This is a genomic window from Streptomyces sp. NPDC030798 (assembly GCF_055572275.1).
The window spans coordinates 1-50,089 of sequence record NZ_JBVIDR010000011.1 but is presented as its reverse complement, the minus strand read 5'-3'; the positions used below and the strand labels follow the sequence as shown (position 1 = coordinate 50,089).

Annotated in this window: 45 protein-coding genes; 26 read left to right on the top strand and 19 right to left on the bottom strand. The window is 72.3% G+C overall.

What is annotated here, in order from left to right:
- Positions 1 to 1,154: thiolase C-terminal domain-containing protein (locus ACZ404_RS24520; protein ID WP_468443285.1), on the bottom strand; the 1,154-nt coding region annotated here is incomplete at its 3' end.
- Positions 1,155 to 1,273: 119 nt separating this feature from the next.
- On the opposite strand from ACZ404_RS24520, the gene ACZ404_RS24515 reads away from it, so the two are divergent.
- Positions 1,274 to 2,458 (top strand): acyl-CoA dehydrogenase family protein, encoded by a 1,185-nt coding sequence (locus ACZ404_RS24515; protein ID WP_468443283.1) that lies wholly within the window; start codon positions 1,274 to 1,276, stop codon positions 2,456 to 2,458.
- Positions 2,455 to 2,952, top strand: a complete 498-nt coding sequence (locus ACZ404_RS24510; RefSeq protein WP_468443281.1) for a nitroreductase family deazaflavin-dependent oxidoreductase — start codon at positions 2,455 to 2,457, stop codon at positions 2,950 to 2,952. The genes ACZ404_RS24515 and ACZ404_RS24510 overlap by 4 nt, the downstream gene beginning before the upstream one ends.
- A gap of 67 nt (positions 2,953 to 3,019) precedes the next feature.
- Here the strand turns inward: ACZ404_RS24510 and ACZ404_RS24505 are convergent, their stop codons facing one another.
- Positions 3,020 to 3,667, bottom strand: a complete 648-nt coding sequence (locus tag ACZ404_RS24505) for a LysE family translocator (protein ID WP_468443279.1) — start codon at positions 3,665 to 3,667, stop codon at positions 3,020 to 3,022.
- An 82-nt stretch (positions 3,668 to 3,749) separates the two neighbouring features.
- Here ACZ404_RS24505 and ACZ404_RS24500 point away from each other — a divergent pair, with 82 nt between their 5' ends.
- The gene (locus tag ACZ404_RS24500) at positions 3,750 to 4,202 is read left to right on the top strand and encodes an Lrp/AsnC family transcriptional regulator (RefSeq protein ID WP_468443277.1); all 453 of its coding nucleotides are present in this window, start codon (positions 3,750 to 3,752) and stop codon (positions 4,200 to 4,202) included.
- 105 nt (positions 4,203 to 4,307) lie between these two features.
- Here the strand turns inward: ACZ404_RS24500 and ACZ404_RS24495 are convergent, their stop codons facing one another.
- Positions 4,308 to 4,955 carry a TetR family transcriptional regulator gene (locus ACZ404_RS24495; protein WP_468443275.1) on the bottom strand — a complete coding sequence of 216 codons (648 nt, stop codon included), beginning with the start codon at positions 4,953 to 4,955 and terminating at the stop codon, positions 4,308 to 4,310.
- 123 nt (positions 4,956 to 5,078) lie between these two features.
- Between ACZ404_RS24495 and kbpA the strand changes: the two genes are divergently transcribed.
- The 3 genes from kbpA to ACZ404_RS24480 all read left to right on the top strand — a co-directional run bounded on the left by kbpA (position 5,079) and on the right by ACZ404_RS24480 (position 9,047).
- The gene (gene kbpA, locus ACZ404_RS24490) at positions 5,079 to 5,831 is read left to right on the top strand and encodes an AfsK-binding protein KbpA (RefSeq protein ID WP_468443273.1); all 753 of its coding nucleotides are present in this window, start codon (positions 5,079 to 5,081) and stop codon (positions 5,829 to 5,831) included.
- Between the two features lie 187 nt (positions 5,832 to 6,018).
- The gene (locus ACZ404_RS24485; RefSeq protein WP_468443271.1) at positions 6,019 to 8,358 is read left to right on the top strand and encodes an outer membrane protein assembly factor BamB family protein; all 2,340 of its coding nucleotides are present in this window, start codon (positions 6,019 to 6,021) and stop codon (positions 8,356 to 8,358) included.
- Between the two features lie 125 nt (positions 8,359 to 8,483).
- The gene (locus tag ACZ404_RS24480; protein WP_468443269.1) at positions 8,484 to 9,047 is read left to right on the top strand and encodes a hypothetical protein; all 564 of its coding nucleotides are present in this window, start codon (positions 8,484 to 8,486) and stop codon (positions 9,045 to 9,047) included.
- Positions 9,048 to 9,056: 9 nt separating this feature from the next.
- Here the strand turns inward: ACZ404_RS24480 and ACZ404_RS24475 are convergent, their stop codons facing one another.
- Genes ACZ404_RS24475 through ACZ404_RS24465 form a run of 3 tightly spaced genes read right to left on the bottom strand, consistent with a single transcriptional unit; the run spans position 9,057 to position 11,401 of the window.
- Positions 9,057 to 9,833, bottom strand: a complete 777-nt coding sequence (locus ACZ404_RS24475) for an enoyl-CoA hydratase/isomerase family protein (RefSeq protein ID WP_468443267.1) — start codon at positions 9,831 to 9,833, stop codon at positions 9,057 to 9,059.
- Positions 9,830 to 10,237: a Zn-ribbon domain-containing OB-fold protein gene (locus tag ACZ404_RS24470; RefSeq protein ID WP_468443265.1), complete on the bottom strand. Its 408-nt coding sequence runs from the start codon at positions 10,235 to 10,237 to the stop codon at positions 9,830 to 9,832. The genes ACZ404_RS24475 and ACZ404_RS24470 overlap by 4 nt, the downstream gene beginning before the upstream one ends.
- Positions 10,238 to 10,246: 9 nt before the next feature.
- Positions 10,247 to 11,401 carry a lipid-transfer protein gene (locus tag ACZ404_RS24465; protein WP_468443263.1) on the bottom strand — a complete coding sequence of 385 codons (1,155 nt, stop codon included), beginning with the start codon at positions 11,399 to 11,401 and terminating at the stop codon, positions 10,247 to 10,249.
- Between the two features lie 88 nt (positions 11,402 to 11,489).
- On the opposite strand from ACZ404_RS24465, the gene ACZ404_RS24460 reads away from it, so the two are divergent.
- The gene (locus tag ACZ404_RS24460) at positions 11,490 to 13,082 is read left to right on the top strand and encodes a FadD3 family acyl-CoA ligase (protein WP_468443261.1); all 1,593 of its coding nucleotides are present in this window, start codon (positions 11,490 to 11,492) and stop codon (positions 13,080 to 13,082) included.
- 960 nt (positions 13,083 to 14,042) lie between these two features.
- On the opposite strand, the gene ACZ404_RS24455 is transcribed toward ACZ404_RS24460, so the two are convergent.
- The 3 genes from ACZ404_RS24455 to afsR all read right to left on the bottom strand — a co-directional run bounded on the left by ACZ404_RS24455 (position 14,043) and on the right by afsR (position 18,465).
- On the bottom strand, positions 14,043 to 14,978 hold the full coding sequence (locus tag ACZ404_RS24455) for a hypothetical protein (RefSeq protein ID WP_468443259.1): 936 nt from the start codon (positions 14,976 to 14,978) through the stop codon (positions 14,043 to 14,045).
- Positions 14,979 to 15,104: 126 nt separating this feature from the next.
- The gene (gene afsS / locus ACZ404_RS24450; protein WP_468443257.1) at positions 15,105 to 15,293 is read right to left on the bottom strand and encodes a regulatory protein AfsS; all 189 of its coding nucleotides are present in this window, start codon (positions 15,291 to 15,293) and stop codon (positions 15,105 to 15,107) included.
- Positions 15,294 to 15,495: 202 nt separating this feature from the next.
- Positions 15,496 to 18,465: an SARP-family global regulator AfsR gene (gene afsR / locus ACZ404_RS24445; protein ID WP_468443256.1), complete on the bottom strand. Its 2,970-nt coding sequence runs from the start codon at positions 18,463 to 18,465 to the stop codon at positions 15,496 to 15,498.
- Positions 18,466 to 18,651: 186 nt separating this feature from the next.
- Between afsR and ACZ404_RS24440 the strand changes: the two genes are divergently transcribed.
- The 6 genes from ACZ404_RS24440 (at position 18,652) to ACZ404_RS24415 (ending at position 26,027) form a co-directional block, all read left to right on the top strand.
- Positions 18,652 to 19,899, top strand: coding sequence for an amidohydrolase family protein (locus ACZ404_RS24440; protein ID WP_468443255.1), 1,248 nt, complete (start codon positions 18,652 to 18,654; stop codon positions 19,897 to 19,899).
- Positions 19,896 to 20,822 (top strand): LLM class F420-dependent oxidoreductase, encoded by a 927-nt coding sequence (locus tag ACZ404_RS24435; protein ID WP_468443254.1) that lies wholly within the window; start codon positions 19,896 to 19,898, stop codon positions 20,820 to 20,822. Before ACZ404_RS24440 ends, ACZ404_RS24435 begins: the two co-directional genes overlap by 4 nt.
- A gap of 10 nt (positions 20,823 to 20,832) precedes the next feature.
- Positions 20,833 to 21,603, top strand: a complete 771-nt coding sequence (locus tag ACZ404_RS24430; RefSeq protein WP_468443253.1) for an SDR family NAD(P)-dependent oxidoreductase — start codon at positions 20,833 to 20,835, stop codon at positions 21,601 to 21,603.
- A 110-nt stretch (positions 21,604 to 21,713) separates the two neighbouring features.
- Positions 21,714 to 22,832, top strand: coding sequence for an LLM class flavin-dependent oxidoreductase (locus ACZ404_RS24425; protein ID WP_468443252.1), 1,119 nt, complete (start codon positions 21,714 to 21,716; stop codon positions 22,830 to 22,832).
- Between the two features lie 16 nt (positions 22,833 to 22,848).
- Positions 22,849 to 24,579, top strand: coding sequence for an N-acyl-D-amino-acid deacylase family protein (locus ACZ404_RS24420; RefSeq protein WP_468443251.1), 1,731 nt, complete (start codon positions 22,849 to 22,851; stop codon positions 24,577 to 24,579).
- Entirely contained in the window at positions 24,576 to 26,027 is a 1,452-nt protein-coding gene (locus tag ACZ404_RS24415; RefSeq protein ID WP_468443250.1) for an aldehyde dehydrogenase family protein, read from the top strand. The genes ACZ404_RS24420 and ACZ404_RS24415 overlap by 4 nt, the downstream gene beginning before the upstream one ends.
- 4 nt (positions 26,028 to 26,031) lie before the next feature.
- Here ACZ404_RS24415 and ACZ404_RS24410 read toward each other — a convergent pair whose 3' ends face one another.
- Entirely contained in the window at positions 26,032 to 26,427 is a 396-nt protein-coding gene (locus ACZ404_RS24410; protein ID WP_468443249.1) for a nitroreductase/quinone reductase family protein, read from the bottom strand.
- A 162-nt stretch (positions 26,428 to 26,589) separates the two neighbouring features.
- Here ACZ404_RS24410 and ACZ404_RS24405 point away from each other — a divergent pair, with 162 nt between their 5' ends.
- The 5 genes from ACZ404_RS24405 to ACZ404_RS24385 are packed head-to-tail and all read left to right on the top strand — an operon-like array spanning position 26,590 to position 29,942.
- The gene (locus ACZ404_RS24405) at positions 26,590 to 26,964 is read left to right on the top strand and encodes a hypothetical protein (RefSeq protein WP_468443248.1); all 375 of its coding nucleotides are present in this window, start codon (positions 26,590 to 26,592) and stop codon (positions 26,962 to 26,964) included.
- A gap of 16 nt (positions 26,965 to 26,980) precedes the next feature.
- Positions 26,981 to 28,573, top strand: coding sequence for a peptidoglycan-binding protein (locus ACZ404_RS24400; RefSeq protein WP_468443246.1), 1,593 nt, complete (start codon positions 26,981 to 26,983; stop codon positions 28,571 to 28,573).
- A 2-nt stretch (positions 28,574 to 28,575) separates the two neighbouring features.
- Entirely contained in the window at positions 28,576 to 29,046 is a 471-nt protein-coding gene (locus ACZ404_RS24395; RefSeq protein ID WP_468443245.1) for a protease inhibitor I42 family protein, read from the top strand.
- Positions 29,047 to 29,070: 24 nt separating this feature from the next.
- Complete coding sequence (locus tag ACZ404_RS24390) at positions 29,071 to 29,469, top strand: hypothetical protein (protein WP_468443244.1); 399 nt, start codon at positions 29,071 to 29,073, stop codon at positions 29,467 to 29,469.
- Entirely contained in the window at positions 29,469 to 29,942 is a 474-nt protein-coding gene (locus tag ACZ404_RS24385) for a protease inhibitor I42 family protein (RefSeq protein WP_468443243.1), read from the top strand. The genes ACZ404_RS24390 and ACZ404_RS24385 overlap by 1 nt, the downstream gene beginning before the upstream one ends.
- On the opposite strand, the gene ACZ404_RS24380 is transcribed toward ACZ404_RS24385, so the two are convergent.
- Together ACZ404_RS24380 and ACZ404_RS24375 are read right to left on the bottom strand one after the other, a co-directional pair.
- Positions 29,929 to 31,290, bottom strand: a complete 1,362-nt coding sequence (locus ACZ404_RS24380) for a carotenoid oxygenase family protein (protein WP_468443241.1) — start codon at positions 31,288 to 31,290, stop codon at positions 29,929 to 29,931. The two genes, ACZ404_RS24385 and ACZ404_RS24380, sit on opposite strands and share 14 nt — an antisense overlap.
- Positions 31,287 to 31,847, bottom strand: coding sequence for a hypothetical protein (locus tag ACZ404_RS24375; RefSeq protein WP_468443239.1), 561 nt, complete (start codon positions 31,845 to 31,847; stop codon positions 31,287 to 31,289). The genes ACZ404_RS24380 and ACZ404_RS24375 overlap by 4 nt, the downstream gene beginning before the upstream one ends.
- A gap of 118 nt (positions 31,848 to 31,965) precedes the next feature.
- Between ACZ404_RS24375 and ACZ404_RS24370 the strand changes: the two genes are divergently transcribed.
- Positions 31,966 to 32,478, top strand: a complete 513-nt coding sequence (locus ACZ404_RS24370; RefSeq protein WP_468443237.1) for a PadR family transcriptional regulator — start codon at positions 31,966 to 31,968, stop codon at positions 32,476 to 32,478.
- Here ACZ404_RS24370 and ACZ404_RS24365 read toward each other — a convergent pair.
- Positions 32,471 to 33,877 (bottom strand): CehA/McbA family metallohydrolase, encoded by a 1,407-nt coding sequence (locus tag ACZ404_RS24365; protein ID WP_468443235.1) that lies wholly within the window; start codon positions 33,875 to 33,877, stop codon positions 32,471 to 32,473. The two genes, ACZ404_RS24370 and ACZ404_RS24365, sit on opposite strands and share 8 nt — an antisense overlap.
- 26 nt (positions 33,878 to 33,903) lie before the next feature.
- Between ACZ404_RS24365 and ACZ404_RS24360 the strand changes: the two genes are divergently transcribed.
- The 3 genes from ACZ404_RS24360 to ACZ404_RS24350 all read left to right on the top strand — a co-directional run bounded on the left by ACZ404_RS24360 (position 33,904) and on the right by ACZ404_RS24350 (position 38,047).
- Complete coding sequence (locus ACZ404_RS24360) at positions 33,904 to 34,749, top strand: LLM class F420-dependent oxidoreductase (RefSeq protein ID WP_468443233.1); 846 nt, start codon at positions 33,904 to 33,906, stop codon at positions 34,747 to 34,749.
- 75 nt (positions 34,750 to 34,824) lie between these two features.
- Entirely contained in the window at positions 34,825 to 37,410 is a 2,586-nt protein-coding gene (locus tag ACZ404_RS24355) for a bifunctional FO biosynthesis protein CofGH (RefSeq protein WP_468443231.1), read from the top strand.
- Between the two features lie 70 nt (positions 37,411 to 37,480).
- Positions 37,481 to 38,047, top strand: coding sequence for a hypothetical protein (locus ACZ404_RS24350; protein ID WP_468443229.1), 567 nt, complete (start codon positions 37,481 to 37,483; stop codon positions 38,045 to 38,047).
- Here ACZ404_RS24350 and ACZ404_RS24345 read toward each other — a convergent pair.
- Together ACZ404_RS24345 and ACZ404_RS24340 are read right to left on the bottom strand one after the other, a co-directional pair.
- Positions 38,040 to 38,546, bottom strand: a complete 507-nt coding sequence (locus ACZ404_RS24345; protein ID WP_468443227.1) for a DUF2165 domain-containing protein — start codon at positions 38,544 to 38,546, stop codon at positions 38,040 to 38,042. The two genes, ACZ404_RS24350 and ACZ404_RS24345, sit on opposite strands and share 8 nt — an antisense overlap.
- A gap of 82 nt (positions 38,547 to 38,628) precedes the next feature.
- Positions 38,629 to 39,081: an SgcJ/EcaC family oxidoreductase gene (locus ACZ404_RS24340; RefSeq protein ID WP_468443225.1), complete on the bottom strand. Its 453-nt coding sequence runs from the start codon at positions 39,079 to 39,081 to the stop codon at positions 38,629 to 38,631.
- 92 nt (positions 39,082 to 39,173) lie between these two features.
- Between ACZ404_RS24340 and ACZ404_RS24335 the strand changes: the two genes are divergently transcribed.
- A complete protein-coding gene (locus tag ACZ404_RS24335; RefSeq protein WP_468443223.1) occupies positions 39,174 to 39,671 on the top strand; it encodes a MarR family winged helix-turn-helix transcriptional regulator in 498 nt (165 codons plus the stop codon).
- A gap of 108 nt (positions 39,672 to 39,779) precedes the next feature.
- Positions 39,780 to 40,895 carry an ADP-ribosylglycohydrolase family protein gene (locus ACZ404_RS24330; protein ID WP_468443221.1) on the top strand — a complete coding sequence of 372 codons (1,116 nt, stop codon included), beginning with the start codon at positions 39,780 to 39,782 and terminating at the stop codon, positions 40,893 to 40,895.
- Positions 40,896 to 40,923: 28 nt separating this feature from the next.
- On the opposite strand, the gene ACZ404_RS24325 is transcribed toward ACZ404_RS24330, so the two are convergent.
- Positions 40,924 to 42,489, bottom strand: coding sequence for a sodium:solute symporter family protein (locus ACZ404_RS24325; protein ID WP_468443219.1), 1,566 nt, complete (start codon positions 42,487 to 42,489; stop codon positions 40,924 to 40,926).
- Positions 42,490 to 42,616: 127 nt separating this feature from the next.
- Complete coding sequence (locus tag ACZ404_RS24320; protein ID WP_468443217.1) at positions 42,617 to 43,405, bottom strand: SDR family oxidoreductase; 789 nt, start codon at positions 43,403 to 43,405, stop codon at positions 42,617 to 42,619.
- Positions 43,406 to 43,479: 74 nt separating this feature from the next.
- On the opposite strand from ACZ404_RS24320, the gene ACZ404_RS24315 reads away from it, so the two are divergent.
- Positions 43,480 to 44,319 carry a hypothetical protein gene (locus tag ACZ404_RS24315; protein WP_468443216.1) on the top strand — a complete coding sequence of 280 codons (840 nt, stop codon included), beginning with the start codon at positions 43,480 to 43,482 and terminating at the stop codon, positions 44,317 to 44,319.
- Positions 44,320 to 44,322: 3 nt separating this feature from the next.
- On the opposite strand, the gene ACZ404_RS24310 is transcribed toward ACZ404_RS24315, so the two are convergent.
- Both ACZ404_RS24310 and ACZ404_RS24305 read right to left on the bottom strand, forming a co-directional pair.
- Positions 44,323 to 46,296: an MFS transporter gene (locus ACZ404_RS24310; protein WP_468443215.1), complete on the bottom strand. Its 1,974-nt coding sequence runs from the start codon at positions 46,294 to 46,296 to the stop codon at positions 44,323 to 44,325.
- A gap of 189 nt (positions 46,297 to 46,485) precedes the next feature.
- Positions 46,486 to 48,945, bottom strand: a complete 2,460-nt coding sequence (locus tag ACZ404_RS24305) for a D-alanyl-D-alanine carboxypeptidase (RefSeq protein ID WP_468443213.1) — start codon at positions 48,943 to 48,945, stop codon at positions 46,486 to 46,488.
- A gap of 196 nt (positions 48,946 to 49,141) precedes the next feature.
- Between ACZ404_RS24305 and ACZ404_RS24300 the strand changes: the two genes are divergently transcribed.
- Positions 49,142 to 49,906, top strand: a complete 765-nt coding sequence (locus ACZ404_RS24300; RefSeq protein ID WP_468443211.1) for a GOLPH3/VPS74 family protein — start codon at positions 49,142 to 49,144, stop codon at positions 49,904 to 49,906.
- Positions 49,907 to 50,089 lie beyond the last annotated feature (183 nt).

Genomic DNA, 50,089 nt, shown 5'->3' with positions numbered 1-50,089 from the left:
ACCGTCCCCGACGAGCAGAACCAGCCCCCCGTGCCGGAGGCGACCCCCAGGCGGGGCAGCTCGCCGTCCCGGGCCCGGACCTGCCGCTCGCCGCACTCGCCCCGCAGCTGCCGTACCGCCTCCACCAGCAGGAACAGTCCCCGCATCCCCGGATGCTGGGCGGACAGCCCGCCCCCGTCGGTGTTCACCGGCAGTTCCCCGCCCCGCGCCAGCAGCCGTCCCTTCTCCACGAACGCCCCGCCCTCGCCCTTGGCGCAGAAGCCCAGGTCCTCCAGGGTCACCAGGGTCATGTAGGTGAAGGCGTCGTAGATCTGCGCGAAGTCCATCTCGGCCGGCCCCACCCCCGCCCGCTCGAAGGCCAGGCGTCCGCTCACCGCCGCCGGGGAGACCGTGAAGTCCGTCCACTCGGACATCGCCGCATGCGAGACGTGCTCTCCGGTGCCGAGGATCCACACCGGCCGGGTCCGGCAGTCCCGTACGTACTCCTCGGCCACCAGCAGCAGCGCCGCCCCGCCGTCCGAGCGGATGCAGCAGTGCAGCCTGGTGAACGGGTCGGCGATCATCGGCCCCGCGAGGACGTCGTCGACCGTGATCGGCTCGCGGAACATCGCCTCCGGGTTCAGCGCCGCGTTCGCCCGCGCCTGGACCGCCACCTGCGCCAACTGCTCGATCGACGTGCCGTGTTCGATCATGTGCCGGCGGGCCGCCATCGCGTACTTGGCGATCAGCGTGTGACCGTACGGCACCTCGAACTGCAGCGGACCCCGCGCGCCGAACGACAGGTTGCCGGTCCGGCGGCCCGCCCTGATGTCCGCGCGTGCCGTCGAGCCGTAGACCAGCAGGACCGCGTTCGCGTGGCCCGCCGCGACGGCGTCCGCCGCGTGGGCCGCCATGACCTCCCAGGTCGAGCCGCCGACGGAGGTGGAGTCGACCCAGGTGGGCCGCAGGCCGAGGTACTCCGCCACTTCCACCGGGGCCAGCGTGCCGAGACCGGCCGAGGCGAAGCCGTCCACCACGGCCCGGTCCAGACCCGCGTCGGCGAGGGCACGGCGGGCCGCCTGGGCGTGCAGGGCGTACGGCGTCATGTCGTCCACCCGGCCGCAGTCGGAGAGGGCCACTCCGGCAACGGCGACTTTCCGGTTCCCGGGTCTCATGGAATCTGACGGTACATCAGATCAGGTGACCGGCGGCAGGTGGCGTGGCTCTGGGCTTCCCCCCTCCGCCGCCCTAACATGACGCTCCGTCAGATCAGGTCGGAGGGATCGGATCAGCCATGGACACGCGTCTCACCGCCGAGCAGGACGAGATCCGCCGCACCCTGCGCGAACTGCTGCACAAACGCTGCGGCGCCGAAGAACGCCGGGCCGCCGTCGACAGCCCCGCCGGTCACGACCCGGCCCTGTGGGCCGCCCTCGCCGACCGGCTGGGCCTGCCCGGACTCGCCCTGCCCGAGGCCTACGGCGGCGTCGGCTGCTCCGTCACCGAACTCGCCCTCGCCTGCGAGGAGACGGGCCGGGCCCTGGCGCCGTCCCCGCTGCTGGCCACCTCCGTCCTCGCGGCCCCGCTGATCCTCTCCCTCGGTACTCGGGCACAGCGCGCCGAGCTGCTGCCCCGGCTCGCCGCCGGCGCCCTCACCGCCGCCCTCGCCGTCCCGGGCCCCGCCCTCACCACCGCCCTCGGCCTGACGGAGTCGGGCAGCGGCTTCTGCGCCGGTGGGGGCCGGGCGGGCGGTGTGCAGGCCCGGCGGGACGGGACCGGGTGGCGGCTGTACGGGCAGGTCGACCAGGTACTGGACGGGCACGGCGCCGGGCTGCTCGTCGTCGCCGCGCACACCGGGGGGTTCACGCGGTCCCGGACGCTGCTGTTCCTGGTCGCGGGGGACGCCCCCGGGGTCGTCCGGACCCGGCAGACCGCCCTTGACGCCACCCGGCCGCAGGGCCGCGTCCAGCTGCGGGAGGTGAGCGCCGAGTTGCTGGGCACCGCCGACACGGACGTCCTCCCCGCCCTGTCCGCCCTCGGCGACACCGCCGCCACCGTGCTCGCCGCCGAGGCCGTCGGAGCCGCCGACCGTGCACTCGCGCGGACCGTGGAGTACGTAGGGCAGCGCGAGCAGTTCGGGCGGCCCATCGGGTCCTTCCAGGCCGTCAAGCACCGCCTCGCGGACGTGTACGTCCAGGTCCAGGCCGCCCGCTCGGCCGCCTACTACGCCGCCTGGGCGGCCGCGCAGGGCGGGACGGTGGGGGGACTCGCGCTGGCTCAGGCGCTGGAGGCGCTGCGGTGCGCGGCCGGAGAGGCGATCCAGTTGCACGGCGGGATCGGTTTCACCTGGGAGCACGAGGCGCACCTGTACTTCAAGCGGGCGGCCGGGGACGACCTGCTCTTCGGGCCGGTGCACCGGCTGCGGGACCGGGCCGCCGAGGAGTCCGGGCTGTTCGCGCGTGCGGAGGTGGCGGTGTGAGCGCCGGTGTCGGGGTGCGATGGGTGCAGAAGGTGTCGTCCACGCGGGCGTTCGCGAAGGTCGCCCCGCATGTCGTCCCGGCCCTGGACCGGGCCGTCCACCGGCTCACCCGGGGGAAGGTGCTGCTCAGCTCCCGGATGCTGCCCGGGGTGATCCTCACCTCCACCGGCGCCCGCAGCGGGCTGCCCCGGCGGACCCCGCTCGCCTGCATGCCCGAGGAAGGCGCGGAGAGCTGGATCCTCGTCGGGTCCAACTTCGGGCGGACCGACCACCCCGCCTGGACGCACAACCTGCTCGCGCATCCCGGGGCGGCCTCGGTGAGCTGGAAGGGGCGGGACATCCCGGTCACCGCCCGGCTGCTCACGGGGGAGGAGCGGGCCGCCGTCTGGCAGGCCCTCCTCGCGTTCTGGCCCCCGTACGCCACCTACCAGGCCCGGGTCGAGCGGGAGATCCGGCTGTTCCGGGTCGTGCGGAGGGAGCCGGACGGCACCTGAGCGCGCCGGGGTCTGGGCGTGCCGGCCGGACAGGTCGGTGACGCGGCTGGCCGGTGTGCGGCCGCTCCTAGAGCGTCGCCAGCCGTTCCACCAGCAGGAACGCGCCGATGCCGAGCATCGCCGCGCCGGAGGTGCGGGTGACCGCGCGGGCCGCCGCCGGGCGGGCCGCGAGCAGGGCGCGGGCGAGCGCACCGACGGTCAGGTAGACGGCCGCGCAGCAGGCCATGTGCAGCAGCCCGAGGACGGCGGTCTGCTCGGGTACGGGCAGATGGGCGCCCCGCAGCGTGAGGAACTGGGGGAGGACGGAGAGATAGAGCAGCAGCCCCTTGGGGTTCAGGCCGCTGATCGTGGCACCCCGCAGGAAGGCCCGGCCTTCGGCGGGGAAGGCCGTGTCTGCGCCCTGGCCCGCACCTGAACGCCCGCCCGCGTCCGGCACCGCCGGCCGGCGCAGCACGCCCCACCCCAGCCACAGCAGATAGCCCGCCCCCGCCACGGTCAGCGCCGTCAGCAGCCGGGGTGAGCCCGCCACCAGGACCGCCAGTCCCGCCGTCGCCAGGACGGTGTGCAGGGCGTACCCGCACACCAGCCCCGCCACCGCGCGCAGCACGGAGCGGCCGCGCAGCGCGCTCGCGATGACGTACGCCCAGTCGGCGCCCGGTACGCACACCAGCAGCAGGTCCACGGTGAGGAAGGAGAAGAGCAGTCCCGAGTCCATGCTGGGGACATTAGGCGTGAATGGCCCGAAAGTGTTGCCGAAGTTTGCCCGTGATCGCGACAGCGGGGCAAGAATCTTCCCCATGGACGACGTGGACCGGAAAATCCTTGCCGAGCTGCAGCAGGACGGGCGGCTGACCGTGACCGAGCTGGCCGCCCGGGTGCGGCTGAGCGTCTCGCCCTGCCACCGCCGGCTGCGCGAGCTGGAGCGCTCCGGCGCCATCGAGGGCTACCGCGCGGTGGTGGACCCGGCCGCGCTCGGGCTGAACTTCGAGGCGCTGGTCTTCGTCTCCATGCGGCAGGAGGACCGGGACACGGTCGCCGAGTTCGAGCGGGCGGTCAGCGAGCTGGAGCACGTCCTGGACGCCCAGCGCCTCTTCGGCGAGCCCGACTACCTGCTCCGGGTGGCCACCGCCGACCTCGCCGCCTTCCAGCGCCTGTACGACGAACGCCTGGCGACCCTCCCCGGCGTGCAGCGGCTGACCTCGACGCTGGTGATGAAGCACGTCGTACGGGACCGGCCGCTGCCCGCGTGAAGCGCTTGCGGGTCCCGACAGCGACGCAGGCGGTGGCTCACCGTGGTGAACCACCGCCTGCCAGACAGGACTTGGACCCGTGAAGGGAGATGAGCAACCGCGGAGTTATCTGGTCGGCTTCTTGCCGGTCACGCCCAGGTGGACCAACAGCGCCAGATTCGGCTTGAGTTCGGCCTGCTTCACGCCCCAGGAGGAGAAACCCTTCTGATGGGCCGCCACGGCCGCGAGCATCGCGACCAGCGATCCGGCCACCGCCGCCGGGTTCACGTCCTTGTCGATCCTGCCCTTGGACTGGAGTTCCGCGATCGAGTCGGCCAGGGAGTTGTTCACCGAGTTCAGGATCTTCATGCGGATCTTGTAGAACCGTTTGTCCCCCTCGGCGGCGCCGAGGTCGACCACGCGCAGGATCGCGTCGTTCTTCCGCCAGAACTCCAGGAAGCCGTCCACGAGTTCCTGCGCGGTCTGCCAGCCCGCCTTGCCGACCCAGGCACGTCCCTCGAGCAGTTCGGTCAGTGCGGCACCCTCGGCCGCCATCTGCTCGGCGATCTCCAGGACGGCGCCCTCGACGTCGGGGAAGTACTGGTAGAAGGTCGCGGGCGACGTGCCCGCCTTGCGGGCGACATCGATGACCTTGACGTCCCGGTAGGGGGAGGAGCTGAGCATCTCGCTGAGGCAGTCGAGCAGCTTCTGCCGGGTCGCCTGCCCACGCCGGCCGGCCACACGGCCGTCGACGGTACGCACTTGTCCTGTCATGTCGTCAGCTTACCGAGGGGTGATCGGAGCGCGATTCGGCCGACTGCAAATGGGGTGCGGGGGTGTGGAGGGGCTGGTGTGGCTGGTCCTGCGGGGTGCGCGAGGCCCGGTTACTTTGGCGGCATGGCCGAAAACAGGGCATCCGGGAACGAAGAGGCATCCGGGAGCGCGGACGTGTACGGGGAGGGCGTGCCCTGCTGGGTGGACGCCCAGCTCCCCGACCTGGAGGCGGGCAAGCGGTTCTACGGCGATCTCTTCGGGTGGACCTTCGAGGAGGCGCCCGGCTCCTCCGTGTGGGCCCGGCTGGAGGGGAAGCCCGTCGCCGCTCTCGGGCGCAAGGCCGACGGCCGGATGCCCACCGTCTGGACCGTGTACTTCGCCACCCCGGACGCGGACGCCCTCGGCCGGCGGATCACCGCGGCGGGCGGCCGGCTGGTGATCCCCCCGTTCGCGGTGGACGACCTCGGCACCGCCGCCCTCGCCGCCGACCCCGACGGCGCGGTGTTCGGCCTGTGGCAGTCCACCGCCTACCCGGGCTTCGGCCTGCGGCGCGTCCCGGGCACCTTCGTCTGGGCCCAGCTCTACACCCGCGACACCGCCGCTGCGAACACCTTCTACGGCGACCTCTTCCACGACGCCCTCTTCGGCGCGGAGGCCGGGCCCGACTTCGGCCGCGCCCACGTCTCGGAGGTCTTCCCGGCCGAGATGCCCCCGCACTTCCTCGCCCACTTCCGGGTCACGGACCTCGACGACGCCCTCGGGGCCGTCCAGCGGCTCGGCGGCCGGATCCAGGCTCCGCCTTTTGAGACGTCGTACGGACGAGTGGCCGTCGTCACCGACAATCAGGGGGCGTCGTTCGCGGTGCTCCAGCGCTGAACGCCGCGGCATGGCAGGAAATCACCGTATTAAGCACGAGACACCCCTATTTATCACCGGGTTCGCAACCAGCCGCCCGGCCAGGAAGAATCGGGGTGCGTGCCGCCCGGGCGGTGCGGTGGTGAGACGCTGCACTCCGCTCGCATATGCGGGTGGCGCGCGGCTCGTACGGGGAGGTGGCAGGCAAGTGGTGGATCAGCTGACGCAGCACGATCCGCGGCGGATCGGGCCGTTCGAGGTGCTGGGCCGGCTGGGCGCCGGCGGCATGGGGCTGGTCTATCTGGCACGCTCGGCATCCGGCCGGCGCGTGGCGATCAAGACGGTCCGCACGGAGCTGGCGGAGGACCAGCTCTTCCGCGTCCGCTTCACCCGTGAGGTGGAGGCGGCCCGCGCGGTCTCCGGGTTCTACACGGCGGCCGTCGTCGACGCCGACCCGCGCGCCGCCGTGCCCTGGCTCGCGACCGCCTACGTCCCCGCGCCCTCCCTCGAGGAGATAGTGAACGAGTGCGGGCCGCTGCCGGCCCAGGCCGTGCGCTGGCTGGCCGCGGGCGTCGCCGAGGCCCTGCAGTCCATCCACGGCGCGGGCCTGGTCCACCGCGACCTGAAGCCCTCCAACGTCCTGGTCGTCGAGGACGGCCCCCGGGTGATCGACTTCGGCATTGCCTCGGGCGTCTCCAACACCCGCCTGACGATGACGAACGTCGCCGTCGGCACCCCGGCGTACATGTCCCCCGAGCAGGCCAAGGACTCCCGCAGCGTCACCGGCGCCAGCGACGTCTTCTCCCTCGGCTCCATGCTGGTCTTCGCGGCCACCGGCCACCCGCCCTTCCACGGCGCCAACCCGGTCGAGACGGTCTTCATGCTGCTGCGCGAGGGCCCGGACCTCACCGGCCTGCCCGACGAGCTGCGCCCGCTCATCGAGGTCTGCATGCAGATGGAGGCCTCCGGCCGCCCCACCCCGGCCGACCTCCAGGCACAGCTCGCCCCCCACCTCTTCGGCTCCGGTTCCGACGACAGCGGCACCGCCTCCGCCTGGCTGCCCGAGAAGGCCGTCGCCCTCATCGAGTCCCGCCGCGGCGGCCGCCCGGCGGCCCAGCCCGCCCCGCCCGGCCCGCGCAGCGGCGGCCGGCCCGCCGTCCCCCCGCCGCCCTCCTACGACCCCGCCGTCCCCGCCACCGCACCGGTCGGCGCCCCGAGCACCGGTCCGGTCCGGCTGGCCGGCGCGGCGGTGCCCATCGGCCCCGGCCCCCGGGTCGCCGACGCCCGCGCCGCCGCCGTCAAGGCACCCCCGCCGGAGGCCGGCCTCGTGGCGAGCTGGTCCCGCCCCCGCCCCGGCGTGGGCGGCGCAGACCCTGCCGTAGGCCCTGCCGCACCGGCCCTGCCGCCGGAGACGGCGAGTGGCTGGCGGCCCTGGCGGTTCCGCATGTCCAACGACGTCTGGGGCACCCCGGCCGTGGACGGCGACCTCGTCTACGTCACCTCCTTCGAGGTGCACGCCCTCGACGTGGCCACCGGCCGGCGCCGCTTCAAGACACGGGACGTCGCCTGGTCCATGGCGGTCGCGGACGGCCGTATCCACGCCTCCGACGGCCCCACCCTCTTCGCCCTGGACGCCCGCGAGGGCACCGACCTGTGGCGGCTGTCCACGGACGCCTGGGTGTACTCCCTGCACGCCGACCACGGCACCGTCGTCACCGGCACCCGCGGCGGCGGTGTCCAGGCCTGGGAGGCGGCGAGCGGCCAGAAGCTGTGGGAGATCAGCGGCTGCCAGACCGACTTCGAGTCCCCCGAGGCCGGCCCCGCCGTCCACGACGGCACCGTCTACGTCTGGCAGGACGCCCGGCTGCGCGCCCTGGAGGCCCGCACCGGCGAGGAGCGCTGGTCCTACCCCGTCGGCGACGCGGCCTCCTGCGGCGGCGTCCCGGTGCGCATCTCCCCGGCGCCCGACGGCTACGTCTACGTCTCCGCCGGCACCCGCGTCCTCGCCATCGAGGTGGCGAGCGGGATGGTCCGCTGGCACTTCGAGGCGCCCGCGGTGTTCCTCTGCCCGCCCGCCTTCGCCCCCGGCCCCGCCGTCACCGGCGGCGGCATCTACCTCGCCGACTACCTCGGCACCGTCTACGCCCTCGACGCCACCGACGGCCGCGACCGCTGGCGCATCGCCACCGAGGCCCGCTCCTCCATCGAGCCGGTCCTGGTGGCCGCCGGGCACGTCCACGTCGGCAGCGGCAAGGGCCTCTACACCCTGGACGCCGTCACCGGCACCCCCAAGTGGCGCTTCCAGGCGGGCGGCGACGTCGTGGGCGCCCCCGCGGTGGCCGAGGGCCGCATCCACTTCGGCTCCACCGACCACCTGCTCTACACCCTCAAGTCCGACGACGGCCGCCTGCGCTGGAAGCTCGCCACGGGCGGCGAGATCACCGGCTCCCCGGTCGTCAAGGACGGCGTCGTCTACGCCTGCAGCAAGGACCGCTGCGTGTACGCGCTGGACGCGGAGAAGGGCACCGGGACGGCACGGACCTCCTGAGCGGCGCGTGACGGCCGTCGTACCGGTGACACGGAAGGGCTCCGGACGGCGGCCGTCCACGGCTGACGCTACCCCGGGCGACGGGCACCTGCCACGCGGTGCACCCCCCTGGATACGCTGATCACATGACCGGACGGACGCGCACGCTCAGGTTCACAGCCGTACTTGCCTTCGTGGTGCTCGGCCTCACCGGCTTCTCGACGGGCCGCCACCACAGCCGCCACGGGAGCGGCGGCGGAGGCGGATGCAGCAGCTCCCACCAGGACCACGACACCTCGTCGTCGTCCACCTCGGGCGGAGGCTCCTCCGCAGACGCCGACGACTCCGATGACTCCTACGGCAGCAGCACGAGTGGCGGCTACTCGACGCGGCGCCCGACCCGCCGGGCCACCTCCACCCCGTCCGGCGGCAGCAGCAGGCCTCTGCGGAACGGCGATGCCGAGCTGATCAGCTGCGCGACCGAGAAGAGGCCGTACGCCACGGTCCAGGTCACGAACCCCAACAGCCGCAAGGCCACCTTCAGCGTCGACGTCTCCTTCCGCGACGACTCCGACACCGAGATCGACTACGGCTACGACGACGTCACCGTGCCGGCGAAGGGCACGGCGAAGGTCCGGGTGAAGCCCGACGGCGGCAACGGGACCGGGATCGACCACTGCCGGGTGGACCCGGAGGCCAACCCCGAGTGACCGCCGGGCTCAGCGCGTCCGGAACCCGCCACCGCGCCGCCCCGCGAACAGCTCCGCCTGCCGCTCCGCCGGCAGATTCCCCAGCGCGATGAGATGCGGCGCCTGCGCGAACGCCTGCCCGCGCGCCGCCTCCTGCGCCGCCCACAGCGCCCGCACGGTCCCCTGCACGGCCTCGGTGGGACACCGCGCGATGACCTCGGCGCACCGCACGGCCGCCTCCAAGGCCCGCCCCTCCTCGGTGACTTCGGAGACCAGCCCGACCTCGTGGGCCCGCCGTGCCCCGATCCGCTCGGCGCTCCCCATCAGCACCATCCGCGCGACCTCGCCGTACGGCATCCGCTGGGCCATGAGCACGGACTCGTAGGCGCTGACCATCCCGTACGTCGTGTGCGGGTCGAAGAAGGAGGCCGTCGTGTCCGCGACGACGAACTCGCTCTCGCCCAGCAGGTAAAAGGCACCCCCGCAGGCCATCCCGCGCACCGCGGCCACCACCGGTTTCCACAGGTCGTTCGCCTTGGGCCCGACGCCGAGCAGCGGATCGTCCTGCATGTACGGCGACGAGGGCTGCGGCACGACGACGTCCCGGTCGATCCCGGTACAGAAGGCCCGCTCCCCGGCCCCCGTGACCACGACGGCACGCACGGAGTCGTCGAACCGCAACTCGCCCCAGAGGCCCGCGAGTTCTCCGGCCATCTCCAGGTCGATGGAGTTGAGCCGCCCCGGCCGGTTCAGGGTGACGACGGCGACACCGCTGTCCTTGTCGACGGAGAGAAGCAGGGTGTTCACGCGGGCACCCACTGCGCAAGCCCGCCGGAGAAGACGACCCGAACCCGGGTGCCGATCCTTATCCCCTCCGGATCAAGGGAGTTGAGCGGCGCACCGGCGCCGGCGACCAGGTTCCCCACCATCCGGATCCGGGGCGCGTCCTCAAGCTCCACGACGACCACGTTGTACGGCGCCTGCGCGGCATAGTCGGGCAGCAGCGGCGGGTGCGGCACGACGTACGACCACACGCGCCCGCGCCCCGACACCGGCCGCCACTCGCTCGCGAAGGACTGGCAGTGCGGGCAGCAGGGCCGGGGCGGAAAGCGCAGCTCCCCGCAGTCGGCGCAGGCCTGGACGCGCAGCTCGCCGCGGGCGGCGTACTCCCAGAAGGGGGCGCCGTCGGCGTCCGTGACGGGATCAAGCATGGCCGCTCCTCAACTCCTCAGCAGCAGGGCGGAGGTGGGCACGCCCTCCCCTGCCGTGACCAGACAGGTGGCGGCCCCCGGAACCTGCGCGGTACTGGTGCCGCGCAGCTGCTTCACACCCTCGTTGATGAGGTTGAAGCCATGGACGTACGCCTCGCTGAGCCCGCCGCCGCCGGTGTTGACCGGCAGCCGCCCGCCGATCTCCAGGGCGCCCTGCTCGGTGAAGGCACCGCCCTCACCCCGGCCGCAGAAGCCGTAGCCCTCCAGGGAGAGCGGGACGAGCGCGGTGAAGGCGTCGTAGATCTGCGCCACGTCGACGTCGTCCGGGGTGAAGTCCGCGTGCTTCCACAGATGCCGGGCGGCGGTCCAGGCCGGCCCGGTGAGGGGGTCGTCGTTCCAGTAGTTGACCATGCCGTGGTGCTGGGCGGGCAGCCCCTGGGCGGCGGAGTGGACGTACACGGGTGCCTGCCGGCAGTCGCGCGCCCGCTCCTTGCTGACGACGACACAGGCCAGAGCGCCGTCGGTCTCCAGGCAGTTGTCGAAGAGGCAGAGGGGCTCGCTGATCCACCGGGAGGTCATGTACATCTCGCGGGTGAGCGGCCGGTCGTACATCACGGCGGCCGGGTTCTGGTTGGCCCTGTTCCGGCAGGCGAGGGCCACGTTGAACAGATGGTCCCGGGTGGCGCCGTACTCGTGCATGTACCGCCGGGCCAGCATCGCGATCTCGTCCGCCGGCCGGAGCAGCCCGAAGGGCCGCGTCCACTGGGCCGGGGTCGGCAACTGGACGGTGGTGTTGGTCCAGGGCCGGGGCCCCGAACCCCGCTTGCGCGACCGCCAGGCGACGCCGACGGTGGCCTGTCCGGCGGCGATGGCACCGGCGAGATGCGCGACGGTGGCACAGGAGCCGCCGCCCCCGTACCCCACCTTGCTGAAGAAGGTGAGATCCCCGAACCCCACCGCCTTGGCCAGCTCGACCTCGTCCGTCTCCTCCATGGTGTAGGAGGCGAGGGCGTCGACCTCGCCGGGCGCGATCCCGGCGTCGTCGAGGGCGGCGAGCACGGCCCGGCAGGCCAGGGTCCGCTCGTCCTCCGGTAGGTGCTTGGCGAAGGCGGTCTGCCCGATCCCGACGACGGCGGTGGCGTCCTTGAGCCCCGGTCCTGCCATGTCCGTGCCCCCTCTCCTGACAGGGCGTCAGGTTACAGCTAATCTGACGAACAGTCAGCTAGTGCGGGCGCAGGGCTGGAGAGCGGCTATGAGTGACTGGGGCACCGTCCCGGAACTGGTGCGATGGTCGGCCGAGCGGTACGCGGACACGGAGGCGGTCGTCGACGGCCGTACCCGTATCACCTACGTGGACCTCGGCACCCGGGTCGAACGGGCTGCCGCCGCCTGTCTGGCGGCCGGGATCCGGATCGGCGACCGGGTGGCCGTCTGGGCCCCCAACTCCCTGGACTGGATCGTGTCGGCCCTGGGCGCGGTGTCGGCGGGCGCCGTCCTGGTCCCGCTGAACACCCGTTTCAAGGGCACCGAGGCGGCGGACGTCCTCCGCCGGAGCGGGGCGAGGCTGCTGTTCGTGACGGGCACGTTCCTGGGCACGTCGTACGTGGCGTCGCTGCGGAGGGCGGCGGGGGAGGGGCGGTCGGGAAGCCGGCCGCTGCCTGGGCTCCCGGCCCTGGAGCGGGTGGTGGTCCTGTCGGACGACGCGCCCCCGACCTTCTGGACGTGGAAGGACTTCCTGGCGTCGGGGGAGGGTGTCGGGGCCGCCGAAGCAGGCGCCCGGTCATCCGAGCTCAACGGCGAGTCTCTCTCGGACATCGTCTTCACGTCCGGCACGACGGGCCGCCCCAAGGGCGCGGTGATCACCCACACCCAGACCCTCCGGGCGTACGAGATCTGGGCGGAGCTGGCGGGCCTGCGCAGCTCGGACCGCTACCTGATCGTCAACCCCTTCTTCCACACCTTCGGCTACAAGGCCGGGGTGATCGCGTCCCTGATGCGCGGGGCGACGATGATCCCGCAGCCCGTCTTCAACGTGGACACGGCCCTCGCGAACATAGCGGCGGAACGCGTCTCGGTCCTCCCCGGCCCGCCCACCCTCCACCAGTCCCTCCTGGATCACCCGGCCCGCGACACCCACGACCTGTCGACGCTGCGCCTGGTGGTGACGGGCGCCGCGGTGGTCCCCCTCCGCCTGGTGGAACGCCTGCGCGACGAACTGGGCGTGGGCACGGTCCTCACGGCCTACGGCCTCTCCGAGGCGAGCGGCATCGTCACGATGTGCCGCCGAGGCGACGCCCCCTCGGTCATCGCCTCCACCTCGGGCCGCGCGATCCCGGGCACGGAGGTGAGGGTGGTGGACGTGTCGGGCACACCGGTACCGCCCGGTGTTCCGGGGGAGGTGCTGGTGCGGGGCTTCAACGTCATGCGCGGCTACTACGAGGACGAGGCGGCGACGGCGGAGGTGATCACGGGGGACGGCTGGCTGAGGACCGGCGACGTGGGAGTCCTGGACGAGTCCGGCAACCTGCGCATCACCGACCGCATCAAGGACATGTTCATCGTCGGCGGCTTCAACGCCTACCCGGCGGAGATAGAGCAGCTCCTGGCCAACCACCCGGACGTGGCCGACGTAGCGGTCGTGGGCGCCCCGGACCCCCGCCTGGGCGAGGTCGGCAAGGCCTTCGTCGTGCGCCGGAACGGCTCGCTTCTCACCTCGGACGACCTGATCGCCTGGGCCCGCAGAGAAATGGCGAACTACAAGGTGCCGAGGGCGGTGCACTTCGTACCGGCCCTGCCCCGAAACGCGAGCGGCAAGGTACTGAAGGGCGAGCTGCGAGAACGCTGAAGCGGGAGGCGCCCTCAAGTGGCCGTGGGGGCCGCTCGCTTCTCGGCATTGTCGGGCTTCCGCGAGCCGAGTCAAGGGCGCTTGCGTTCCGCTGCGCTCCACTCCGCGTCGGCTGTCGCCGATGGCCCTCCGGGCCACCCTTGACACGCCTCGCTCCAGCCCGGGCAAGAAGCGAGCGAGCGGCCCGGAGAGGCGGTGGCCCAGCGGCGTCACCCCTTGGCTCTCCTGCATCGGCCCCGTCGGGTGGGGGCGCGTCCGCCCTCGCATGCACGTCGGGCGGGTCGGCGGCTTGGGGCGGGTTGGCGGCTTGGGGCCGGTGGGCGGGGCGGAGGTGGGGGTGCGGTGCGCGGGTGGGTAGGTGGGGGTGCGGGGCGCGGGTGGGTAGGTGGGGGTGCGGTGCGAAGAGGGGGGCGGCCGGGTCGGTCTGGCGCCGGCTTGGGCGCTGGCTGACATCACATGGATCTCACAGGCCCCAAACTTCCGGCGATTGGCAGATATGTGCCAAGGGATGGGTGGCGAAAGCCCCGGTGATCGGCCCTGGAGGTGGCACATATCTGCCAATCGGCCCCGAGGCCCCGGAGGCCCCCGACAATTACCGAAGGCAGGGCGACTGCCGATTGCCGAGGTTGGTATCCGACGCCCGACTGCCGGCGGCCGAAGTTCGACTGCCGATGCCGACGACCCACGGCCGAAGCTCGACCGCCGACCGCCGACCGCCGACCGCCGTTGGCCGGAGGCTGTGAGCGGTTCTCCGATGGCCGGGTGTCGCCGAACTCAGTCGGCGTGCAGGCGAGGCGCGGTTGCGCCCCCGCACGCCGGGTCACTGTTGGGCCGACTTCAGGGCAGCCGACCTGGGCCCCCGCTTTCCCGGGCTGCTCGCTCGCTTTTCCCCCGTGCTGGAGCGCCCTTTACTCGGGTCGTGGAAGCACGACAATCGCCGAGAAGCGGGCGGCCCAACGGTCACTGCTGACCGGCGGTCAGTGCACTCAGGGCGGCCCTGATCTCCGCGAGCATGTAAGCGGGCCTGTGGAAGACGTCCTCGGCGCTGAAGCGGAGGAGGCTGCGGATCTCGTGGCACTGGTGGAGTTCGTTGAACCTCGTGATGTCCCGGCGGTGGGAGTCGCGGGTTCCGTGGTAGGCGTAGCCCTCGATCTCCACCCCCAGCCCCTCCCGGCGGAAGAAGAAGTCGAGGTAGCGGCGGCGGCCGCCCGGGGTGCGCATCTCCGCCTGGCTCTCGGGGTGGAGCCCGGTGTCGTGCATGCGCAGGCGGGCGACTGTCTCGGCGGGTGATCCGGCGAGCGGGTCGGTCAGCCGGAGCCACTCCCGGCCTCTGGCCGCGCCCCGTGGCGTTGCGTCGAGGGCGTCGGCGATCGCGTCCGGCGTGAGGAGCGGTGGGCGGCGGAGCGGGCCGATCCTGCGGTAGGAGAGAGCAGAGTCCACGGCGACGACCGCTTCGTCCCGCGGGCCGCCTCGCAGGAGGTCGGCGAGGGTGCGGGTGGGGGGTGTGAGCCGCAGTCCCTGTCGTTCCCACACGTCCGGCGGGCTGAGCTGTAACCGGTGTACGCGCAGGCCGTTGCTCTCGCGGCGGAGGGTGAGCTGTGGGTCGGTGAACTCCAGGGGGGCTCCGGAGGCGCCGGTGAGCGTCTCGATGCGCCAGATCGTCGCCGCTGAGCGGTGACTCACGACCAGCCGTGGTTCGAGGAGTTGCACTGCGCGCAGGCGGATGAGGAGGTCCGGATCGCGCCCCGGCTCTGCCCAGGCGCCGTACCGGAGCCGGGTCCAGCCCTCGTCCCGCAGCGCACGGGCGAGACTCCCTCGGGGCCAACCGGCCGCGACGGCTCGTGTGGTGAGAAGGACGCCTCCGACCGCCAGCGTCCGCAGGTCTCTCCGCTGCACCCTGCCAAGGTCGCAGAATCCGCAGCGTGGCGCTTGGCCTGTGGACAACGCGACCCCGCACACACCTCGGCCGCGACGGCTCCCCTCCGTGCCGTCGCGGCCGATTCCCCCGTCGGGAGATGAGGCTTACTTGGTGCCCAGATCCAGGGCGGGCGGGATCGGCGCGTGCTGGTCGAGCGTGGTGATCTCCGTGTCCTTGCTCGGCGGGACGGGCGCGTGCTGGTCGAGCGTGGTGATCTCCGTGTCCTTGCTCGGCGGGACGGGCGCGTGCTGGTCGAGCGTCGTGATCTCCATGTCCTTGCTGTCTTCGTGCATGGCGCTGACCCCCAAGAGGTAGATGGTGCAGTCTGGGGGAACGCCCGTTCGGTAACTCCCCCGCGGGTCGCCGAACGGGCGTTCCAGAAGGCCTCAGGGTAGCCGTGAGACCCCTGGAACCCGCCTGCCCCCCGACAGGACGGGTCCGTTCCATGAGAGTGGCAGTCCGCCATAAACGTTCGATGAACGCCGTCATGGACCGTCAGGCGGCGGCAAGCGGCGAGAGCAGGCTGCGCACCTCCGAAGCCTCCGAGGAGCCTGCCTCGTCGTAGATCGCCAGGGCGTCCTGCCAGCACGCACGGGCTCGGTCCACTTGGCCGAGGGCTGCCAGCGCCTTGCCCAGCACGGTCAGGGCATTGGCTCTCATCCACTCTCCCCCGATGCAGCCGATGGCCAGCGCTTGTTCCGAGTGCTGGGCGGCCTGTGCCGGCCGGCCGGCTGCCAGATGGACCTGTGCGATACGGAACTGTGTCGTGCCCTCCCAGAGACGTTGACGGCTCTCTGTGAAGATGCGCAGAGCCTCGTCCAGTTGCGCGAGAGCCTCATGCAGTCGGCCGGCCTGGGTGAGCACGATCCCGGAGGCGTAACGGGCGTTCGCCAAGCGCACGGAGAGTCCCAGCTCGTCGTAGATCTCGATGCCGCGCTGTGCCAACTCGACGGCCTGGGGACCTCGGCCCATCGAGGCCAGGGTGCGGGACAGGTTGCAGACCGCGCTGGCCTCGCCGGGCTTGTTCCTGTCGGCCTGGAAAGCGTCGATCGCCCTGAGGAAGTAACCCTCGGCGTGCGCATACCGGGCCGTGCAGAGGGCGATGATGCCCAGTTGATTCGGAGCGGTGCTTTTCGCCCACGGGTCCTTGGCGACCTCGTTGAGGACGTCGGCGCACCCGGCCTCACGCTCGGCCTCGTCGAATCGGCCCGCCTGACTGAGCACCTGGGCGAGCGTGATCCGCGCGCGGATCTCGGCGCCGGCGTCCCCCTGCGCCGCGGCAGCATCACGTGCGGCAATCGCAGTGCTCTCGTACCGACGCGATCCGGCGCCGGACTCGGCCAGGTCGATGGTGGCCAGCAGGAGATCAACCGCACGCCGCAGCGTGGGCGCTCGGAGCGACTGCTGGACGCAGGCGAGGAGCGGTTCGGCTTCCGCGTGCAACCAGTCCAGTGCTTCCCTGGCCTCCGTGAAGTCGCGTGCCGAGTAACGGCTTTGCTCGAGGTGCGCGACCGTCCGATCCCCCGGCCGCTCGATCGCGTACACCCGGGTCGCCGTGGCCAGGTAGAAGTCCAGCAAGCGCGACATCGCGGCCTCGCGTTCGCCGGGTGGCTGTTCGTCCCGCTCCGCGCATGCGCGCGCGTAGAGCCGGACCAGGTCGTGGAAGCGGTAGCGGCCGGGGGCCGCCGATTCGAGCAGCGACGTGTCGACCAGGGACTCCAGGAGGTCCTCCGTGTCGTCCAGGGGCAGGTCGAGGATGGCCGCTGCCGCTGCCAGGGACATGTCGGGGCCGTCCGCCAGGCCCAGCAGGCGGAACGCCCGGGCCTGGGCCGGCTCCAGTTGCCCGTAGCCCAGCTCGAAGGTGGCCTTGACCGCGAGGTCGCCCGCCTGCAGCTCGTCCAGGCGGCGGCGTTCGTCCGCCAGCTTGGCGGCGAGGACCGAGACCGTCCAGGTGCGGCGGGCGGCCAGCCTCGACGCCGCGATGCGGATCGCCAGGGGCAGGAAGCCGCAGGCCGCGACCACGTCGAGCGCGGCCTCGCGTTCCGCCGTCACCCGCTCCTCGCCCACGATCTTCGTGAACAGGGCCAGCGCCTCGTCCGGCGACATCACGTCCAGGTCGACCAGGTGGGCACCCGCGAGGTCCACCATGCGGACCCGGGAGGTGACCAGCGCCGCGCAGCCCTCCGTGCCGGGCAGCAGCGGCCGTATCTGCGCCGCGTCCTTGGCGTTGTCGAGGAGGACCAGGACCCGGCGGCCGTCCAGGACCGAGCGGTAGAGGGCCGCCCGTTCCTCCAGCGAATCCGGGATCGCCGAGTCCGCCGTGCCCAGGGCCCGCAGGAAGGAGCCCAGCACCGTCTCCGGTTCCGCCGACCGTGGGCCGGCGCCCTGCAGGTCGACGTACAGCTGCCCGTCGGGGAAGGCCGAGCGGGCCCGGTGGGCGACGTGCACCGCCAGCGTCGTCTTGCCCACGCCGCCGATGCCCGCCACCGCCGAGACCGCCATCACCCGGCCCTCCGCCTCGGACGCGGAGGACAGGACGTCGCTCAGTTCGGAGACGAAGGAGTCGCGGCCGGTGAAGTCCGGGACCGAGGCGGGCAACTGGGCCGGGCGGACGGCGACCGCCGTCGGCTCGGTGACCGGCGCGGAGGGTTCCGCGAGCGCCGGGTCCGCCTGGAGGATGCGCTGCTGCAGCTCGCGGAGGCCGGGCCTCGGGTCGACCCCCAGCTCCTCCGCCAGCAGCCGCCGCGTGTCGGCGTAGACGGCGAGCGCCTCTGCCTGGCGGCCGCTTCGGTACAGCGCCAGCATCAGCAGCTCGCGCAGCCGCTCACGCAGGGGGTGCGCCGCCGTCAGCGCCGTCAGTTCCGAGACCGCCTCGGCGTGGCAGCCCTGTTCCAGGTCCATGTCCAGGCGGGACTCCAGCAGGCCCAGGCGCCACTCCTCCAGGCGGGCCCGCTGGGCCTCGGCGTACGGGCCGGGGACACCGGCCAGGGGTTCGCCGTCCCAGAGGGCCAGGGCGCGGTTCAGGGCCTCCCGGGCATGGCACAGGTCCCCGGCGTTCCGGGACTTCTCCGCCTCCGCCGCCAGCTCCTGCGCGACCGCCAGGTCCAGCGCGCCCTCGCGCAGTGCCCGCACCGCGTAGCCGCCCGACTCGCTCACCAGGACCCCGGGGTCCAGGACCTTGCGCAGGCGGGAGGCGTACGTCCGCACCGCCGCCAGCGCCTGGGACGGCGGCTCGGTGCCCCACAGGGCGTCGATCAGCTCCGCGGCCGTGGCCGTACGGCCCTCGCGCAGCAGCAGGGCGGCCAGCAGGGCGCGTTGCTGAGGCGACCCGGTGCTGAGCGCCTCCGCGCCGCGCCAGGCCCGCACCGGACCGAGCACGCTGAAGCGCAACGCCGCCGGTTCCGCGACGGCACCTGCCGCGGAGCCGGAACGCCGCTGCTCAGGTACTCGCGGCCCACCGTCCATGCGTTCGCCCCCTATGCATCGGACAACCCCGTCAGTTTGCCTTGTTCGGGCCGGTTGCGTCAGCCGTGGGAGACGCCGATCACAGACCGGTGCACCTCGGTTCACAAGGTCCTCACATGCTCGTTGCGCACAGAGGGCCGGCACAGCTACCTGACGGGTCGTCAGATCGGCGCTACCGTGAGCGCCATGGACACCCAGAGCGACAGTCACGGCGACTTCCCCCGGATCATCTCCGTCGACGACCACACCGTGGAGCCCGCCGGCGTCTGGCAGGACCGGCTGCCGAAGAAGTACCTGGACACCGGGCCCCGCACCGTCCGTGCCCCGCTGAAGGACATGACCTTCCTCGGCGGGCGGTTCAAGCCCGTCATGGGCACCCCGGGGTCCGACGACGGCCCCGTCGGCGACTGGTGGGTCTACGAGGACCTGCAGCGCCCCCTCACCCGCCTCGACACCGCCGTCGGGTACGACCGGGACGAGATCAAGCTGGAGGTGATCACGTACGAGCAGATGCGGCCGGGCTCGTACGACGTCCCGCAGCGGCTGGCCGACATGGACGTCAACCACGTCCAGTCCGCCCTCTGCTTCCCGACCTTCCCCCGCTTCTGCGGCCAGACCTTCACCGAGGCTCGGGACAAGGAGCTGGCTCTGCTCTGCGTCCGCGCCTACAACGACTGGATGGTGGAGGAGTGGTGCGGGCCGAAGGCGCAGGGGCGGCTCATACCTCTCACGCTCATCCCCCTGTGGGACGCCGGGCTGGCGGCGGCGGAGGTGCGGCGCAACGCCGCCCGCGGGGTCCGGGCCGTCGCCTTCTCCGAGATACCCCCGCACCTGGGCCTGCCCTCCGTGCACACCGACGACTGGGACCCCTTCCTCGCGGCCTGTGACGAGACCGGCACCGTCATCGCCATGCACATCGGCTCCAGCAGCCGCATGCCCTCCACCTCCGCCGACGCCCCGCCGGCCGTCGGTTCCACCATCACCTTCGCCAACTGCTGCTTCTCGATGGTCGACTGGCTGATGAGCGGCAAGTTCGAGCGCTTCCCGAACCTGAGGGTGATGTACGCGGAGGGGCAGATCGGCTGGATCCCGTACATCCTCGAGCGCGCGGACGTGGTCTGGGAGGAGAACCGGGCCTGGGGCGGGGTTGCCGACAAGGTCCGCCGCCCGCCCTCCGAGCTGTTCGCCGAGCACGTGTACGGCTGCTTCTTCGACGACGCCTTCGGGCTGCGCAACCTCGACTCCATAGGCGTCGGCAACGTCCTCTACGAGACCGACTACCCGCACTCGGACTCCACCTGGCCCAAGTCCCGCGAGGTCGGCGAGGCCCAGATGGGGCACCTGGCGCCGGACGTGGTCGAGCGGATCGTCCGGGGCAACGCGATCGACCTGCTGGGGCTCACGGAGGACGGGCTCTGGCGGGGGCCCCGGTGAGCGGCCCGGCCTACGGCATCCAGCTGCCCGTCCAGTCCCAGAGCACCCTCTACGCGGAGGGGTGGGAGGCCGGCGCGGGGGCCGCGGACCTGGTGGAGATCGCCCGGGCCGCCGATCGCGCCGGCTTCGACTACGTCGCCTGCTGCGACCACGTGGCCGTCCCGCGCCGCCTGGCGCCGGCCATGAGCACGGTCTGGTACGACCCCGTCGCCACCCTCGCCCACCTCGCGGCCGTGACGGAGCGCGTCCGGCTGCTCAGCCATGTCGCCGTGGTCGGGCTGCGGCACCCGCTGATCACCGCCAAGCAGTACGCCACCCTCGATCACCTGTCGGGCGGCCGCCTGATCCTCGGTGTCGGCGCGGGGCACGTGCGTGAGGAGTTCGAGGTGCTCGGGGTGGACTTCGAGCGGCGGGGGGCCGTGCTGGACGAGGTCCTGGACGCCTTGCGGGCTGCGCTCGGGGCGGAGGAGTTCCCCGAGCACCGCGGGAAGTTCTACGACTTCGAGGGGCTCGGACAGCGGCCCCGGCCCGCGCAGGCCCGGGTGCCCCTCTGGGTCGGGGGCTCCTCGCCGGCCGCCGTGCGCCGGGCGGCGCTGAAGGGGGACGGGTGGCTGCCGCAGGGGGATCCGCGGGAGCGGCTGCCGGGCCGGATCGCGCGCCTGAGGGCCCTGCGGGAGGAAGCGGGCGTCGAGGGCCCGCTGACCGTGGGCGCCATCACCGAGCCGCTGTACGTCGGTCGCGCCGGCTGGGACGTCGGGCGGCGCACGCTCACCGGGGCGCCGCAGGCGATCGCCGAGTCGCTTTGGGCGTACGGGGCGATGGGTGTGGATCAGATCCAGGTGCGGTTCCGCAGCCGGAGCCGGGCCGAACTCGTCGCGCAGATGGAGCTGTTCGGGGCGGAGGTCGCACCCCGGCTGAACTGAGGAGGGCGTCATGGGCAAGCTGGACGGACGGGTCGTCGTCGTCACCGGCGCGGCGCGCGGACAGGGCGAGCAGGAGGCGCGACTGTTCCGGGAGGAGGGCGCCCGGGTCGTCGTCGCCGACGTACTGGACGACCAGGGGGAGGCCCTGGCCAAGGAGATAGGGGCGCTGTACGTCCATCTCGACGTGGGTACGGAGGACGGCTGGCGGGATGCCGTCGCCGCCGTCAAGCGGGCGTACGGGCGGATCGACGGGCTGGTGAACAACGCGGGCATCCTGCGCTTCAACGCCTTGGTGGACACCCCGCTGGACGAGTTCATGCAGGTCGTGCAGGTCAACCAGGTCGGTTGCTTCCTGGGCATGAAGGCCGTGGCCCCCGAGATGGCGGACGGCGGCACCATCGTCAACACCGCCTCCTACACCGGCCTGACCGGCATGGCGGCCGTGGGGACCTACACCGCCACCAAGCACGCCGTGCTCGGGCTGACCCGGGTCGCCGCGCTGGAGCTGGCGGGTCGGCGGATCCGGGTGAACGCCATCTGCCCCGGCGCCATCGACACCCCCATGTCCAACCCCGCCCGGCTGGACCCGGACGCCGATCCGGAGGAGATGAGCCGGGCCCTGGACGAGCTGTACCGCAGGCTGGTGCCGCTGGGCCGGGTCGGGCAGCCGGAGGAGGTGGCCCGGCTGGCGCTGTTCCTGACCTCGGACGACTCCTCGTACATCACCGGGCAGCCGTTCGTGATCGACGGCGGGTGGCTGGCCGGTGTGTCCGTGATCTGACCCGTCCTATCTGACGGTTCATCAGCTATTGACGGTCCGTGCGGGCGGTGCCACAGTCGGGCGGCAGGCAATCTGACGGTTCGTCAGGAACGTAGGGACGGTGACCCGCCTTGGAATTCGGGCTCTTTGTACAGGGATACGTGGGCAAGCGCGCCGAGACCGACCCGCTCGCCGAGCACAAGGCGCTGATGGAGGAGACCGAGTACGTCATCCAGGCGGACCAGTCCGGCTTCAAGTACGCCTGGGCCTCCGAACACCACTTCCTGGAGGAGTACTCGCACCTCTCCGCCAACGACGTCTTCCTCGGGTATCTCGCCCACGCCACCGAACGCATCCACCTCGGCTCCGGGATCTTCAACCCGCTCGCCCAGGTCAACCACCCGGTGAAGGTGGCCGAGAAGGTCGCCATGCTCGACCACCTCACCGAGGGCCGCTTCGAGTTCGGCAGCGGGCGGGGCGCCGGCAGCCACGAGATCCTCGGCTTCCTGCCCGGGATCACCGACATGAACCACACGAAGGAGATCTGGGAGGAGACCATCGCCGAGTTCCCGAAGATGTGGCTCCAGGACGAGTACGAGGGCTTCCAGGGCAAGCACTGGCAGCTCCCGCCGCGCAAGGTCCTGCCGAAGCCGTACGGGGCGTCGCACCCGGCGATGTGGTACGCGGCCGGGTCGCCGCCGTCGTACGCCATGGCCGCGAAGAAGGGGCTCGGCGTGCTCGGCTTCAGCATCCAGAAGGTCTCCGACATGGAGTGGGTGCTGGAGCAGTACAAGACGGCGCTCGTGAACGCGGAGCCGGTGGGCGACTTCGTCAACGACAACGTCATGGTGACGACCACGGCGATCTGTGCCCCCACGCACGCGGAGGCGATCGACATCGCCGTGCGCGGCGGGCTGCACTATCTGCCCTCGCTGGTGTTCCGGTACCACGACACCTTCCCGCGTCCCGAGGGGTTCCCGGTGTGGCCGGAGACGCTGCCCGAGTACACCCCCGAGTTCGTGGAGCTGCTGATCGAGGAGGAGCTGCTGATCTGCGGCGACCCCGACGAGGTGCTGAGGCAGTGCAAGCGGTGGGAGCAGGCCGGGGCGGACCAGCTGAGCTTCGGGCTGCCGGTGGGGGTGCCGAAGGAGGAGACGCTGCAGACGATCCGGCTGATCGGGGAGCACGTGATCCCGAAGATCGACACCGATCCCGTCCACCGGACATCGCGGTTCCGGGCGGCTGCATAAGGGGGAGGGCCCGTCCATGCTCGATCACGTCATCAAGGGCGTCACCGTCGTGGACGGCACGGGTGCGCCCGCGTTCACCGCCGACGTCGGGCTGCGTGACGGCCGTATCGCCGTCATCGGCAAGGTCACCGAGGCGTCCCGCACCGCCGAGGACGCCTCCGGACTCGTCCTCGCCCCCGGGTTCGTCGACCCCCACACCCACTACGACGCCCAGCTCTTCTGGGACCCCTACGCGACGCCCTCCCTCAACCACGGAGTCACCACCGTCGCGGCCGGCAACTGCGGCTTCACGCTGGCGCCCCTGAACCCCTCTCGCCCCGGCGACGCCGACTACACCCGGCGCATGATGTCCAAGGTCGAGGGGATGTCGCTGGTGGCCCTGGAGGAGGGGGCGCCGTGGAGCTGGCACTCCTTCGGGGAGTATCTGGACGCCCTCGAGGGCCGTATCGCGGTCAACGCCGGGTTCATGGTCGGGCACTGCGCCCTGCGGCGCCACGTCATGGGGCCGGACGCGATCGGCGGGCAGCCCGACGACGAGCAACTGGGCGAGATCGTGGGGCTGCTGCACGAGGCGATGGACGCCGGGGCCTGGGGCCTGTCCACCACGCAGTCCTCGACCCACTCCGACGGCGACGGGCAGCCGGTCGCCTCCCGGCACGCGCGGCCGGAGGAGCTGCTGGCACTGTCCCGGGCCGTCGGGGAGCACGAGGGGACGCAGATCGAGGCGATCGTCGCCGGGTGCCTGGACCAGTTCAGCGACGCCGAGATCGATCTGCTGGTGGAGATGAGCGCCGCCGCCGGCCGGCCCCTGAACTGGAACGTGCTCACCGTCGACGCGGCCGTCCCCGAGCGGGTGCCCCGGCAGCTCAGCGCGAGCGAGCGGGCCCGGAAGGCGGGCGGGCGGGTGGTGGCCCTCACCATGCCGATCCTCACGCCGATGAACATGTCCCTCGGCACGTTCTGCGCCCTGAACCTCATCCCGGGCTGGGGCCCGGTCCTCGGGCTGCCGGTGCCCGAGCGCATCGCCAGGCTGCGTGACCCGGCCGTCCGCGCCGAGATGCTGCAGCGCGCCCGGTCCAAGGAGGCGGGTGTCTTCCGGCGGCTCGCGAACTTCGGGCGGTACGTCATCGGGGACACCTACAGCGAGGCCAACCAGGGGCTGACCGGGCGCGTGGTGCGGGACATCGCCGCCGAGCGCGGGCAGGACCCCTTCTCCTGCCTCGTCGACATCTGCGCGGCCGACGAACTGCGCACCGTCCTGTGGCCCATGCCCCCCGACAACGACCCCGCCTCCTGGGCGCTGCGCGCCGAGACCTGGCAGCACGAGGACGTACTGCTCGGCGGATCGGACGCGGGTGCGCATCTGGACCGGATGTGCGGGGCGCCGTACACCACACGGTTCCTCGGCGACTGTCTGCGCGGGCGCAAGCTGGTGGGGCTGGAGCAGGCGGTGCGCATGCTGACCGACGACCCGGCGCGGCTGTTCGGGCTCAGGGAGCGGGGCCGCATCCGGGAGGGCTGGCACGCGGACCTGGTGCTGTTCGACCCGGAGCGGATCGCCGCCGGCCAGGCCACCCTGGTGCACGACCTGCCGGGCGACAGCCCCCGGCTGGACTCCAAGGCGCTCGGGGTGCGGGCCGTGTGGGTCAACGGGGTCGAGGCGATCCGGGACGACGTGGTGAGCGGGGCCGTGCCCGGGAAGGTGCTGCGGTCGGGGCGGGACACCAGGACGGTGAGCACCAGGTGAGCGACGGCCAGCGGCTGTTCGTCGGCGGGCGGTGGGTCGAGCCGGACGGCGGCCACTACCCGGTGACCGACCCGGCCACCGAGGAGAGCGTCGGCCGCGCGCCGGAGGCCTCGCCGGCGCAGGTGCGCGAGGCCTGCGCGGCGGCCCGCGAGGCGTTCGGGGCGTGGTCGCGGACCCGGCCGGAGGAGCGGGCCGCGGTGCTCGGGCGGGCGGCGGACATCATCCGCGGCCGGCTCGTGGAGTACGCCGAGCTGGCCCGGGCCGAGACCGGGGCGACCACGGGGACGGCCCGGGCGATGCAGGTCGGGGTGGCCGCCGCCCGGTTCCGGCGGTACGCCACGGTCGAGCCGGCCGAGTGGGCGATCCCTCCGCAGATCAACGAGGCCGGGCCGATGGGCCGGGCCGGCGTGATGGGCGCGCTGGCGATACGGCAGCCCGTCGGGGTCGTCACCTGCGTCACCTCGTACAACAACCCGTGGGCCAACCCGGCCGGCAAGGTCGCCCCCGCCCTGGCCATGGGCAACACGGTGGTGGTGAAGCCCGCCCCGCAGGACCCGCTGTCCGTCTACCGGATGGCCGAGGCCCTGGAGGCCGCCGGGGTGCCGCCCGGTGTGGTGAACGTCGTGTCCGGGCGGGACGTGGCGGTCGGTGAGGCGGCGGTCGCATCGGACGACGTCGACATGGTGAGCTTCACCGGTTCCACCGCGGTCGGCCGGCGCATCGCCGAGGTGTGCGGGCGGGGCATGAAACGCCAGTTGATGGAGCTGGGCGGGAAGGGCGCGGCCCTGGTCTTCGACGACGCCGACCTCGCCTCGGCCGTCGCCGGCATCGGCACCTCCTTCTCGTTCTACAGCGGGCAGATCTGCACCGCCCCGACCCGGGTACTGGCCCAGCGGGGCGTGTACGACCGGCTGGTCGAGCAACTGGCCCTCTACGCCGGTCGGTCGAAGGTGGGGGACCCGGGCGCGGCGGACACGGTGGTCGGCCCGGTCATCTCCGCCGAGCACCGGGCGCGCGTGGAGTCGTACGTCGAACTGGGCCGCAAGGAGGGTGCGCGGGTCGTGGCCGGCGGTGAACGGCCGCCGCTGGAGCGGGGTTTCTACGTCGCCCCCACCCTCCTCGCCGACTGCACCAACGACATGCGGGTGGCCCGGGAGGAGATCTTCGGGCCGGTGGTGTGCGTGATCCCCTTCGACGAGGAGGACGAGGGCGTCGCGCTCGCCAACGACTCCGACTACGGCCTCATCGACTACGTCTGGTCGGGCGACGTGGCCCGTGCCTTCCGGGTGGCCAGGCGGCTGCGGGCCGGCGGGGTCGGGATCAACACCGTCGGCCGCAACATGGAGGCGCCGTTCGGCGGCTTCAAGCAGAGCGGGGTCGGCCGGGACGTGGGGTCCTACGCCCTGCACGCCTACAGCGAGGTGCAGGCGGTCGTGTGGCCGGGGTGAGCCCTCAGCCGTCCAGATCGACCCGCACCGTCAGCAGGTCCGTGCCGAACGCCCGTACCGCCACGCTGTTGAAGCGGGGCAGGCTGCGCAGGCGGGCCACCGGGTCGTCGTCGGGCAGCAGATGGGCGGTGCCGCGGTGCCAGCGGCCCGCGATGCGGACACGGACCCGGGGGTCGGCCTGGATGTTGCGGACGTACTGCGACTTGTAGCCGAACTCCGAGACGAGCCAGAAGGAGTCGCCGACCCGGCGTCCGCCCACCGGGGTGGGCCGGGGCAGGCCGGAGGTGCGGCCGGTGGTCTCCAGGAGAGTCTGGAACGGCAGGCGCCGGTTGACCGGGTTGGCGAGGTGACGCTGGAAGCGGGTCATGATGCGCTGCTTGCGGTCGGTGCTGCCTGACATGCCTCGGGTTCTCCTGCTCTCCTCGACGGACCGCGCCCGCACGTACGCCTCGCGGCGATGCTGTGGCCGCCGCGTGCGGGGCCTGTGACGCCTGAACATACGTCCGCTCGGCCCGTGTTAGCCTCCCCCGCGGTCGTGATCAAGAACAAACGGGGGAGCGGGATGGGCGCGTCTTCGGACGGCTACCAGGTCAAGTCGGGCATGTCCGGCCAGGCGAAGGAACTGGACGGCGCGGGTGACGACACCGGCAGGGTGGGCAAGGCGATCGCCCCGGGGCTCTGCTACACGGACGATGCGCTGGGCGGCCCGGACTCGGCGGCGGCGTTCAACGCGTTCGCCGCGGCCTGGGAGAAGGAGACCGGCACGCTGGGGTCGGCCCTGCACGAACTCGCGGACAAGGTCAGGCTGTCCAAGGGGGCGTACGACGGCAGCGACGGCCTCGTCGACACCAGTGTCCGCGCGGTGCCGGCCGGGGACAGCCATCTGACCACCATGCCCGCTCACGCCGAGCGCCCGTCGGCGCTGTCGCGCTACTGAGGGGCGGCGGCGCACGATGACGACGGAGGACACCACCGACCGCCGCAAGCGGCTGAACGGCCTGTGCGACCGGATCTCCTCGGCGGGCAGCAAGAACGACCTGATCGACGCGATCGAGGACGCCCTCGGGGTGTCCGGCCCGGTGGGCGACCACGCGACGCTGGAGTCGCTGGCCAAGGTCTACCGCGGGCAGACCGACAAGGCCGGCGATGTCCGGGACCGCGTGGACAAGGTGGCGCGCAAGGGCCTGCCCGAGGTGTGGGTGGGCAGGACCAGCGTGCTCGCCTCCGACGTGGTGGGCGCCGCCTCGCGGGACGCGCAGGCGATGATCGACGCCTTCGAGGGCGGCGCCAAGGCGCTGCTGAACCTCGCCGACGCGGTCAAGGACGCGCAGGCGCAGGACGGCGACGGCCGGGCCAAGCTGCGTCAGGCGCGCTCGATGCTCGGCGGCAAGGACGGCTTCTTCGACGACTGGCACGAGGACGACGAGGAGGAGAGCACCCGGCTGAAGGCCCGCTCGGTCGCCACCTCGGGCGTCGACCTGCTGCACAAGGCCGCCGTCACCGCCGACGACGCGGCCCGCGCGGCGGCCCGGGACCTGAACAAGTGGGCGTCCGAGGCGCGGGCCGGCAAGCTGGACGGCCCCGGCCTGTCCGCCGCCGACCGGCTGGCGCTGGCCGACACCAGCAACGTCGACGGCGCACCGGAGATGAACGAGATCCTCAGCGCCAACGACCTCGAGCGCTCCGGTCGCGCCATGGGCCGCCTGTCGGCCGCCGACCGCGCCCGCATGGACCACCTGCTGGCCGACGCCTCGACCCCGCAGGAGAAGGCCTACATCCTGAAGGCGCTGGCCTCCGGCTATCCGGTCGACGACGTGGAGACGTTCGCCGGGAAGATCCACGGCAAGGATCCGGCCTGGTTGGAGGACCATCTGGCCCCGGTCACCACGCAGGCCGACAGCCTGGACGACGAGGGCAGGAACTCCAACGGCTCCAACCACAACACCGACGACCAGACCTTCGGCAACCAGCGCTGGTCGCAGGACGCCGCGACCTGTGTGCCGTCGTCCACGGTCACGGCGCGCGCCATGGTCGACCCCGTCTACGCCCTGCAGCTGACGGGTGGCCCGACCGGCCAGGACGACGACCCCGCGCACTTCCGCAAGCGGCTCCACGACGAGCAGTACCGGATGCACGAGGAGGGCGACGGCGACTACACGCACTTCTGGAGCGACACCCCCGCCGGCATGGACTCCGACGGCCAGGTCGACATCTCCAACAAGGAGCTGAGCCCGCACACGGGCGACCACTACGAGTCGCACGACATGGACGGTGCCGACGACCGCCGCGACGTCCTGACCGACATCGAGAAGTCCGTCGCCGAGGGCAAGCCCGTGCCCATCAACGTCGAGGGGCACGAGGAGAACGGCGACTGGGTCGGCCACGGCATGATGATCGTCGGCCAGGAGGGGGACAAGCTTCAGGTGTACAACCCGTGGGGCACCACCACCTGGGTCAGTGAGGACGACTTCGTCAAGGGCGATCTCAGCGGCGCCTCGGACAACCGCTTCGACAACGTCAATCGCGTCTACATCGACCAGGACTGACCGTGCGCAGAACGACATCGGCCCGCCTGCTGGCGGCCTCGGCCCTCCTTCCCCTCGCCCTGACCGGCTGCGGCCTGCTGGGCTCAGAGGGGCAGGAGTACGGCGCCGGACAGCGCTCCATCGCGGTGGACGCGGGCGACGAGTTCACCCTGTCGCTGCCCGCCAGCCCGGCGCTCGGCGAGCACTGGTACCTGGCCGACCCGCGTCCGGACGCCGCCGTCCTGAAGTACCGCGGCAAGCGGGAGGACGTCCACGGCAGCCCCAAGGGGATCACCGGTGGCGGCGAGGGCACCGAGTACTTCGACTTCACCGCCGTCGAGTCGGGTACGACGCGGGTGAAGATGTTGCACTGCCCCATGGCCAGGTGCGGCAGCGCCGCCGAGGCCGAGGCGGCCGCGAGCCCCGTCCCCACCGCCACCGGCACGCCCGGCGATGTCGCCGAGTACTTCATGTACAAGATCACCGTTCGCTGACCCGGACCGACCCCCGAGGCCCTCATGCCGCCCACCGCCGCCACCCGCACCGACGACGAACTCCTCGCCGCCACCGACATCCCCGCCCTGCTCCGCTACGGCCTCACCCAGGACGCCTTCCGCACCGCCCTCTTCGGTGACGGCGCCGTCGCGGCCGCCGTCGTTCTGGACCGGCTCGGCGCGGTGCCGCGCTCGGTGGCGTACGTGGCGAAGATCGTGCGGGCCGGCGGGGTGCCGTACGCCGCCGAGCTGACCGAGCCGTTGCCGTCGCCCGAGGCGGCGGCGGTACTGCGCGGCTGGCTGGAGTCCGCCGCGCAGGTCGCCGGCTCACCCGAGGGGGAGGCCCGTACCGCCCGCTGGCTGGAGACGGTCGCCGAGATCCTGGGCCTGCGGCGGACCGCCCGCGCAAGGACCGGCCGGTAATGCCTCGTCACCCGGACGGGGCTGCGGGCGCGGCCGTCGCGGTGGTGGCGCTGCTCACGCTCGTCGCGGGCTGCGGGCCGGGCAGCGACGGGCCCGCCCCCGTCGCGCACCCCCTCGACGAACCCCGCATCACCGCGAAGGTCGGGGAGCGCTTCACGCTGACCGTGCACCAGAACGCCTCCACCCGTGAGCACTGGTACCTGTCCGGCCCCGGGCCCGACGCCGACGTGGTCCGTGAGCGCGGGCGGCACAGCACCGCGGGCTCCGGCGACAGGCACCTGGTCGGCGGAGGCAGCAGCCTCACCTTCACCTTCGAGGCCACCGGCAGGGGCAGCACCCGGATCGTGCTGACCCACTGCACGTTCGCCACCACCTGCGACGAGGACGGCGGCGGCGCTCCGGCCCCGGCGTCGTCCGCGCCGTACGGGCAGTCCGAGCCGAAGCGCGTCACGTACACCGTCACCGTCCGCTGAGCCGGCCGGCACACCTGCTCCGAGGTGACGAAAGACCCTGACCGTCCGTGTCCCCCAGCCAGTTGCCGTGGAAGCCGAAGGGCACCCGGGTCGGCAGGTGGATGGTGGCGACCGGGGGAGCGGTGAGGTTCTCGGCGTCGAGGACGACCAGGTCGCTGCGGTCGGTGGTGGCGTCATGGACGTACGTCAGGAGCCAGCCGGGGCCGCCCGGTGTGGTGTCGGCGGGGGCGAAGGCGGCCTCGCCCGGGGTGCGGGCGGGGCCGAAGTCGTGGGCGGCGGCGGCAGCGGTGACCAGGTCGTAGCGGACCAGTGAGGTGCCGCAGGTGATGTGCCCGTGCCCGGCGCGGAGGCCGGTGAGCCGGTCGTCGACGCGCGGGAACTCGCCGGGCCGGTCGTCCAGTTGTTCCTCGCGCACCTTCCCCGTGGCCGGATCGACGGTCCACTTCCACAGCACCGCCCGCTGGGACGCCGTACTGCCGTCCGCGGCCCGCCGCCACAGCTCCGGGTAGCGCATCACGTGCAGCACGATGGTCCCGTCCGGTGCGTCGTGGGCGTTGAGCACGTGGAAGACGTAGCAGGGGTCGATCGTGCACCACCGCACCTCGCCGTGCGGGTCGTCGCGGCGCAGGACGCCGAGGCGGGCCCCGTACCCGTCGTCCCAGCGGTACGGCATCGTGCCGCCGGTCAGCGCGAGTTCGACGTCGAGGACGACCGGCAGGTCCATGAAGACGACGTGCCCGGCGGTGAGGGCGAAGTCGTGGTGCATGGTCGGGCCGGGCACGTCGACCGGCCTGCTGAGCACCAGCTCGCCGGAGGCGTCCGCCCGGTGGTAGGTGAGGCGGTCGCTCTCCAGCAGGCCGTAGCCGAAGAAGTGCAGCTCCCCGGTGACCGGGCAGGTCTTCGGGTGGGCGGTCATGGCGGTACGCAGCCGGCCGCCGAAGTCGTAGGGGCCCTTGGTGTCCAGGTCGCAGCCGAGTTCGTAGGGCAGCGCGGTCTCGACCAGCGCGAGGATGCGACCTGCGTGCCGGACGACGTGGGTGTTGGCCGGGCCGGCCGTGAGGTCCCGCCGGCCCTGCTCGTCGTACATCCGCGCGCCGTCGGTGAGCGGGCCGGTGCGGACCCAGCGGTTGCGGTACGACACCGCCCGCCCGCCCTCGATCCGCACCCCGTGCACCATGCCGTCGCCGAAGAACCAGTGCCCGGAGGCGGCGTCGGCCGGGTTGGGGCCGTTGCGCAGGTACCAGCCGGCCAGCTCGGGCGGGATGGTGCCGGTGACCGGCAGGTCGTGGGCGGTGAGTTCCTCGAGGACCGGAGCGTAGTTCCCGGAGAGGTGCTTGGGGATGGTCACCGGGCCACCTGCCCGGCCTTGGCCTGGACGTGGGCGACGTAGCGCACGGTGAAGAGCATCGGGACGGCGAAGCCGGCGATCTGCACGAGCGTGGCCGGCGTCGAGTGGGCGTGCCCGGCGTGCTCGACCAGCGCGAGGACGACGGCGGTCAGGGCGAAGGCGGCGGTCCACACGGCGGTGATGACCACGTTGGTCCGGATGAACGGCTTCAGCCCCCACAGCTCACGCGGTGTGGTCCGCTTGGCGATGCCAAGCGTGAACGGCCGCCCGACGGCCAGCGAGACCCCCGCGATGACGGCCAGGGTGCCGGAGGACAGCGCCGCCGAGTAGTCGTGCGCCCCCGAGTGCGGGTCGGCGAAGGCGACGGCGGCGAGGACGGCGAAGAAGACGGCCGAACCGGTCTCGATGATCAGGGCGTCGAACCCGGCGCCCTTCTGCTTCTCCTGGACGATGAGCGCCGCCGCGACGACGAAGGCGGCCAGTGCCCCCCACTGCCAGTCCCCGGAGGGGACGACGGCGAAGACGATCCATGGCAGGAACGTGCGCAGATACGACATGAGGTGGCCCCGTTTTCCACTCGAAGCTCCGCCCGGTCCGGCTGAGCTGTCTCTTGTGACATGTCAAAAGTAGAAGGTCATGACTCGACATGTCAATACTGGAATGTAGAGTGAGGGCATGAGCCTCAGACACGCCCTGCTCGGCCTGCTCTCGGAACGCCCTGCCAGCGGGTACGACCTGCTGAAGCTGTTCGAGACCTCACTGGCCAACGTCTGGCCCGCCACCCAGAGCCAGATCTACACCGAACTGACCAAGCTCGCCGGCTCCGGCCTGATCGCCGTGGCCGCCGAGGGCCCGCGCGGCCGCAAGGAGTACGCCCTCACCGACGAAGGACTCGCCGAACTGCGGCACTGGCTGACCGAGACCACCCCCCAGCGCAACACCCGCAGCGACATCCTGCTGCGCGTCTTCTTCCTCGGCGTCCTGCGCCCGGACCAGGCACGCGCTTACCTGACCGAGCTCACCGAGATGTCCGAGCAGAGCCTTGAGCAGCTACGACGGCTGTCCGACTCCATCGACTGGGACGACGGCAATCTCTCGGTCTACGGCCGGATCGCCCTGGAGTACGGCCTGCGCTTCAACGCCATGCGGCGCGAGTGGGCCGAGTGGGCGGCGGAGCAGATCACGTAGCGCCCAGGAACACCGGGTTGGTGAAGGCGGCCATCGCCCCCGTACCGGCCGGCCCGAGCACCGTCTCGTGCCGCACCTCCGCGCGCACGTACGCCGCGTGCGCAGCCGTCGTACGCCACTGGGCCGCCCCCGCCCCGGACACCGGCAGCGGTGCGCTCGTGCACACCGCGCCCTGGTCCGTCACGAACCGGACCGAGCAGCGCGGGGCACCGGTCACCTCCAGCCGGACCGTCACCGGCGTGTCCTCGGCCACGGCCAGCCGCTCCCCGATCCCCGCCCGCCGCCCGTCGGCAGCGGTGGCGCTGAGGGCGAGACGGACGTGCCGTGACTCCGCCACGTACGAGCGCCCCGCGCGAAGACCCTCCTGGATCGCCTCCCGGGCCAGGTCCTCGGCCAGGACGACCGTCTGCGGCAGGCCGACCGCGTCCGGGGCCCGGTGCGCGTCACTGCCGCCCATCGCCGGCAGCCATCCGCGCCCGCCGCGCCGCCCCTCCCGCACCGACGCGACGAGCCGCGCGTCCCAGGCGGCCAGCGCCACCTCGTCGTCGGGCGTGTACGGCCCGTTCCACACCTCGACCGCGTCCGCCTCCGCGAACCCGAACTTCCAGGCACACCCGAGGCACGTGGCGTGCGGATGCGCCGGTACGACCAGCCCGCCGGCCGCACGGATCTCCCGGGCGAAGCGCGCCCAGCGGCCGTCCCGGGCCCGGTACCGCCAGTCCACGAAGATGCCGGGGTCGGTCCCGAGCGCCAGCACGTGACCGTTCCTCGTCGTCACCTCCTCGCCGAGCATCACCAGCAGGTCGTCGCCCGCCGCGTCGGCCCAGTGGGCGTGCGACGACGTCGTGTTGTGCTCGGAGCTGTTGATGAAGTCCAGCCCGGCCGCCCGCGCCAGCGCCGCGATCCCACCCGGCGTGCGCCGCCCGTCGGAGTGCCAGGAGTGCAGGTGGCAGTCGCCCCGGTACCAGTCCCGTCCCCGCCCCCGCGCCCGGGAGGGCGGATACACCGGCGCCGTCCGCTCACCGGCCTTCCCCTCGACACAGGTGACCGTCACCTCGTACGCCATCCCCTGCGGCGCCACGGTGTAGGGCCCGAGCGCCACGTACCAGGTCCCGGGACGGACCGGCCCCGGCAGGTACCCGGGCGTCGCCGTGTCCCCCCGTACGAAGAACTCCGGCCGGGCCCCGCCCGACCACCCCCGGAAGCCCCGCCCGCCCAGCTCGACGCCCCGCTCGTCGAAGAGCCCGATGTCGAGCGCGTTCCCGGGGGTGCCGGGCGGGACGGGGGGCCGGTCGTAGGTGTAGGACACCCTCAATTCGCGGGTGCCCGGCGGGACGTCGAAGGGCAGATAGACGTAGTCGGGCGAGCCCGGTGGAAGAGTGCCGCGCACCTTGGTCACCAGTCCAACCTAACCGGAGGAAAAGCATGCGTATCTCCCTCACGATCTTCCTCACGGACGAAACGATCAGCCCCACCCGCCTGGCCACCGAGCTCGAGCAGCGCGGCTTCGCCGGCCTGTACCTCCCCGAGCACACGCACATCCCCGTCGAGCGCACCACCCCGTACCCCGCCGGAGGCGACCTGCCCCGCGAGTACGGCCGTACCCTCGACCCCTTCGTGGCCCTCGGTCAGGCCGCCGCCGTCACCGAGCGGCTCGGCCTCGGCACCGGCATCACGCTGGTCGCCCAGCACGACCCGATCGGCCTGGCCAAGCAGATCGCCACCCTCGACCACCTCTCCGACGGCCGCTTCACCCTCGGTGTCGGCTACGGCTGGAACGTGGAGGAGGCCGCCGACCACGGTGTGGAGTGGCGCACCCGGCGGGAGCTGGTCCGGGACCGGGTGCGGCTCATGCAGGCGCTGTGGGCGGAGGAACCGACCGCCTACCAGGGCGCGTTCGGGCGCGTTCGGGCGAGCCACGCCCACCCCAAGCCCGCCCAGAAACCGCGCGGCCCCGTGACCGGCCCGCGCACCCTCGTGGGCGGCGCCGCCGGGCCGAGGCTGTTCGCGCACATCGCGGAGTACGCCGACGGCTGGCTGCCGATCGGCGGGCGGGGCCTGACCGAGTCGCTGCCCGTGCTGCGCGCCGTCTGGGCGGACGCCGGCCGCGACCCGGCCGCCCTCCAGGTGGTCCCGTACGCGGTACAGGCCACCCCGGGCAAGCTCGCGCACTACACGGAACTGGGCATCGAGGAGGTCGTACTGCAGCTCCCGCCGGGCGGGGAGACGGAGGTCATGCGGGTGCTGGACGAGTACGCCGCGTACCTGTAGCCGCGGGGCGCCCGGCACCGCACCCCCGAAGACGCCCCCCGACCTGGCACAACCGGCGGAGCCTATCCTCAAGGGATGACGACTTCCGCGACCCCCGGAACCGGACCGACCGAGAACTCCATGCGTCGCGCCCTCAAACGTGCCCGGGACGGCGTCGCGCTCGACGTCGCCGAGGCGGCCGTGCTGCTCCGGGCCCGCGGCGAGGCCCTGACCGACCTCGCCGCGTCCGCCGCCCGGGTGCGCGACGCGGGCCTCGAGCAGGCGGGCCGCCCCGGCGTCATCACCTACTCGAAGAGCGTCTTCGTCCCCCTCACCCGGCTGTGCCGGGACAAGTGCCACTACTGCACCTTCGTCACCGTCCCCGGCAAGCTGCGCCGCGCCGGCCACGGGATGTTCATGTCGCCGGACGAGGTGCTGGACATCGCCCGCAAGGGCGCCGCCCTGGGCTGCAAGGAAGCCCTGATCACGCTCGGCGACAAACCCGAGGACCGCTGGCCGGAGGCGCGCGAGTGGCTGGACGCGCACGGCTACGACGACACGATCGCCTACGTCCGCGCCGTCTCCATCCGCATCCTGGAGGAGACCGGCCTGCTGCCCCACCTCAACCCGGGCGTCATGACCTGGACGGACTTCCAGCGGCTGAAGCCGGTGGCCCCCAGCATGGGCATGATGCTGGAGACGACGGCGACCCGGCTGTGGTCCGAGCCCGGCGGCCCCCACTACGGCTCCCCGGACAAGGAACCGGCCGTACGGCTGCGGGTCCTGGAGGACGCGGGCCGTTCCTCGGTGCCCTTCACCTCGGGTCTGCTCATCGGCATCGGCGAGACCTACGAGGAGCGCGCCGAGTCCCTGTTCGCCCTGCGCAAGGTCTCCCGGGCCTACCACGGCATCCAGGAGCTGATCATCCAGAACTTCCGCGCCAAGCCGGACACGGCGATGCGCGGCATGCCGGACGCCGAACTGGACGACCTGGTCGCCACGGTGGCGGTGGCGCGGCACATCATGGGCCCGAGCGCCTGTCTGCAGGCCCCGCCGAACCTGGTGGACAGCGAGTACGAACGGCTCATCGGCGCCGGTATCGACGACTGGGGCGGGGTCTCCCCCCTCACCATCGACCACGTCAACCCCGAACGGCCGTGGCCGCAGATCGAGGAACTGGCGGAGAAGTCCCGGGCGGCGGGCTTCGAGCTGCGCGAACGGCTCTGCGTGTACCCGGAGTTCGTCAGCCGGGGCGAGCCCTGGCTGGACCCGCGCCTGCGCCCGCACGTGGCGGCCCTCGCCGACCCGGAGACGGGTCTGGCCCGCCCCGGGGTCCTGCCCGAGGGCCTGCCCTGGCAGGAGCCGGAGGAGGCCTTCGTCCCCACCGGCCGCACGGACCTGCACCGCACGATCGACACCGAGGGCCGTACGACCGACCGGCGCGACGACTTCGACGAGGTCTACGGCGACTGGGAGGCCCTGCGCGAGGCGGCGGCCCCCGGGATGGCACCGGAGCGCATCGACACCGACGTGCGCCAGGCGCTGCGCACGGCGGCCGACGACCCGACGCGGCTCACCGACGCCGAGGCGCTGGCCCTGCTGCACGCGGACGGACCGGCGCTGGACGCCCTGTGCCGGGTGGCCGACGAGGTGCGCAGGTCGGCGGTGGGCGACCACGTGACGTACATCGTCACCCGCAACATCAACTTCACCAACGTCTGTTACACCGGCTGCCGTTTCTGCGCCTTCGCGCAGCGCCGCACGGACGCGGACGCGTACACCCTCTCCCTGGACCAGGTCGCCGACCGCGCCCAGCAGGCGTGGGAGGTGGGCGCGGTGGAGGTGTGCATGCAGGGCGGCATCCATCCCGACCTGCCGGGGACGGCGTACTTCGACATCGCCCGGGCGGTGAAGTCCCGCGTCCCCGGCATGCATGTGCACGCCTTCTCCCCCATGGAGGTGGTGAACGGCGCGACCAGGACGGGGATGTCGATCCGGGAGTGGCTGAGCGCGGCCAAGGAGGCGGGCCTGGACTCGATCCCCGGCACCGCCGCCGAGATCCTGGACGACGAGGTCCGCTGGGTGCTGACCAAGGGCAAGCTGCCCACGGCGACCTGGACCGAGGTGATCAGGACGGCCCACGAGCTGGGCATCCGTTCGTCGTCGACGATGATGTACGGCCACGTGGACCAGCCCCGCCACTGGCTGGGCCACCTGCGCACCCTCGCCGGGATCCAGCGCGAGACGGGCGGCTTCACCGAGTTCGTCACCCTGCCCTTCATCCACACGAACGCGCCGGTGTACCTCGCGGGCATCGCGCGGCCCGGCCCGTCCCTGCGGGACAACCGGGCGGTGACGGCGATGGCCCGCCTGCTGCTGCACCCCTGGATCCCCAACATCCAGACTAGTTGGGTCAAACTGGGCACCGAGGGTGCGGCGGAGATGCTGCGCTCGGGCGCGAACGACCTGGGCGGGACCCTGATGGAAGAAACGATCTCCCGCATGGCGGGCTCGTCGTACGGCTCGTACAAGTCGATCCGGGACCTGGAGGCGGTGGCCGCGGCGGCCGGCCGGCCGGCGAAGCCGCGCACGACGCTGTACGGCGAGGTGCCCGAGGAGCGCCGGCGGGCGGCGGAGGCCTCCGACGGACACCTGCCGGACCTGCTGCCGGTCCTCGACTGAGAGTGGACTGAGTACGATGATCCGACCCCGGTTCCGAGACCGGGACTCGTAGCGGAGGAGATGCGTACCCGTGGCTGGCCGACTGCTGCCCTCGTGGGCCTGGGTCTCCGGACTGACGGTGGGAGCGACGGCCGCCGTCGTCGCCCTCGCGGTCCAGGCGGACCACGGGCCGCATCCCACGGCCGCGACGGCGAGGCCGAGTGCGTCGGCCTCGCCGCGCCCGCACGCGTCCGCCGATCCCAAGCCCTCGGGCCGGCCCGCCCTTCCCGCCGCGTCCGGCTCGGGCCGCCGGATCGTCTACTCCGTGGGCGAGAAGCGGGTGTGGCTGGTCGACGCGACCGGCAGGCCGACCCGCACGTTCCCGGTGTGGCCGGGCACGGTGGATCCGCAGCCGGGCCGCTACTCGGTCATCAAGCGCACCGACGCCCTCAAGGGCTCCGACGGGGTGCAGATCGAGCACGTCATGTACTTCACCGTGGCCTCGGGCGTGAACATAGCCTTCTCGAACGCCGTCGACGGCGCCTCCCCGCCGCCCGCGAACGGCCTGAAGACCGGCGGCATCCGTCTGCACAAGGGCGACGGAGCCGCGCTGTGGGCCTTCGGTGACCTGAACACGAAGGTCGCCGTGGTCAAGTAGGGTCGCCCGGCCGGGCGGGCAACTGGTTGACGATCAGCGCGACTCCGCTGAGCAGGAACACCCGGGTCGCCGCCTCCAGCCCGTTCCAGGACTTCGACTGCCACATGGCGAACCACTCCCCGCCGATGGCGATGAACCCGGCCCCGAAGAGCAGCACGAGCATCAGCAGCCCGTAGGTGGAGAGCCGCCGGGCACGGTCGTGATCCCGCCGCGCCCACAGGTACGTTCCCGCTATCAGCACCAGCGCCGCCACCGACTCCCACACGATGATCGCCACGTACGTGGTGTCCTGAAGTGCCGTGCTGGTGACGGCCCGCCACATCAGGTCGTCGTCCTTGAACGTGGTGTCCATCGCCAGCACATGCCGGACGAACTGCTGGTTGGTCCCGAAGTCGGTGATGTTCCCGAGGGCGACCAGGGCGATGTAGAGAGCGAGAACGCCGGTGAGGACACCGGCGGCAAGGCTGAGGCCGGTGTGGCGCGTGGGGGTGGTGGTCATGAACAGGATTCTCCCCGCTCGACCCCGCCCTCTGCCGCACGCATTGCGCCAAGAAAGGCCGGTGGGCGGTGCCGCGTTCGGCTCACCTCTGAGCCGCCGGGACCAGGGCCGGGGCGAACCTGAAGGAGAGGGACTCCATGAGCGGCTTGCGCTTGGTGTTGTGGAAGGCCGCGATGCGCCATTGGCCGTCGGGCTGCCTGACCAGGGTGTAGGTCTGGATCTTGGTGAGTTTCTTCGGGCGCTCGCCCTTGTAGGTGTCGCCCCGGCCGTTGACCACCGCCACGTCGGGTCCGTGGAAGCGGATGTCGAGGATCTCGTCGGCCAGTCGGGTGCCCTCGAGGAACGTCGAGAAGAGGGTGCGGTGGCTGTCCACGATGTCCTGGCGGCCCCGGTAGAAGGTGCCGACGTAGGTGATGTAGGTGGCCTCCGGGGTGAAGAGCGCGCCGTAGGCGTCGGCGTCGTGCCGCTCCCAGGCGGCGACGAGCTCGCGCAGGACGGAGGTGATCGCGGTGGTGTCGTGGGCGGTGGCGGGCATGGCAGGCTTCCTCTCCGGTTGGTCCGGAGCAGATACTGCGCGTGAGCAGTATCTGCGTCTGTGCAGATAAATGTAGTGAGAGGACTCCGCCCATGGCAACCCCTTCGCACGGCGGCGACGAGCACCTGATCTTCCGTCAGTACCTGGACGCCGTCGGCCTCCAGGGCCTGGCCAGTGCGGAAGCGGCGGGACTGCACACCTCGGAGTGGTACGCGCTCAGCCTCATCGCGGTGGAAGGCGCCCTCACCTCGGGCGAACTGGCCACCCGGACCGGCCTCACCACCGGCGCCACCACCCGGCTCATCGACCGCCTCGAGCGGGCCGGGTACGCGCGCCGCACCTCGGACCCCAGGGACCGGCGGCGGGTCGTCGTCGAGCCGGTCCCGGACGCCCTCGCCCATGTCGAGGAGGTCGTCGGCCCGGCCCGCCGGCACATCGCCGAGGTCCTGGCGCGCTACACACCCGAGCAGCGGCAGCTCCTCTTCGACTACTTCGAGCACGCCGCCCCCGCCTTCCGCGCGGCCACCGAGGAGATCCGGCGCGCGACGGCCCCGAGGCGCAGAAGGCCTGCCGGGCCGAAGCGCTCGTAGCCGGCCGGGAATGGGACGCGTGGGGCATTTGCCCCCGTGAACCGATCGTCCCCGGTCGATTACAGTGCTCAGCGTCGTACATACGGACGGTGCCCCGAGGAGGTCTGGGTGGGTGCGACAACCGGCGCCGTCTGGGGCCGTGCCGAACAGCAGGACTTCCGCAGCCGGGTGCGCGGCACCCTGCTCGGCGCGGCCGTCGGCGACGCGCTGGGCGGGCCGGCCGACGCGCTCGCCCTGGACGAGATCCGCTCGGAGTTCGGCCCCGAGGGGCTGCTCGACCTCGCCTTCGGCCAGGGCCGGCGCGGCACGGTCACCCACCACACCCAGCTCACCCTCTTCACCGTGGACGGCCTCATCCGCGCCCAGGTACGTCGGGACACCGGCGCCTGGCACCCGCCCACCGACCTGCACCGGGCGTATCTGCGGTGGGCCGCCACCCAGCGCGACTGGGGCCCGGACGAGCGCCGCAAGGACGACGGCTGGCTCGCGCGCGAGGAGTGGCTGTACGCCCGCCGGGATCCGACCCGCGCCCTGCTCATCGGCTTCGGCGACGAGAACATGGGCACCCTGGAGTCGCCCAAGAACCCCGGCGAACTGGGCCCCGAGGCCGTCGCCCGCTCGGCACCCTTCGGTCTCCTGGTCGGCTGGGAGCCCCAGCTCGTCGCCCAGCTTGCCGTGGAGTGCGCGGCCCAGACCCACGGGCATCCCATCGCCTACCTGTCGGCGGGCGCGTACGCCGTCATCGTGCACGCCCTCGCGCGCGGCGAGAGCCTGGACGGCGCCGTGCAGCGCGCCCTCGCCCTGCTCGCCGCCCGCCCCGGCCACCAGCCGGTCTCCGACGCGCTGCAGCACGCGCTGGGCGCCGTCCGCCAGGGGCTGCCGGGCCCGTCCCGGGTGGAGGAGCTGGCCGGCGACGGCACGGCCGACGGGCTGCTGGCGGCGGCCGTCTACTGCGCGCTGGTGGGGGAGGACGTACGGCACGGCCTCTGCCTCGCCGTCAACCAGAGCGGCCCCTCGGCCGCCGCGGGCGCCCTCACCGGCGGCCTCCTCGGCGCCCTCCACGGCGAAACGGCCCTCCCGCCGGCCTGGCTGACCGAACTGGAGGGCCGCCCCACCATCCTGGAACTGGCCGACGACTTCGCGATGGAAATGACCCAGGGGCCCGCGTTGCACGGCCCCGCGGGCTCGTCCCCGGGGTGGCTGGCGAGATATCCGCGGGCGTAGGCCGCGGCGCGCCGGCGGCGCGCGGCGACTACGGCGCTCCGACCACGTCGTCCCCCGCCCCCGCGGGCACCGGCACGGCCCGCGTCGCACCCGCGTCCCCGTCCGAGTTGACCCGCTCGATGATCGCCAACCGCTCCGGCGTGTCCTCCGGCTTCAGACAGCCGATGAGGATGTAGAGGACGAGGGAGACGGCCAGCGGCACCGAGACCTGGTACTGCAGCGGCACGCCACCGTCGACGTTCCAGTTGATGGGGTAGTTGACCAGCCAGAACGCCAGCAGACCCGCTGCCCAGCCGGTGAGCGCCGCCGTCGGGCCGGAGCGGCGGAACGGGCGCAGGAGGCCGAGCATCATCGGGATGGCCATGGGGCCCATCAGGCCGGCGACCCACTTGATGACGACGGTGATGATGTCCTTGAAGGCGGGGGAGTTGACCTGCGTGGCCGCCGCCATGGACAGGCCGAGGAACACGACCGTCGTGACGCGAGCGGCGATCAGGCCCGACCGGGCGTTCCATTCCCGGGCGCGGGCGGAGATGACGGGGGCGCAGTCCCGGGTGAAGACGGCGGCGATCGCGTTGGCGTCGGAGGAGCACATGGCCATCGTGTGCGAGAAGAAGCCGACGACGACCAGGCCCAGCAGGCCGTGCGGCAGGAGCTGTTCGGTCATCAGGCCGTAGGAGTCGGAGCCGTCCGGCTTCTGCGCGTGGACGAGGAGCGGCGACATCCACATCGGGAAGAACAGCACCACCGGCCAGACCAGCCACAGCACGGCCGACAGCCGGGCCGAGCGTTCGGCCTCGTGGGCACTGCCCGTCGCCATGTAGCGCTGGGCCTGGTTGAGCATGCCGCCGTTGTACTCGAAGAGCTTGATGAAGAGGAAGGCGAGCAGGAAGACGGTGCCGTAGGGGCCGACGAGCGGCTTGCCGTGGCCGTGCAGCGCGGGCTCGTTCCAGGCGTCGAGGAAGCCGATGCCCTTGTCGTTCAGCTTCAGCACGACGGCGACGAACATCGAGATGCCGGCCAGCAACTGGATGACGAACTGACCGAGTTCGGTGAGCGCGTCGGCCCACAGGCCGCCGATCGTGCAGTAGACGGCGGTGATCGCACCGGTGATGAGGATGCCCTGGTTGAGCGTGACGCCGGTGAAGACGGACAGCAGCGTGGCGATCGCGGCCCACTTCGCGCCCACGTCGACGATCTTCAGCAGCATGCCGGACCAGGCCAGCGCCTGCTGGGTCTGCAGGTTGTAACGGTTCTTCAGATACTCCAGGGGAGAGGCCACGTGCAGGCGTGACCGCAGCCGGTTGATGCGCGGCGCGAACAGCTTGGAGCCGATGGCGACGCCGAGTGCGATCGGGAAGGACCAGGTGACGAAGGAGGTGACACCGTAGGTGTAGGCGATGCCCGCGTACCCGGTGAACATCACCGCGCTGTAGCCCGACATGTGGTGCGAGATGCCGGACAGCCACCAGGGCATCCTGCCGCCGGCCGTGAAGAAGTCGCCGACGTCGTCCACGCGTTTGTGCGACCAGACGCCGATCGCGACCATCACACCGAAGTAGCCGATGAGTACGGCCCAGTCGAGACTGTTCATATGCTCGATCGTGGGTGCGGCATCATGAACGCGACAAGCAAGAGGAAGGTCAAGTCGCAGTAAAATCGTTCGCCTTGATGTCTATAGTTCACCTACTTGAACAAGACGGTGAGGGTCGCGAGAGGGGTCAGCGCATCAGCTCCCCGGCATTCACCAGCAGCGACTGCCCGGTGATGGACCGTGCCCGCTCCGATGCCAGGAACACCGCCGCGTCGGCCACATCGCCGTCCGTCGCCAGTTCCGGCAGCGCCATCCGCTGCGTCAGCCGGCCCAGCACCTCCGCCTCCGGCACGCCCTCCGTGTGCGCGGTGAACCGGACGTACGCCTGCACCGGAGGCCCCCACATCCAGCCCGGCAGCACCGTGTTGACGCGGATCCGGTACGGCCCCAGCTCCCGCGCCAGGGAGTACATCGCACTGGTCAGCGCTCCCTTCGAGGCGGCGTACGCGGCCTGCTTCACCTGTGTCGGCGCGGCGAGGGCCGACTGCGTGCCGATGAACACCACCGACCCGCCCCCGCCTGCCCTCAGCGCCGGCAGGCACGCCCGGGTCATCCGCAGCGTGCCGAGCAGGTTCACGTCGATGACCGACTGCCAGGTCGCGAAGTCCGCGTCCTGGAGCCCGCCGAAGGAGGAGTCCCAGGCCGCCACGTGCACCACCGCGTCGATCCCGCCGAACCGCTCCCGGGCCAGCGCCGCGAGCCGCTCGCACTGGCCCTCGTCGGTGATGTCGGTCTCCCGGTACGCCGTCCGCGCGCCCCCGGGGTCGATCTCCGCCGCGCTCTTGGCGAGGTTCGTCTCCGTGCGCGCCCCCAGCACCGCGTTCCCGCCGTCCCGTACGACGGCCGCGGCGACCTGGTGGCCGAGCCCGGCCCCGACCCCCGAGACGACGACGGTCTTGCCGGTGAGCAGGGACATCGGTGCCTCCCGGAGTATGGCGCTTCATCTGACGGAGCGTCAGAGTATGGGCGACCGCGAGAAAGGGGAACCGCATGAGCGAGGACACCCGCAGCGAGCTGTACGCCGACCTGGCCGCCGTGGGCCCCTACGGGGTGCGCCCCGGCCACGCCCTGATCACCCTGGTCGAGCCGCACCCCGGCCACGAGTACGCCTACAACCGCTGGTACGAGGACGACCACTACTACGCCGGTGCCATGGCCATGCCCTGGATGTACGCCGGCCGCCGCTGGGTCGCCACCCGCGAGCTGCAGCTTCTGCGTCACCCCGAGAAGTCGGCGGTCGCCCGGCCCGTCACCACCGGCTGCTACCTCTCCACGTACTGGATCACCGACGGCCGCTACGACGACCACATGCGCTGGACGGTCGCCATCAACCGGCGCCTCAACCGAGACGCCCGCGTGTACCACGACCGCACCCACGTCTTCACGGCCTTCCAGGACCACGCGACGACGGTGTACCGGGACGGCGCCGCCGGGCCCAGGGACTTCCACGCGCTCGACCACCCGTACGCGGGCCTCGTGCTGGAAGTGATCGACGCCGAGTCCGCCGAGCAGCGGGCGCGGCTGCTGGAGTGGCTCGGCACCCGGCACCTGCCCCGCCGCCTCGCCGGCTCCCCGGCCGCCATGGTGACGGTCTTCCGGCCGACCCCGCTGCCGGGCGACCGGATGACCTACGTCAAGCAGGTCGAGGGCGTCGACACCCGCCTCACCCTGCTGTGGTTCCTGGAACAGGACCCCCGCGACTGCTGGGAGCGGCACTTCACCGGCCTGGACGAGCAGGTGACCGAGTCGGGCCTGGGCAGGGTGGAGCTGGTGGCGCCGTTCATCCCCACGGTGCCGGGCACGGACCGGTACGTGGACGAGCTGCGCTGACGGCTACTGCTTGCCCTCGGTGGCCTTCACGGTGTCCGGGCACGGTGTGCCGCGCGGGAGCTGGTAGGGGGCGGCCAGGTGGTAGGTGCCGGTGCGCGGGGCGACCAGGACGGTCCACTTGTCGCCGTCGGCGTCCTCCGTGGTCGGCATCAGACAGGCGTTGATCTTCTCGTACGTCAGGCTCTTGCCCTGGTCGTCGACGATGCTCAGCCACGGCGAGTACGGGATCTTGATCAGGATCCGCCCCGGCTTGTTCACCTCGAGCGTCATCTCGCCCTGCTCGGCGCGATCCACCACCGCGTTGGGCTCGGCGAGCGGCGCCGGGTCGGTCACCTTGAACAGCTGCCAGTTGGCGTCGCCCCAGATCTGCTTCAGATACGGCATCCCGCGCTGCAGCAGCGCCCGCTCGCGCACCCCGCCGTCGCCGTCCGGGTTGTCCTTCGGCAGCACCACGAAGTGCACGGCCCAGCGCTGCAGCCACTCGTGGTAGTTCGCCGAGTTGAGGGTGTCGTCGTAGAAGAGCGGGTTGCGCTCCATGTCGGCCTGCCGGTTCCAGCCGCGCGCCAGGTTGACGTACGGCGCGAGCGCGGAGGCCTCGCGGTGCGAACGCGCCGGGACCACCTCGACGCGGCCGCGCTCGGCGCCGACCTTCTGCAGCTGGTTGACGAGAGGGGCGAGCTCACGGGCCCAGGAGGCGGCCGGCGTCGTGTGGACGATGTCGTCGACCGTCTTGAAACCGATCCAGCCGGCGAAGCCCAGGAGCGCCAGCACGGTCACGTACCACTTGCGCGAGCGCTTCACGGTGTACGGGAGTACCGCGACGATCGTCGCACCCGCGAACAGCATCGGGAGGCGCGAGATGTTCGAGCCGATCTGCGAGCTGATCAGCCACACCAGGACGACGCCGACGCTGTAGACGGCCGCCGCCAGCCGGACGGTGATCCACTCCTTGGGCACGAGGAACAGGCACAGCAGGCCGTACAGCAGCGGCAGGATCACCGAGCCGATGGTCATCGGCTGGGTGCCGGAGAACGGGAACAGCCACGCCGACACCGCGACCACGGCCGAGGGGGCGAGGCCCAGGGCCCAGGCGCCCGGCCGCCGCTTCTGCAGGAACAGCGCGACCGCGACCAGGCCGACGAACAGCCCCGCGACCGGCGAGGCCATGGTGGCGAGCGCGGCCATCGGGGCCGCCACCAGCGCCTTCGCCCACCGCTTGTGCCGCCACTTGCGGGGCCAGCAGAAGACGGCCGCGACCGCGCCGAGCGCGAACATGGTGCCGAGCCCGAACGTCACCCGCCCGGAGATCGCGTTGCACAGCAGCGCGAGGACCCCGGCGAGCGAGGCCCACAGCGGGTTCCGCACCGCGCGGCTGCGGATCAGGACCAGCGTCAGCAGACCCGCCGAGACCGTGCCGGCGATCATCATCGTCGTACGGACGCCGAGGACCGACATCAGATACGGCGACACCACGCTGTACGACACCGGGTGCATGCCGCCGTACCAGGCGAGGTTGTACGCCGAGTCCGGGTGCCGGCCGACGAACTCCGCCCAGGCGTCCTGGGCCGCGAGGTCGCCACCGCTGTTCGCGAACGTGAAGAACCAGATGATGTGCAGGGCGCCGGCGAGCGCGGTGACCGACAGCACCGGGTGCAGCAGCATCCGCCGGCGGAGCGGCTCGGCGGCGGCGAGGAGCCGTGCTCCCCGGCCGGCCGGGGGTGCGCCGACGGTGGCCGGGCGTGGCCCGGCAGGGCCGTGGGCGTGGCTCCGGTCCCTGTCCTCACGCGTGTGTGCGTGATGACGGTCCGTGTCGGTCATGTCGGTCGTCGCGTCGGCCGGGTCGGTCGCGGCGGTCGTGTCAGTTCCGTCCGCGCCGTCCACCCGGTCCGCCGTGTCCGTCGCGGACACGCGTATTCGCGGGCCGGATCCCGGGTCCGGATCGGCGTCGTCGGCGCGTGTCGGCTCGGTTGTGGCCACCTGAAGGCACTCCCCGTGTCCCGTCTTCTGTTCTCGGCCGTGTCCCTCGGTGTTCCCGGCCGCTTCTCGTCCAGTTCCCGGCCCCCGCCCCGTGACCGGCGACCTGCCCCGTTTCGTGACGCTAGCACGCACCCCGTCGCGGGGCTCCGTCGACGGGGTGCGTGGGGGCCGGGCCGGGGCCGGGCGTGCTCAGCCGAGGCGGGTCAGCTTGTCCGTGAAGCCGGGTTCCGCCAGGTCCTTCTGCAGGGCCACCGGCACCTTCACCGCGCCGGCCGAACCACCGTCACCCACGGTGAGCGTGCCCACCTTGGTGCCGGCCTTCGCGGTGTGCGGTACGGCGTCGGCGGCGAACGACAGCTTCACCTTCAGGCCGGACCAGCCGGCCGCCGTCACGTCCTTCGTGGCCACGACCGGCGTACGGCCGCCGAGCCCGTCGTCGACGTACCCGACGACGTCGCCCTTCTTCAGGATCGTCGCCGGCTTCAGCGCGCCCTGCGCGGCCTGGATCAGCTTCTTGCTCGCGTCCAGGACGCCGCTGATGATCGTGTTGTCGAAACCGCCCGCGGGCTGGCGCAGCGCGGCGCCGATGATGGTCCGGGTCTCGCCGCCGACCTGCTGCTTCGCCGCGAAGACCAGGTTGCCGAGGGCGGAGGTGGTGGTGCCGGTCTTGATGCCCACGACGTTGTCGTGGCCGACCAGGCGGTTGTAGTTGGAGTGGTTGACACCCTTGTAGTCGTTGTACGACATCATCGCCGCGACCTCGCGGAAGGCCGGCTTCTGCATGGCCGCCGTGGCCAGCTTCACCTGGTCCACGGCCGTGCTGACCGTGGAGTCGGTCAGGCCCGAGGGGTCGGTGTACTTCGTGTTGACCATGCCGAGGCTCTTGGCGGCGGCGTTCATCTTCGCCACGAACGCCTTCTCGGAGCCGTGGGAGTCCCAGCGGGCGAGCAGCCGGGCCACGTTGTTCGCGGAGGGCAGCAGGATGGCCTCCAGGGCCTCCCGCTCGGAGATGCGGTCGCCGGCGGTGACCCGAACGGTGGACTCCTGGCCGGCGTCCGACTGCTGCTCGGCGGCCTTGTCGATGGTGATCTTGGGGCCGTTCTCGCCGCTCCCCAGCGGGTGGTCGCGCAGGATCAGGTACGCGGTCATGACCTTCGCGACGCTCGCGATCGGTACGGGCTTCTGGGCGCCGGAGGAGCCGAAGCTGCCGATGCCCTGCACCTCCAGGGCGGCCTCGCCGTCGGCCGGCCACGGGATGTCGGGCTTGGCGCCGGGGAAGGTGTAGGTGTCCTTCGCGGTGAGGTCGAGGGTGGGCTGCGGGAGGGGGCGCAGGGACTGGACGACCCCGAGGACGACGGCCAGGAGGAGGACCACGGGGGTCCAGATCTTGACCCGGCGCACGAGCGTGCGGACCGGGGTCTCCGGGGGCGGCGGGGTGTTCGTCAGCTCGGCGAGCAGGTCCAGCGGGGGCTTGGGCGGGAGCGGCTGCTGGGTGGTGCGCTCGGGGCCGAGTCGGGGGACGGGGGTGGTGGCGTCGGGCCGGACCGGCGTGACGTCGGACTTCAGGGCGACGAATGTGCTGGTGCGTTCGGCTTCGGGCTCGGGCTCGGGCTCGGGCTTGGGGCGGGGCTCGGGCTTCGTGCCGAGCTTGAGCATCGTGGTCGGCTGGTCGACCTCGGGCTTCTTGGGGCGGACGGCCTTGAAGACGGTGGTGGGCTGGTCGAGCGGCTCCGCCTCGGCTTCGCCTTCGGCGGCGTCCTCGTTCCCACCCGCACCGCCCGTGCGGGTCTCGTCGCCGGGTGCGGGTGGCCCCTGCGGGGCTTCCTCGCCGTCGGCGGCTACCCCGCCGTCGGCGGCTACCCCGCCGTCGGCGGCTACCCCGCCGTCGGCGGCTACCCCGCCGTCCGCGGCTACCCCGCCGTCAGCCGCGGGCTCGTCGTCGCCCGCGGGCTCGTCGTCACGAGCGGGCTGCTCCTCCGCCTCGGACTCGGTCTCCGCCTCCGCCGAGGGCCGGGCGTCGTCCTCGCCGGCCGTGGCGGCAGGGCCCTCGTCCTCGCCGGCCGTGGCGGCAGGGCTCTCGTCCTCGTCCCCGTCGTCGCCCGTGTCCGCCTTTGCGTCGGCGTCAGTCTGCGTGTCCGCGTCCGCCTTTGCGTCGGCGTCAGTCTGCGTGTCCGCGTCCGCCTCGGTCGGTTCCGCGGCCTTGGATGCCTCGGCCTCGGCTTCGGCCGGTTCCGCGTTCTCGGTCGCCGACTCGGGGTCCCCGGCGTTCTCCGTGTCCTCGTCGTTCTCGTCGTTCTGGTCGTCCTCTTCGGACAATTCGGGCTCTTCAGGTGCATTCGTCGTATCCGGCGTATCCGGCGCATCCGTCGACCCGTTGGGCTCGTCGGCCGGTGTGTCTGCTGAGCGGAGCCAGGAGGAGACCGCCTCGCGGAGGTCGGCGTCCTCGTCGTCGGGGCCGGAGGCCGCCCGCTTGACGTCGCGTACCGACAGCACCTTCGTCGCCGTGTCCGCCGCACCCTCGGAGGAATCCTTTTCGCGGGACACCGCGAGCCGCGGATCGCGCGCCTCGGGAACCGAACCCGCGCTCCCCGACGTCGGTTCCGCCGACGACTCGTGCTGCTTCGACCTGTCGGGGGACTCGCCCGCCACCGATGCCTCCTCCATGCGCCGCACGCGCACTCGCGCGCCCTGTCCGAACCATGTACCAGTGTCCTGTGTGGGGGCTTGGCCCCTGCGGTAGACGAGAACGACATACCTGCCGGTTCCCTCACGAACCGGTCACGCACCCTCGACAGACCAATGTGAGAGGGGTCACCCTGTCATTCATCCACGCGGGGAGGCATGGATGGGCAGGAGCCGCAGAACACTTCCGGAGGAGCTTCTGTTGCTGGCACTGGACCCGACCACGGGTACCACTGCACAGCCGCAGTCGCTCGACCTGGGTCTGGCCGGAGCACAGCTAGTGGAGCTGGCGCTGGCCGGACGGATAGCCCCAGACGGGGATCGTATCGCCGTGGTGGTGCCACGGCCGACAGGAGATCCGACTCTGGACTGCGCGTTGGAGTTGCTGCGAAGGCGTGGCGCTCCGGTGCGGGCGGTCCACTGGATCGGCGGGCCGCGACTGGGGCTCCGCCAGACCTACCTTTCGCATCTGGAGCGGTGCGGCATGGTGCACGCCGTGGCCGGCCAGATGTGCGGGGTGCTGCCGACGACTCGCTACCAGGCGACGGACAACGCCATCAGCCGGGAGATCCGTGCACGGCTGGATTCGGCGATCCGCACCGGCGTTCCGCCGGACCCGCGGACCGCGGCGCTCGCCGCCCTGGCGCACGCCGTCGGCCTCGGCAAGCACCTGTACCCGGGGAACGAGGGACGCTCGTCCCGCTCCCGGTTGCGGGATCTGATCCGGCACGACCCGATGGGCGGACTCGTCGCGCACGCCGTGATGGACGTCCAGAACGGCGCCGCCGCGCAGCCGAGGCGCGGTCCGGCCGCCACCGGACGGCAGCCCGGGGCCGCGGCCGGCGCCAGGACCGCGCCGCAGCAGCCCGCACGCGGGGTGCCGATGCAGCCGCACCGCGGGTCCATGGCACGCGCCGTGGCGCACTGAGCCGTACCGCACCTCACCCAAGCCCGGTTCGGGAGCCGCTGGTTCGAGCGGGGTGGGGGGGGACCCCCTCCTCCCCCCCCCCCCCCCCCCCCCCCCCAAGCCCCCCACCCCCCCCCCCCCCCCCCCCCCCCCCCCCCCCCCCTACTACCCCCCCCACCCCCCGCAGGAGAGCCCCCTCACCCC

Excerpts from the sequence above, each read along its gene's own strand:
- ACZ404_RS24515 (WP_468443283.1), top strand. The coding sequence starts at position 1,274 with ATGGACACGCGTCTCACCGCCGAGCAGGACGAGATCCGCCGCACCCTG.
- ACZ404_RS24505 (WP_468443279.1), bottom strand. The coding sequence starts at position 3,667 with ATGGACTCGGGACTGCTCTTCTCCTTCCTCACCGTGGACCTGCTGCTG.
- ACZ404_RS24500 (WP_468443277.1), top strand. The coding sequence starts at position 3,750 with ATGGACGACGTGGACCGGAAAATCCTTGCCGAGCTGCAGCAGGACGGG.
- ACZ404_RS24495 (WP_468443275.1), bottom strand. The coding sequence starts at position 4,955 with ATGACAGGACAAGTGCGTACCGTCGACGGCCGTGTGGCCGGCCGGCGT.
- kbpA (WP_468443273.1), top strand. The coding sequence starts at position 5,079 with ATGGCCGAAAACAGGGCATCCGGGAACGAAGAGGCATCCGGGAGCGCG.
- ACZ404_RS24480 (WP_468443269.1), top strand. The coding sequence starts at position 8,484 with ATGACCGGACGGACGCGCACGCTCAGGTTCACAGCCGTACTTGCCTTC.
- ACZ404_RS24470 (WP_468443265.1), bottom strand. The coding sequence starts at position 10,237 with ATGCTTGATCCCGTCACGGACGCCGACGGCGCCCCCTTCTGGGAGTAC.
- ACZ404_RS24465 (WP_468443263.1), bottom strand. The coding sequence starts at position 11,401 with ATGGCAGGACCGGGGCTCAAGGACGCCACCGCCGTCGTCGGGATCGGG.
- ACZ404_RS24460 (WP_468443261.1), top strand. The coding sequence starts at position 11,490 with ATGAGTGACTGGGGCACCGTCCCGGAACTGGTGCGATGGTCGGCCGAG.
- afsS (WP_468443257.1), bottom strand. The coding sequence starts at position 15,293 with ATGCACGAAGACAGCAAGGACATGGAGATCACGACGCTCGACCAGCAC.
- afsR (WP_468443256.1), bottom strand. The coding sequence starts at position 18,465 with ATGGACGGTGGGCCGCGAGTACCTGAGCAGCGGCGTTCCGGCTCCGCG.
- ACZ404_RS24440 (WP_468443255.1), top strand. The coding sequence starts at position 18,652 with ATGGACACCCAGAGCGACAGTCACGGCGACTTCCCCCGGATCATCTCC.
- ACZ404_RS24430 (WP_468443253.1), top strand. The coding sequence starts at position 20,833 with ATGGGCAAGCTGGACGGACGGGTCGTCGTCGTCACCGGCGCGGCGCGC.
- ACZ404_RS24420 (WP_468443251.1), top strand. The coding sequence starts at position 22,849 with ATGCTCGATCACGTCATCAAGGGCGTCACCGTCGTGGACGGCACGGGT.
- ACZ404_RS24410 (WP_468443249.1), bottom strand. The coding sequence starts at position 26,427 with ATGTCAGGCAGCACCGACCGCAAGCAGCGCATCATGACCCGCTTCCAG.
- ACZ404_RS24405 (WP_468443248.1), top strand. The coding sequence starts at position 26,590 with ATGGGCGCGTCTTCGGACGGCTACCAGGTCAAGTCGGGCATGTCCGGC.
- ACZ404_RS24400 (WP_468443246.1), top strand. The coding sequence starts at position 26,981 with ATGACGACGGAGGACACCACCGACCGCCGCAAGCGGCTGAACGGCCTG.
- ACZ404_RS24390 (WP_468443244.1), top strand. The coding sequence starts at position 29,071 with ATGCCGCCCACCGCCGCCACCCGCACCGACGACGAACTCCTCGCCGCC.
- ACZ404_RS24385 (WP_468443243.1), top strand. The coding sequence starts at position 29,469 with ATGCCTCGTCACCCGGACGGGGCTGCGGGCGCGGCCGTCGCGGTGGTG.
- ACZ404_RS24375 (WP_468443239.1), bottom strand. The coding sequence starts at position 31,847 with ATGTCGTATCTGCGCACGTTCCTGCCATGGATCGTCTTCGCCGTCGTC.
- ACZ404_RS24370 (WP_468443237.1), top strand. The coding sequence starts at position 31,966 with ATGAGCCTCAGACACGCCCTGCTCGGCCTGCTCTCGGAACGCCCTGCC.
- ACZ404_RS24360 (WP_468443233.1), top strand. The coding sequence starts at position 33,904 with ATGCGTATCTCCCTCACGATCTTCCTCACGGACGAAACGATCAGCCCC.
- ACZ404_RS24355 (WP_468443231.1), top strand. The coding sequence starts at position 34,825 with ATGACGACTTCCGCGACCCCCGGAACCGGACCGACCGAGAACTCCATG.
- ACZ404_RS24345 (WP_468443227.1), bottom strand. The coding sequence starts at position 38,546 with ATGACCACCACCCCCACGCGCCACACCGGCCTCAGCCTTGCCGCCGGT.
- ACZ404_RS24340 (WP_468443225.1), bottom strand. The coding sequence starts at position 39,081 with ATGCCCGCCACCGCCCACGACACCACCGCGATCACCTCCGTCCTGCGC.
- ACZ404_RS24335 (WP_468443223.1), top strand. The coding sequence starts at position 39,174 with ATGGCAACCCCTTCGCACGGCGGCGACGAGCACCTGATCTTCCGTCAG.
- ACZ404_RS24325 (WP_468443219.1), bottom strand. The coding sequence starts at position 42,489 with ATGAACAGTCTCGACTGGGCCGTACTCATCGGCTACTTCGGTGTGATG.
- ACZ404_RS24320 (WP_468443217.1), bottom strand. The coding sequence starts at position 43,405 with ATGTCCCTGCTCACCGGCAAGACCGTCGTCGTCTCGGGGGTCGGGGCC.
- ACZ404_RS24315 (WP_468443216.1), top strand. The coding sequence starts at position 43,480 with ATGAGCGAGGACACCCGCAGCGAGCTGTACGCCGACCTGGCCGCCGTG.
- ACZ404_RS24300 (WP_468443211.1), top strand. The coding sequence starts at position 49,142 with ATGGGCAGGAGCCGCAGAACACTTCCGGAGGAGCTTCTGTTGCTGGCA.